Annotated in this window: 49 protein-coding genes (2 of these 49 only partly in view); 24 read left to right on the forward strand and 25 right to left on the reverse strand. The window is 63.6% G+C overall.

Annotated features, from left to right (window positions below; all coding sequences use genetic code 11):
- From P0D80_RS02760 to P0D80_RS02795, 8 genes are all read left to right on the forward strand, one after another.
- Nucleotides 1-1,311, forward strand: the 3' portion of a protein-coding gene (locus tag P0D80_RS02760; RefSeq protein ID WP_408175059.1) for a DHA2 family efflux MFS transporter permease subunit. The gene continues 261 nt to the left of window position 1, outside the view; 1,311 of the gene's 1,572 nt are visible here — the last part of the coding sequence; its start codon lies off the left edge, out of view; the stop codon is at nucleotides 1,309-1,311.
- A 10-nt stretch (nucleotides 1,312-1,321) separates the two neighbouring features.
- A complete protein-coding gene (locus tag P0D80_RS02765) occupies nucleotides 1,322-2,755 on the forward strand; it encodes an efflux transporter outer membrane subunit (protein WP_408280963.1) in 1,434 nt (477 codons plus the stop codon).
- Nucleotides 2,756-2,809: 54 nt separating this feature from the next.
- A complete protein-coding gene (locus P0D80_RS02770; protein ID WP_408280966.1) occupies nucleotides 2,810-3,997 on the forward strand; it encodes a thiolase family protein in 1,188 nt (395 codons plus the stop codon).
- Nucleotides 3,998-4,193: 196 nt separating this feature from the next.
- On the forward strand, nucleotides 4,194-5,471 hold the full coding sequence (locus P0D80_RS02775; protein ID WP_408280969.1) for a NupC/NupG family nucleoside CNT transporter: 1,278 nt from the start codon (nucleotides 4,194-4,196) through the stop codon (nucleotides 5,469-5,471).
- 15 nt (nucleotides 5,472-5,486) lie between these two features.
- On the forward strand, nucleotides 5,487-5,876 hold the full coding sequence (locus P0D80_RS02780) for a cytidine deaminase (RefSeq protein WP_408175053.1): 390 nt from the start codon (nucleotides 5,487-5,489) through the stop codon (nucleotides 5,874-5,876).
- The gene (locus tag P0D80_RS02785; RefSeq protein ID WP_408280972.1) at nucleotides 5,873-6,838 is read left to right on the forward strand and encodes a nucleoside hydrolase; all 966 of its coding nucleotides are present in this window, start codon (nucleotides 5,873-5,875) and stop codon (nucleotides 6,836-6,838) included. The genes P0D80_RS02780 and P0D80_RS02785 overlap by 4 nt, the downstream gene beginning before the upstream one ends.
- A 213-nt stretch (nucleotides 6,839-7,051) precedes the next feature.
- Nucleotides 7,052-7,987, forward strand: a complete 936-nt coding sequence (gene panE / locus P0D80_RS02790) for a 2-dehydropantoate 2-reductase (protein ID WP_132377885.1) — start codon at nucleotides 7,052-7,054, stop codon at nucleotides 7,985-7,987.
- A gap of 69 nt (nucleotides 7,988-8,056) precedes the next feature.
- The gene (locus P0D80_RS02795) at nucleotides 8,057-8,356 is read left to right on the forward strand and encodes a hypothetical protein (RefSeq protein ID WP_132377883.1); all 300 of its coding nucleotides are present in this window, start codon (nucleotides 8,057-8,059) and stop codon (nucleotides 8,354-8,356) included.
- A 93-nt stretch (nucleotides 8,357-8,449) separates the two neighbouring features.
- Here P0D80_RS02795 and P0D80_RS02800 read toward each other — a convergent pair whose 3' ends face one another.
- From P0D80_RS02800 to P0D80_RS02830, 7 genes are read right to left on the reverse strand one after another with little or no spacing between them, the layout of a single operon-like run.
- Nucleotides 8,450-9,496, reverse strand: coding sequence for an ABC transporter substrate-binding protein (locus tag P0D80_RS02800; protein WP_408280975.1), 1,047 nt, complete (start codon nucleotides 9,494-9,496; stop codon nucleotides 8,450-8,452).
- A 32-nt stretch (nucleotides 9,497-9,528) separates the two neighbouring features.
- The gene (locus P0D80_RS02805; RefSeq protein WP_408280978.1) at nucleotides 9,529-10,656 is read right to left on the reverse strand and encodes an NAD(P)/FAD-dependent oxidoreductase; all 1,128 of its coding nucleotides are present in this window, start codon (nucleotides 10,654-10,656) and stop codon (nucleotides 9,529-9,531) included.
- The gene (locus P0D80_RS02810) at nucleotides 10,649-12,082 is read right to left on the reverse strand and encodes an FAD/NAD(P)-dependent oxidoreductase (protein ID WP_408280980.1); all 1,434 of its coding nucleotides are present in this window, start codon (nucleotides 12,080-12,082) and stop codon (nucleotides 10,649-10,651) included. Before P0D80_RS02810 ends, P0D80_RS02805 begins: the two co-directional genes overlap by 8 nt.
- Nucleotides 12,079-12,471: a (2Fe-2S)-binding protein gene (locus P0D80_RS02815; protein ID WP_408280983.1), complete on the reverse strand. Its 393-nt coding sequence runs from the start codon at nucleotides 12,469-12,471 to the stop codon at nucleotides 12,079-12,081. Before P0D80_RS02815 ends, P0D80_RS02810 begins: the two co-directional genes overlap by 4 nt.
- The gene (locus P0D80_RS02820; protein WP_408249223.1) at nucleotides 12,471-13,265 is read right to left on the reverse strand and encodes an ABC transporter permease; all 795 of its coding nucleotides are present in this window, start codon (nucleotides 13,263-13,265) and stop codon (nucleotides 12,471-12,473) included. Before P0D80_RS02820 ends, P0D80_RS02815 begins: the two co-directional genes overlap by 1 nt.
- A gap of 37 nt (nucleotides 13,266-13,302) precedes the next feature.
- Entirely contained in the window at nucleotides 13,303-14,217 is a 915-nt protein-coding gene (locus P0D80_RS02825; RefSeq protein WP_408175044.1) for an ABC transporter permease, read from the reverse strand.
- Nucleotides 14,210-15,301 (reverse strand): ABC transporter ATP-binding protein, encoded by a 1,092-nt coding sequence (locus P0D80_RS02830; protein WP_408280986.1) that lies wholly within the window; start codon nucleotides 15,299-15,301, stop codon nucleotides 14,210-14,212. Before P0D80_RS02830 ends, P0D80_RS02825 begins: the two co-directional genes overlap by 8 nt.
- Before the next feature lie 303 nt (nucleotides 15,302-15,604).
- On the opposite strand from P0D80_RS02830, the gene P0D80_RS02835 reads away from it, so the two are divergent.
- Nucleotides 15,605-16,486, forward strand: coding sequence for an IclR family transcriptional regulator (locus P0D80_RS02835; RefSeq protein WP_408249228.1), 882 nt, complete (start codon nucleotides 15,605-15,607; stop codon nucleotides 16,484-16,486).
- Between the two features lie 62 nt (nucleotides 16,487-16,548).
- Here the strand turns inward: P0D80_RS02835 and P0D80_RS02840 are convergent, their stop codons facing one another.
- Nucleotides 16,549-18,129, reverse strand: a complete 1,581-nt coding sequence (locus P0D80_RS02840) for an OprD family outer membrane porin (protein WP_408280988.1) — start codon at nucleotides 18,127-18,129, stop codon at nucleotides 16,549-16,551.
- On the opposite strand from P0D80_RS02840, the gene P0D80_RS02845 reads away from it, so the two are divergent.
- Nucleotides 18,063-18,275, forward strand: coding sequence for a hypothetical protein (locus P0D80_RS02845; RefSeq protein WP_408281478.1), 213 nt, complete (start codon nucleotides 18,063-18,065; stop codon nucleotides 18,273-18,275). The two genes, P0D80_RS02840 and P0D80_RS02845, sit on opposite strands and share 67 nt — an antisense overlap.
- A gap of 38 nt (nucleotides 18,276-18,313) precedes the next feature.
- On the opposite strand, the gene P0D80_RS02850 is transcribed toward P0D80_RS02845, so the two are convergent.
- The 6 genes from P0D80_RS02850 to P0D80_RS02875 form a co-directional block, all read right to left on the reverse strand.
- A complete protein-coding gene (locus tag P0D80_RS02850) occupies nucleotides 18,314-19,339 on the reverse strand; it encodes an ABC transporter ATP-binding protein (protein WP_408280991.1) in 1,026 nt (341 codons plus the stop codon).
- Nucleotides 19,336-20,334: an ABC transporter ATP-binding protein gene (locus tag P0D80_RS02855; RefSeq protein ID WP_408280994.1), complete on the reverse strand. Its 999-nt coding sequence runs from the start codon at nucleotides 20,332-20,334 to the stop codon at nucleotides 19,336-19,338. The genes P0D80_RS02850 and P0D80_RS02855 overlap by 4 nt, the downstream gene beginning before the upstream one ends.
- A 1-nt stretch (nucleotide 20,335) precedes the next feature.
- Nucleotides 20,336-21,250: an ABC transporter permease gene (locus tag P0D80_RS02860; RefSeq protein WP_408175037.1), complete on the reverse strand. Its 915-nt coding sequence runs from the start codon at nucleotides 21,248-21,250 to the stop codon at nucleotides 20,336-20,338.
- Between the two features lie 3 nt (nucleotides 21,251-21,253).
- A complete protein-coding gene (locus P0D80_RS02865; protein WP_408280997.1) occupies nucleotides 21,254-22,192 on the reverse strand; it encodes an ABC transporter permease subunit in 939 nt (312 codons plus the stop codon).
- Nucleotides 22,193-22,208: 16 nt separating this feature from the next.
- Nucleotides 22,209-23,825, reverse strand: coding sequence for a peptide ABC transporter substrate-binding protein (locus P0D80_RS02870; protein ID WP_408281000.1), 1,617 nt, complete (start codon nucleotides 23,823-23,825; stop codon nucleotides 22,209-22,211).
- Between the two features lie 181 nt (nucleotides 23,826-24,006).
- Complete coding sequence (locus P0D80_RS02875; protein ID WP_132377855.1) at nucleotides 24,007-24,579, reverse strand: helix-turn-helix domain-containing protein; 573 nt, start codon at nucleotides 24,577-24,579, stop codon at nucleotides 24,007-24,009.
- A 929-nt stretch (nucleotides 24,580-25,508) separates the two neighbouring features.
- Here P0D80_RS02875 and P0D80_RS02880 point away from each other — a divergent pair.
- The 9 genes from P0D80_RS02880 to P0D80_RS02920 all read left to right on the forward strand — a co-directional run bounded on the left by P0D80_RS02880 (nucleotide 25,509) and on the right by P0D80_RS02920 (nucleotide 37,350).
- A complete protein-coding gene (locus tag P0D80_RS02880) occupies nucleotides 25,509-27,050 on the forward strand; it encodes a peptide MFS transporter (RefSeq protein ID WP_408281458.1) in 1,542 nt (513 codons plus the stop codon).
- A 214-nt stretch (nucleotides 27,051-27,264) separates the two neighbouring features.
- Entirely contained in the window at nucleotides 27,265-28,737 is a 1,473-nt protein-coding gene (pdxR, locus tag P0D80_RS02885; RefSeq protein WP_408281003.1) for a MocR-like pyridoxine biosynthesis transcription factor PdxR, read from the forward strand.
- A 158-nt stretch (nucleotides 28,738-28,895) separates the two neighbouring features.
- Nucleotides 28,896-30,965 carry a bifunctional 2',3'-cyclic-nucleotide 2'-phosphodiesterase/3'-nucleotidase gene (locus tag P0D80_RS02890; RefSeq protein ID WP_408281004.1) on the forward strand — a complete coding sequence of 690 codons (2,070 nt, stop codon included), beginning with the start codon at nucleotides 28,896-28,898 and terminating at the stop codon, nucleotides 30,963-30,965.
- Complete coding sequence (locus P0D80_RS02895; protein ID WP_408281008.1) at nucleotides 30,962-31,708, forward strand: tetratricopeptide repeat protein; 747 nt, start codon at nucleotides 30,962-30,964, stop codon at nucleotides 31,706-31,708. Before P0D80_RS02890 ends, P0D80_RS02895 begins: the two co-directional genes overlap by 4 nt.
- A gap of 399 nt (nucleotides 31,709-32,107) precedes the next feature.
- The gene (locus P0D80_RS02900; RefSeq protein WP_007177969.1) at nucleotides 32,108-32,560 is read left to right on the forward strand and encodes an HU family DNA-binding protein; all 453 of its coding nucleotides are present in this window, start codon (nucleotides 32,108-32,110) and stop codon (nucleotides 32,558-32,560) included.
- Nucleotides 32,561-32,961: 401 nt separating this feature from the next.
- Nucleotides 32,962-34,371 carry a circularly permuted type 2 ATP-grasp protein gene (locus P0D80_RS02905; RefSeq protein WP_132377847.1) on the forward strand — a complete coding sequence of 470 codons (1,410 nt, stop codon included), beginning with the start codon at nucleotides 32,962-32,964 and terminating at the stop codon, nucleotides 34,369-34,371.
- A 165-nt stretch (nucleotides 34,372-34,536) separates the two neighbouring features.
- Complete coding sequence (locus tag P0D80_RS02910; RefSeq protein WP_132377845.1) at nucleotides 34,537-35,487, forward strand: alpha-E domain-containing protein; 951 nt, start codon at nucleotides 34,537-34,539, stop codon at nucleotides 35,485-35,487.
- Nucleotides 35,488-35,499: 12 nt separating this feature from the next.
- Complete coding sequence (locus P0D80_RS02915; RefSeq protein WP_132377843.1) at nucleotides 35,500-36,300, forward strand: transglutaminase family protein; 801 nt, start codon at nucleotides 35,500-35,502, stop codon at nucleotides 36,298-36,300.
- A gap of 177 nt (nucleotides 36,301-36,477) precedes the next feature.
- Nucleotides 36,478-37,350 carry a proteasome-type protease gene (locus P0D80_RS02920; RefSeq protein WP_132377841.1) on the forward strand — a complete coding sequence of 291 codons (873 nt, stop codon included), beginning with the start codon at nucleotides 36,478-36,480 and terminating at the stop codon, nucleotides 37,348-37,350.
- A 228-nt stretch (nucleotides 37,351-37,578) separates the two neighbouring features.
- On the opposite strand, the gene P0D80_RS02925 is transcribed toward P0D80_RS02920, so the two are convergent.
- Nucleotides 37,579-38,760 carry a porin gene (locus tag P0D80_RS02925; protein ID WP_132377839.1) on the reverse strand — a complete coding sequence of 394 codons (1,182 nt, stop codon included), beginning with the start codon at nucleotides 38,758-38,760 and terminating at the stop codon, nucleotides 37,579-37,581.
- 416 nt (nucleotides 38,761-39,176) lie between these two features.
- Complete coding sequence (locus P0D80_RS02930) at nucleotides 39,177-40,508, reverse strand: YhjD/YihY/BrkB family envelope integrity protein (protein ID WP_408175028.1); 1,332 nt, start codon at nucleotides 40,506-40,508, stop codon at nucleotides 39,177-39,179.
- A 236-nt stretch (nucleotides 40,509-40,744) separates the two neighbouring features.
- Here P0D80_RS02930 and P0D80_RS02935 point away from each other — a divergent pair, with 236 nt between their 5' ends.
- Together P0D80_RS02935 and P0D80_RS02940 are read left to right on the forward strand one after the other, a co-directional pair.
- Nucleotides 40,745-41,284, forward strand: a complete 540-nt coding sequence (locus tag P0D80_RS02935; protein WP_408281461.1) for a YbaK/EbsC family protein — start codon at nucleotides 40,745-40,747, stop codon at nucleotides 41,282-41,284.
- A gap of 256 nt (nucleotides 41,285-41,540) precedes the next feature.
- Entirely contained in the window at nucleotides 41,541-43,100 is a 1,560-nt protein-coding gene (locus P0D80_RS02940; protein WP_408281014.1) for a methyl-accepting chemotaxis protein, read from the forward strand.
- Nucleotides 43,101-43,108: 8 nt separating this feature from the next.
- Here the strand turns inward: P0D80_RS02940 and P0D80_RS02945 are convergent, their stop codons facing one another.
- The 8 genes from P0D80_RS02945 to P0D80_RS02980 form a co-directional block, all read right to left on the reverse strand.
- The gene (locus P0D80_RS02945; protein WP_408175027.1) at nucleotides 43,109-43,555 is read right to left on the reverse strand and encodes a response regulator; all 447 of its coding nucleotides are present in this window, start codon (nucleotides 43,553-43,555) and stop codon (nucleotides 43,109-43,111) included.
- A 160-nt stretch (nucleotides 43,556-43,715) separates the two neighbouring features.
- Complete coding sequence (locus P0D80_RS02950; protein ID WP_408281464.1) at nucleotides 43,716-45,203, reverse strand: SulP family inorganic anion transporter; 1,488 nt, start codon at nucleotides 45,201-45,203, stop codon at nucleotides 43,716-43,718.
- Nucleotides 45,204-45,465: 262 nt separating this feature from the next.
- Complete coding sequence (locus P0D80_RS02955; protein WP_132377831.1) at nucleotides 45,466-46,056, reverse strand: BPSL1445 family SYLF domain-containing lipoprotein; 591 nt, start codon at nucleotides 46,054-46,056, stop codon at nucleotides 45,466-45,468.
- A 212-nt stretch (nucleotides 46,057-46,268) separates the two neighbouring features.
- Nucleotides 46,269-47,657: an FAD-binding oxidoreductase gene (locus tag P0D80_RS02960; RefSeq protein WP_408281018.1), complete on the reverse strand. Its 1,389-nt coding sequence runs from the start codon at nucleotides 47,655-47,657 to the stop codon at nucleotides 46,269-46,271.
- 351 nt (nucleotides 47,658-48,008) lie between these two features.
- Nucleotides 48,009-48,770: a 3-oxoacyl-ACP reductase gene (locus P0D80_RS02965; protein ID WP_408281021.1), complete on the reverse strand. Its 762-nt coding sequence runs from the start codon at nucleotides 48,768-48,770 to the stop codon at nucleotides 48,009-48,011.
- Nucleotides 48,771-49,552: 782 nt separating this feature from the next.
- Nucleotides 49,553-50,821, reverse strand: a complete 1,269-nt coding sequence (locus tag P0D80_RS02970) for a hypothetical protein (RefSeq protein ID WP_408281023.1) — start codon at nucleotides 50,819-50,821, stop codon at nucleotides 49,553-49,555.
- Between the two features lie 1,128 nt (nucleotides 50,822-51,949).
- Nucleotides 51,950-52,609 (reverse strand): ligase-associated DNA damage response endonuclease PdeM, encoded by a 660-nt coding sequence (gene pdeM, locus P0D80_RS02975; RefSeq protein ID WP_408281025.1) that lies wholly within the window; start codon nucleotides 52,607-52,609, stop codon nucleotides 51,950-51,952.
- Complete coding sequence (locus P0D80_RS02980; RefSeq protein ID WP_408281028.1) at nucleotides 52,606-55,248, reverse strand: ligase-associated DNA damage response DEXH box helicase; 2,643 nt, start codon at nucleotides 55,246-55,248, stop codon at nucleotides 52,606-52,608. The genes pdeM and P0D80_RS02980 overlap by 4 nt, the downstream gene beginning before the upstream one ends.
- 219 nt (nucleotides 55,249-55,467) lie before the next feature.
- Here P0D80_RS02980 and P0D80_RS02985 point away from each other — a divergent pair, with 219 nt between their 5' ends.
- The 3 genes from P0D80_RS02985 to P0D80_RS02995 all read left to right on the forward strand — a co-directional run bounded on the left by P0D80_RS02985 (nucleotide 55,468) and on the right by P0D80_RS02995 (nucleotide 57,543).
- A complete protein-coding gene (locus P0D80_RS02985) occupies nucleotides 55,468-56,325 on the forward strand; it encodes a carbon-nitrogen hydrolase family protein (protein WP_408281031.1) in 858 nt (285 codons plus the stop codon).
- 253 nt (nucleotides 56,326-56,578) lie between these two features.
- Nucleotides 56,579-56,980, forward strand: a complete 402-nt coding sequence (locus P0D80_RS02990) for an FKBP-type peptidyl-prolyl cis-trans isomerase (RefSeq protein ID WP_041759096.1) — start codon at nucleotides 56,579-56,581, stop codon at nucleotides 56,978-56,980.
- Nucleotides 56,981-57,081: 101 nt separating this feature from the next.
- A complete protein-coding gene (locus P0D80_RS02995; protein ID WP_132377817.1) occupies nucleotides 57,082-57,543 on the forward strand; it encodes a DUF488 domain-containing protein in 462 nt (153 codons plus the stop codon).
- A gap of 47 nt (nucleotides 57,544-57,590) precedes the next feature.
- Here the strand turns inward: P0D80_RS02995 and P0D80_RS03000 are convergent, their stop codons facing one another.
- Nucleotides 57,591-57,671: the final stretch of a DUF2964 family protein gene (locus P0D80_RS03000; RefSeq protein WP_132377815.1), read on the reverse strand. It continues 150 nt past the right edge of the window; only the last 81 of its 231 coding nucleotides appear in the window; its start codon lies off the right edge, out of view; the stop codon is at nucleotides 57,591-57,593.

Raw genomic sequence — 57,671 nt, forward strand, 5'->3', positions numbered from 1 at the left:
TTTTCCGCGCTCGGCTTCACGATCACCAGCATGTTGTGCGGTCTCGCGTGGGACATCAACTCGATGATCCTGTTCCGCGGTTTGCAGGGCGCGCTCGGCGCCGCGATGATCCCGACGGTGTTCACCACGGCCTTCGTGCTGTTTCCCGGCAAGCAACGGCTGATTGCATCCACCACCATCAGCGCGCTCGCCACGCTCGCGCCGACCATTGGTCCGGTGATCGGCGGCTGGATCACGTCGCAATGGTCGTGGCACTGGCTGTTCTATCTGAACCTGGTGCCGGGTCTGGCCGTCGCGCTGATGGTGCCGAAATACGTGCATTTCGACAACGTCGAACTGTCGCTGCTGAAGAAAGGCGATTACCTGGGCATCCTTCTGATGTCCGGTTTTCTCGGTTGCCTCGAATACGTGCTGGAGGAAGGGCCGCGCAAGAACTGGTTCGGCGACGACGTGATCCTGACGTGCGCGTGGATAACGGCGATCTGCGGATTCCTGTTCATCGTGCATGCGTTCACCGCGAAAGAGCCGATCGTCGATTTGCGCGCGTTGGCGATCCGCAACTTCGGCATTGGCAGTCTGCTGTCGTTCATCACCGGGATCGGGATTTTCTGCGCGGTGTTCCTGACGCCGGTGTTCCTGTCCCGTGTGCGTGGCTTCGATTCGTTGCAGATCGGCGTGGCGCTGCTGTCGGTCGGCTGTTTTCAGTTGGTCGCGATGGTGGCGTATTCGGTGGTCGCGCGCTTCATCGACATGCGGATCCTGCTGGTGTTCGGCCTGGTGCTGTTCGGCGTCGGCTGTTATCTGTATGTGCCGCTGACCAATCAGTGGGGCTGGCAGGAGTTGCTGATCCCACAGGCGTTGCGCGGCATCGGTCAGCAGTTCTGCATTCCGCCCATCGTCACGATGGCGCTCGGTTCATTGCCGATGTCGAGGCTTCGCTCCGCAAGCGGCCTGTTCAACCTGATGCGTAACCTGGGCGGCGCGATCGGCATTGCGGTGAGCAGCACGATGCTCAACGACCGCCTGAACCTGCACTACGAGCGGCTCGATGAACATCTGAACGTGGGCCGTCCGGTGGTCGAATCGATCTTGCAGCAGCAAAGCGCGCATTTTGCGGCGGTGGGCGGCAACGCGCTGAACGCGGCCAACGCCGGGCTCGGCCAACTGCACGCGCTGCTGATGCGCGAAGCGCTCGTGCTCACGTTCTCCGACACGTTTTACGCCCTGTCGCTCTGTTTCGTGGTCGGCCTGCTGAGCGTGCTGTTCTCGCGCCCGTTCGGCAACACCGCACCGCCGCCCGATGCTCATTGAGGAATTCAACATGAAACCGATCCTTGTCAAAGTACTCGCGAGCGCCGCCTTGCTGACGCTCGCGGCGTGCGCGGTGCAACCGGCAACGCACGCGGATTTGCCGCAAACTGTGAAGACCGTCGCGCCTGCCGCATGGAATGTCGACGCGCCGCAAGACAGCGTGAGCGCCAACGCGTGGTGGGCGCAGTTCGGCGACCCGGTCATGCATCAACTGGTCGAATCCGTGTTGACCGGCAATCTCGATGTGCAGGCGGCGGTGGAGCGCGTCAGGCAGGCGCAGGATCTGGCGAAGCAGAATCGCGCGGCCCTGCTGCCGGAGTTGAATGCGAGCGCGACCGCGTCCAACTCGCGTCAGAACACGCCGCCGCCGCTCGGCTATGTGCGTCAGGCCGGCGTTGGCCTGACGGCGAGCTGGACGCCGGATGTGTTTGGTGGCGAGCGTCTCGCGGTATTAGCGGCGCAGGCGCAAGTGTCGGGACGCCAGTCGGCATTGAACGAGGTGCGCCTCGCGCTCGCGGCGAATACCGCGGCAGCGTATATCGATCTGCGGTGGGCGCAATCGCAGTTGCAGATTCTGAGCGACAACGAGCAGATCCGCGCACGCGCGCTGAAGCTCACGCAGCAGCGTCTGCACTACGGACTGTCGACGCAACTCGACGTCGCGCGCGCACAGAACCAGCTCGAGGATTTGCAGGCGCAGATCCCGCGCGTGCAATCGGCGGTGCAGCATCAATTGAGTCTGATCGCGGTGTACTCGGGCCGCACGCCGGAGAGCGTCGACAGCTTGCTGCTCGCCAATGCACGCGACATTCCGGTGCCCGCGCAAAGCGTGCCGCAGATGCTGCCCTCGGAAGCGCTTCTGCAGCGTCCCGACGTGCGCACCGCCTACGCGACGGTCGAACAACGCGCGGCGGAAGTGGGCGTGTCGAAAGCGCAGCGCTATCCGCAGTTCCGCCTCAATCTCGCCGACGGCTTGCTGGCCTCGTCCTATCTCGGCTTGCCGACGCTGACCGACAACCTCTTCAGCGCCGCCTTGAACGCGACGAGCCCGATCTTCAACGCGGGCCGCATCACCGCGAATATCGACGCGAGCGAAAGCCGCATGCGCGAATCGCAACTCGGCTTGCAGCAAACCATGCTGCAAGCGCTGAAGGAAATCGAGGACAACCGCAGCGATCTGGTGAGCGGCGCCGTGCAGGTGCAACGTCTTGGCGGCGCGCTCGATGCGTCGAACCAGGCGCTGCGTCTGTCGAGCGAACTGTACAAGGGCGGCGCGGCGGATTTTCTCGATGTGCTGACCGCGCAGGAGGCGTATCTGCGTGACGCGGAGTCGTTGAACCAGGCCAAGCGCGAGCATGCGCTTTCGGCTGTCGCGTTGTACCGGTCGCTCGGCGGCGGCTGGGATGTGCCTGACGCGGTCACGGCGGTATCGGCGAACAACTGATCGACCGATGCACGCGCGTGGCCAATGAGGTGTTGAACCAACTGGAGAGAAATGATGGCGAACCAGCGAGAAGTAGTGATCTGCAATCCGGTGAGAACGCCGATCGGCGCATTCGGCGGATCGTTGAAGGACGTGCCGGCAACCGAAATCGGCGCGGTCGCCGTGCGTGAGACGTTGCGCCGCAGCGGGCTCGACGCGGCTGAGTTGGCGTCGGTCGTGATGGGCAATGTGATCCAGGCCGGCAACAAGATGAATCCCGCGCGCCAGGCATCGATCGGCGGCGGTGTGCCGGTGGCCGTGCCGGCATTGACGGTCAATCGCGTGTGCGGCTCGGGCGCGCAGGCAATCGCATCGGCGGCCCAGGAAATCCTGCTAGGTCTCGGCGATGCGGCCGTGGCGGGCGGCATGGAAAACATGGACCGCGCGCCGTATCTGCTCGACGGCGGCCGTTGGGGCTACCGCATGGGCAACGCGCAGATCCACGACAGCCTGTTGCGCGATGGCCTGAACGACGCGTTTTCCGGCGAGCATTCCGGCTGGCACACCGAAGATCTCGTCGCGCAATTCGACATCACGCGCGAAACTCAGGACCGTTGGGCCGCGCGTTCGCAGCAGCGATTTAGCGAAGCCCAGGCGCGCGGCGATTTCGACGCCGAACTGGTTGGCGTGGAAATAGCAGGGCGCAAAGGCCCGCAGCACTTCACACGCGATGAACAGCCGCGTCCCGACACCACCGTGGAAACGCTGGCCAAACTACGTCCGGCATTTCGTCCCGACGGCACGATCACCGCAGGCAATGCGCCCGGATTGAACAGTGGCGCGGCCGCAATGCTCGTGGCCGACCGTGGTTTCGCGGAAGCACACGGTATCGCGCCGTTCGCGCGTCTCGTGTCTTATGGCGTTGCCGCGGTCGAGCCCGGCATGTTCGGCCTCGGTCCCGTGCCGGCCGTGGAGATGGCGTTGGCGCGAGCCGGTTGGCAATTGCGCGATGTCGAGCGCTTCGAAATCAATGAGGCGTTTGCCGCCGTGCCGATCGCGGTCGCGCGCAAACTCGGCATTGCGGACGAACTGATCAACGTGCAAGGCGGCGCGATCGCGCATGGCCATCCGATCGGCGCGACCGGTGCCGTGCTGACGACACGCCTGCTTCATTCGATGCGGCGCGACGGCCTCAAACGCGGCATCGTGACGCTTTGTATTGGCGGTGGCCAAGGCATCGCGCTGGCATTGGAAATGCTGTGACTTTGAGTCGATAGCTGCAGGGTGCGTCGGCATGCGAAATACATGTCGACGCACCCTTGTCGAAGTTTCGCAGATGCGTCTCGCATCAACCGTGATGCATTCTTCGGCACTAGAGTGCCGTCCCATATTTAAAGTTTTTGTTCCGGCATCAGTTTCGTTTAGCATCAATGCCATTTTCACAAGAACATCACGAGACATGGCACTGATCGCTCGAAATATCCTCGGTATTGCCGTACTGCTATTCATCGCGTTGATCTTTTCCACCAACCGGCGCGCTATCCGCTTACGGACTGTAATCAGCGCGCTGCTGGCGCAGATCGGTATCGGCGCATTCATTCTGTTCGTGCCGGTCGGCAAGTCGATACTTTCGGGCGCGGCGTCCGCCGTCAATAACGTGCTCGGCTACGGCAACGCGGGCATCGAGTTCCTGTTCGGCGGCCTCGTGCAAGCGAAGATGTTCCAGGTCTTCGGCGACGGCGGTTTCGTGTTCGCCGTGCGCGTGTTGCCGGCCATCATCTTCGTCACGGCGTTGATCTCCGTGCTGTACTACCTCGGCGTGATGCGCTGGATCGTGATCGTGCTCGGCACGGTATTTCAGAAGCTGCTCGGCGTGTCGAAGCTCGAATCGTTCTCCGCGGTCACCACGATCTTTCTGGGTCAAAGCGAAATGCCCGCCGTGGTCAAACCGTTTACGCGCGACATGACCGGCGCTGAATTGTTCGCGGTGATGTCGAGCGGCATGGCGGCCGTCGCCGGGTCGGTGCTGGCGGGCTATGCGGGGCTCGGCGTGCGCATCGAGTATCTGCTGGCGGCGTCGTTCATGGCGGTACCGGGCGGCTTGCTGTTCGCGAAGATCATTCATCCGTCCACCGAACCGAGCCGGGTACATATGGACAACCTCAACTTCGACGAGAAGCGTCCCGCCAATATCATCGAGGCCGCGAGTTCCGGCGCGACCGTGGGCCTGAAAATCGCGGTGATGGTCGGCGCGATGCTGATCGCGTTCGTCGGGTTGATTGCCTTACTCAACGGGATCGTGGGCGGCGTGGGCGGCTGGTTCGGCCATCCGCAACTGTCGATGCAATCGGTGCTTGGCGTCATCTTCGCGCCGCTCGCCTATCTGATCGGCGTGCCGTGGAACGAGGCCACGATCGCCGGCAATTTCCTCGGCCAGAAGGTCATTCTCAACGAGTTCGTCGCGTATGCGTCGCTGTCGCCCTATCTGAAAGACGCCGCGAGCGTGACCGCGGCCGGCCTGCAGGCGCTCGATCCGCGTACCATTGCTATCCTGTCGTTTGCGTTGTGCGGCTTCGCGAACTTTTCGTCGATCGCGGTGCTAACGGGCGGCTTTAGCGCCGTCGCGCCGGGACGCCGTGCCGAAGTCGCGCGTTACGGCCTGCGTGTCGTGCTTGCCGCGACGCTCTCGAACCTGATGAGCGCCACGATTGCGGGCATGTTCATTACGCTGAATTGAATCGAGGATTGCTGGATGAATATGGAACAACTGTTGGAACGCGCGGGCGTCGCGCGAGAAAAGGCCTATGCGCCTTATTCGAAATTCAAGGTCGGCGCGGCGCTGCTGACCAAAGACGGCCGGGTGTTCGACGGCTGCAACGTCGAGAACGCCTCTTACGGTTTGTGCAATTGTGCGGAACGTACCGCGTTTTTCAGCGCCATTGCGGCGGGTTATCGGCGTGACCAGTTCGCCGCGCTTGCGGTGATCGGCGATACGGACGGCCCGATCGCGCCATGCGGCGCGTGCCGCCAGGTGATCATCGAACTGGGCGGCCCTGAATTGCCGATTCGCCTCGGCAATCTGCATGGCGCCACGCGCGACACCACCGCGCGCGAACAATTGCCGGATGCGTTCTATCTATGAGCAAGCACAAGGTCATCTACGACACCGACCCAGGTGTGGACGATGCAATGGCGCTCGTGTTTCAGGCGCTGCATCCGGATATCGAACTGCTCGGTCTGACGAGCGTATTCGGCAACGCGACGATCGAAACGACCACGCGCAACGCGCGCGTTCTCGCCGGACGGTTCGCCGCCGGCGTGCCGGTCGCGCAGGGTGCGGCGGCTCCGCTCGAGCGCAGCGCGCCTGAACCGCTCGCGTGGATTCACGGCGACAACGGGGTCGGCAATATCGCGTTGGATACAACGGACGCGGCCGCGCTCGATGCGCGCCCCGCGCATCGCTTCATCATCGAGACGGTGCGCGCGCATCCTGGCGAAGTGACGCTGCTTGCCGTGGGCCCGCTCACGAACCTTGCGCTCGCGCTTGCCGACGATCCGCAGATCGCCTCCCTCGTCAAGCAGGTGGTGATCATGGGCGGCGCGTTCGGCACGGACGGCGTGCTCGGCAACGTCACGCCCGCGGCGGAAGCCAATATCCTGGGCGACCCGGATGCCGCCGATATCGTGTTCGGCGCGGCGTGGCCGGTTGCGATCGTCGGGCTAGACGTTACGCAGCGCACCATCATGAGCCACCAGTATCTGGCGTCGCTGCGCGAGCGCGGCGGCGCGGCCGGTCAGTTCGTGTGGGAAGTGTCGCGGCACTACGAGGCGTTCCACGAGCAAAGCGCGCAGCTTGAGGGCATCTACGTGCACGATTCGTCGGCGGTGGCCTATGTGCTGGCGCCGCAACTCTATACGACACGCAGTGGTCCCGTGCGCGTGTTGACGGAGGGCATCGCGGTCGGCCAAACCATCCAGAAGCCGTCGGCCATGCCCGTGCCCGCGCCTGCCTGGGATAGCCGCCCCGACTGCAAAGTATGTGTCAAGGTGGATGTGCCGGGCATGCTGGCGCTTTACGAGCGCACCATTTGCGGCACGCTTTGAGAATGACGCGGTCGTATGACAGACTCACATGCGGCAGGCGCGGATTGATCTGACGTAAGCCGCTGTGCAATGCAACACGCCGGACCACGGCAATCCTGGCCGGTGCCGATCTTCAATCTTTGCTACATTTCTGCACACGCACTGCATAAGCGCCTCCTGAAGCCGTGGCTCATGGACGCCGGTGCGTGACCGAAATCTATCAAGAGGCCAAAGATGCGAATTCTAGTAGTAGGGGCGGGCGCCGTGGGCGGCTACTTCGGCGGGCGTCTCGCAGCGGCGGGCCAGGACGTGACCTTCCTCGTGCGTCCCGGCCGGGCGGAAAAGCTCAAGCGTGACGGACTCGTCATCAGCAGCGTGCGCGGCGATCTCAAGCTGCCCGATCCGCAAACGATTCTCGCCGGCGTCAGCGCCGAGCCGTTCGATCTGGTACTGCTGAGCTGCAAAGCCTTCAGTCTCGACGACGCCATCGATTCCTTCGCGCCGCTGGTCGGCGAGTCGACGCTGATTCTGCCGATGCTCAACGGCATGCGCCATATCGACGTGCTCAACGAAAAGTTCGGCGCCGCGCGCGTGCTGGGCGGGCAATGCGTGATTGCCGCCACGCTCAATGCCGAGCAGCACATCGTGCATCTGAACGACACCCACGCGATCACTTTCGGCGAACCGGCCGGCGGCACGTCGGAGCGTGTCCAGGCGATCGCCGACGCGATGGCCGGCGCGAATTTCGACGCGCTGGTCAGCGACAACATATTGCTGCGCATGTGGGAGAAGTGGGTGTTCCTGGCCACATTGGCGGCCGGCACGTGCTTGATGCGCGGTTCGGTGGGCGATATTCTGGCTGCGCCGGACGGCAAGCGCGTGATCGAGAATCTGTTGGGCGAATGCCGCGCGGTGGCGGAGCACAACGGTTTCACGATGGGCCCGGACTTCGACGCACGCGCCACGCAAACGCTCTTCACGCCATCGCCGCTCACCGCTTCCATGTTGCGGGACGTGGAAAACCACTCGCATACCGAGGCGGATCACATTCTCGGCGATCTGATTTCGCGCGGCGGCGACGCGCAAAAGGGCGAGCACGGCTTGTCGTTGCTGCGCATCGCCTATAGTCATCTGAAGACGTACGAAGCGAGGCAGGCCCGCACGTCCTGAGCGATACCACGGGCACGAATCGGGACTCCGCTGGCATGGCCAAAACAGCCTAACGATCAGAGGTGAAGCATGCCGAGTCCAATCGGATCAGTGCCCGCACTCAGTGCCGCTTCGGCCACGATCTTCTCGATCGGCATCGTCTTTCTCGGCTACTGGGGTTTGTATGAACCGACCACATGGCGAGTTGCCGACGTCTTCGTCTTCGTGTCCGCGCTCATCGGTTTCGGCTGCCTCGGACTCGTGCCGTGGGTCGCGACGAGTCCCGTCGAGCCCGAATCCAGCGATAGCCGGATTCGCATTGCGCGGCATCTGTTTCTTGTCGGCGTGGTGGGAATCTGGCTTGCGGTGGCGATGTCGGTGATCTTCTAGCGCAACCACGCAACGCGACGCTCACGCACAAAAAACGCGCGCCTTGCAGCTTTGCAAGGCGCGCGTTTTCGTTGAAGCGCAACCATTCAGCGCTTAACGCTCGATCTGCCGGTTCCAGCGCGTATCCCACTGCGCGCGGTGCGCGTTGATCGTATCCCAATCCACCACCGTCACCTTGCGCACCAGATCGTCCACGTTACCGAGGCTCTGCTGCATGGGCGGCGTCATCTTCGCGAGATGGTTGGTGGGAATCTGGCGGCCGGCCTCGGCGGCCCTGGTTTGCGCCGGCGCGGACAACAGGAATTGCGCGAGCTTCTGCGCCAGTTGCGGATCGGGGTTGTTGTTGACCACGCACAGGTCGACCAGCAACAGCACTGGACCTTCCTTCGGATTCACATAGCCGACCGGAATGCCCTTGTCCGCCAGATCGCCCACGGCGGTCGGCGTCAACGGGAACAGGCCCGCTTCGCCGGTCTGGACCATTTCGGAAATCTTCGCCGAGTTCGGCACGTACTCGACCACGTTCGGTCCCACCGTGCTCGCCCATTTCGTGAAGCCCGGCTCCACGTTCTGTTCGCTGCCGCCCATCAAGCGGTTGATGGCGAGAAAGCCGTGCAGCCCGAAGGTGCTGCTCGACGCCGACTGGAACACCACCTTGCCCTTGTATTTCGGATCGGCGAAATCCATCCACGATGTGGGCGGGGCCCAGCCTTTTTCAGCGAACAGCTTCTTGTTGTAGGCAATGCCGGTCATGCCGAGCTGCACGCCCGCGCCCATATCGTCCTTCATGCGCGCGAACGGATAGAGTTCCTTGAGAACGGGCGCGTCGTCGAGCTTCTTGCACACGCCCATGCTGACCGCGCGCGCCATCACGCCGTCGTCGAGAAACACCACGTGAATCTGCGGGCTGGCCTTGTTGGCGAGCAGCTTGGCGAGAATATCCGACGACGTGCCCGGCACCACCACCACCTTCACATTGTTGGCTTTCTCGAAGTCGGGCAGCACCTGGCTCGTATAGGCCTTCTCCATCGGACCGCCGTTCATGCCGATGTAGATCGTCTTGCTTTGCGACCACGCCGGCGCGGCTGCGCCGAATGCACACAATGCGGCCAGCGCCGCGAGCGTCTTGAACAGTTTCATTGAGGGGCTCCTGAGATTCACTAAACGAGGACTTAAGCGACCGGAGAGGTCGCGACAGCAGCAAAGCGGCCAATCGAAAAAGCGTCGAGTGGCGTGGCGGTGGCGCCGTCGACGACGAGATCGGCGAGCACGTCACCGACACCCGGCGCGAGCAGGAAGCCGCCGCCTGAAAAACCGAATGCATGCAACAGACGCGGCACGGTACGGCTCGCACCGATGATCGGATTGCTGTCGGGCGTTTCGCCTTCCACGCCGCTCCATGTGCGGATCAGCAGCGCCTCGCGCAACGCCGGGAGCAGCGCGCACGCGTCGCGCATCACGGCGCGCGTGGTGTCCGTCGACGGCTGGCCGTATTCGCCGTCGCCATGTCCGCGTCCGCCGCCGATCACGCAATTGCCGCGCGCCACTTGCCGCGCGTAGATGCCGCCGCCATACACGCCCAGGTTGTGCGTGATGAAGAGCGGCAGCGGTTCGGTGACCCACATGTTCGGGTAGATCGGTTTCATCGGCACGGTCTCGCCGAAGTGGCCCGCCACCGTATTCGCCCACGCGCCTGCGGAATTGATGAGCCAATCGGCGCTGATGCGCAGGTCGCCGACGCGCAGTTGAAAGCGCGTGCCGTCGTGATGAATGTCGGTGAGTTCGGTTTGCTCGCGCACGTCCGCGCCGGCGGCCCGCGCGGCTCGTGCGAATGCGGGCGACACCAGCCGCGGATTCGCATGACCGTCCGTCGCGCACAGCGAGCCGCCGACGGCCGCTGGCCCGAGCCACGGATAGCGTTGGCGGAACGCCGTGCCGCTGATCAGTTGAGCATGCAGTCCATAGTCGCGCGCCATGTCGGCCCACGTTTGCAGCGCGACCAGATCGCTTTCGCTGCGCGCCAGGCGCAAGTGTCCGGACACCGTGAATTCGCCGTCGATGCCGATCAGCTCCGGCAAGCGGTCCCAGATACGCCGCGCGCGGATCGCGAGCGGCATCTGTTCGACAGGACGTCCCTGGCAGCGCACGCCGCCGTAGTTCACGCCGCTTGCTTGCGCGCCGCAATAGCGCCGCTCGAACAGGCCGACGCGCAGGCCGCGTTTCGCCAACGCCAGCGCAGCCGATGAACCGACCAGGCCGCCGCCCGCGATCGCGACGTCGTAGTGCAATGTGTCACTCATCGCGCGCCTCCACGGGAATTTCTGCGATGTCGTCGGCAACCATCTCCGGCGAGAGCGGAATCGGTTTGACGGGCGGCTGGCTGCGCAGGCGGCCCACCGCGTCGAGCAATTGGCCGGTTTCCTCGGCGAGCAGGGTCAGCGCGGCTTCGCCGCACATGCGTCCCTGGCAGCGGCCCATGCCGACGCGCGTGAGCGCCTTCAGCCGGTTGATCTCATTCGCTTCGCCGTCGCGGATGCAGCGCCGCAACGTGCCCGCGTCGACCTCTTCGCAGCGGCACACGGTCATGTCGTCGGGCCATTGCGACGCGCATTTGGCCGGCGGCGCGAACGCCGTTTCGATGCCCTCGCGAAATACCGCGATACGTTTCAGGCTGCGCTCGATCGATGCGGCGTCGGGCATGCCCGGACCGCGTGGATGCGCGATGCCGAGATCGTCGAGCAAGGCCAATGCGGCGCGGCGGCCGGCCAGTTCGGCGGCGTCCGCGCCGGCGATGCCCGCGCCGTCGCCGGCGAGATAAAGGCCGCGCACGGAACTGCGTCCCGCCGGGTCCACTTCGGGGAGCCAGCAACGGTTGGTCGCGTCGAAACGGAAGCGGCAGCCCGCGAGATCGGCCAGCTGCGTTTCCGGCTTCAGGCCGAAGCTCACGCCGACCGCGTCGCATGCAATGGTTTCGGTCGGCGAATCTTCACGCGACGCGCGCCATTCGAGCGCTTGCACACCATCGACGCCGCGAATGCCGACCAGCGTCACATTGCGCTCGATCCGCGCGCCATGCGTTTTCAGCCAGCCGACGTAATACAGTCCTTTCGCGAAAGTAGACGGCAGGCGCGCGAGTTTCGGCGCTGCGGCGATCTGCTGCGAGAACGGACTCGTGTCGAGCACGGCCACGACTTGCGCGCCGGCTTTCACGTACTGGTACGCCACCAGATACAACAGCGGTCCGGTGCCGGCCAGCACGACGCGCCGGCCGATCGCGCAGCCTTGCGCCTTCAGCGCGACCTGGGCCGCGCCGAGCGTGTAGACGCCTGGCAAGGTCCAACCCGGCACCGGCAGCACACGGTCGGTCGCGCCGCTGGCGATGATCAGATGCGAGAACGGCACGCGCAGTTCGCGCCCCGCATGCAAGGTATCGAGGCGGCCCGCTTCGCAGGCCCACGCAAGCGTGTCGGGGCGATAGTCGAGATGAGGCAGAAGCGCGGCCATGGTCGAATGCAGGGCTTCGGCCTTGTGCGCTTCGAAACCGTAGAGCGTCTTTTTCGAACGCTCGAAGCCGCCGTTGGCGGGCGGTTGCCGATAAATCTGGCCGCCCCAGCGCGCGTTTTCATCGATCACGATCGGCTTCACGCCGGCCGCGACCAGCGTCTCGGCAGCGCGTACGCCGGCCGGCCCGGCGCCGACGATCACGATGCGGCGTTCGTCGCTCATCGGGCGTCTCCGGTTTCATCCGCGGCGCCGGCTTCCACCGCGGCGAGTCGCGTGAGCACACGCATGCCTTCGGTCACGAGCGTTGAGCACGCGCGCACGCGCTTGCCGTCTTCGGTGCGCATCCAGCAGTCCTGGCATGCGCCGATCAGGCAGAAACCCGCGCGCGGCGCGCCGCTGAATTCGCTTTCGCGCACGCGGCGTTGTTGCATCAGCACGGCCGTCAGCAGCGTATCGCCTTGCAGTGCGGCGACTTCCTGGCCGTCGAGAAAGAAGTGCAGCGGTTCGCGCCGCGTTTCCGCCACGCGGATGAACTGCGGCTCGCGGCGTGACGCGGGAGCGTGAGTAGGCGGCAAGGTGGACGGCATGAGAGCGTGGTCGGAAGAGGACATCAGTGCTGGCCGATCAGAATGCGGTTCAGGCCGTACACGCGGTCGAGCAGCAGCATCGCGCCACCGGTGATGAAGATCACCAGCGCCGAGACGGAAGCCATCATCGGATCGATCGATTCGGTCGCGTACATGTACATGCGCACCGGCAGCGTGACGGTTTGCGGCGAGGTGACGAAGATCGACATGGTCAATTCGTCGAAGCTGTTGATGAAGGCCAGCAGCCAGCCGCCGGTGATGCCCGGCAGAATCATCGGGAAGGTGATGCGGCGAAACGTGGTCCACGGGTCGGCGCCGAGCGAGTGCGCGGCATGCTCGACGCTGCGATCGAGGCCGCTCACCGAAGCCAGCACGAGCCGCATGACGAACGGCGTGATGATGATCATGTGCGCGAGCACGAGCCATGCGAACGAGCCGGTCGCGCCGATCAGCGCGAAGAAGCGCAGCAGCGCGATGCCGAGTACGAGGCCGGGAATCACGAGTGGCGACAGCAACAGCCCGTTAAGAAAGCTGCGTCCCGGAAAGCGCGCGCGGCCGATGGCGAGCGCGGCGGGCAGCGCCACGATCAGCGACAGTGTCGCCGAAGCGAATGCCAGCTTCAGACTGTTGAAAAACGCGCCGATGAAATCCGGGTAATTGAGGATCGCGCGAAACCAGCGCAGCGAGACGCCGTGCGTGGGCAACGTGAGCGTTTCGTCGGGCGTGAAGGCGACCAGCACGACGATCACGAGCGGGGCGAGCACGAACGCGATCACGAGCGTGTGGAAAATCAGCGCGATGGGGCCGTTTTTTCTCATGATGTTTTCACTGAGTGAGCCAATGTATGCCGATGAATTAGCCGAGGCTTCTGGTGTACTTGCGTTCCAGAACCCGGTAGTACGTGAGCATCACGATCAGATTCGCGACCAGCAGGAGGAGCGCGATGGTCGCGCCGAGCGGCCAGTTCAGCGAGCCGAGGAATTCGTCGTAGACGGCGGTGGCGGCGACTTTCAGGCGTCGTCCGCCGAGCAGGCCCGGAATCGCGAAGGCGCTCGCCGACAGACCGAACACCATCAGGCTGCCCGACAGAATGCCCGGCGTCAGTTGCGGCAGGACGATGCGGCGCAGGGTGGTGGCCGGCGACGCCATCAGCGAAAGCGCGGCGTTTTCCGTTTGCGGGTCGAGCTTCTGCAAGGCGGTCCATACCGGAATCACCATGAACGGCAGCATCACGTGAACGAGTGCAATGACGATCGCGAAGGTGGTGTACTCGAGTTTGTACGGCCCGAGTCCGACCAGACCGAAGGCCTGGTTCACGAGCCCGTTGGTGTTGAGCAGCATGCTCCAGCCGAACGCCCGCACTACCACTGAGACCAGCAGCGGCGCGAGAATCACCAGCAGGAACATCGAGCGATACGGATCGCGCATGCGAGAGAGCACGTACGCTTCCGGCGTGCCGATCACGATACACAGCAGCGTGACCAGAAACGCAATGCCGAAGGTCCGCAAAAAGATGGTGTGGTAATACGACGAGCTCAGCACTTCCGCGTAATTGCCGAACTGGAATGCGGCGATCGGCCCGCTGGCCGGATCGAAGCGATAGAACGTCAGCACTAGCGTCATCAATAGCGGCACCAGCACGAGCGCCACGAACAGCAGAAAGGCCGGCGCGCACATCAGCCAGAGCGGCAAAAACGCATGCCAGGGCGCGCGGCGGCTGTTGCCGGATTTCATGTCGCGGTCGTCGGTGGCGGGCAGCGTACTAGCCATGATGCGCGTCCCGTTGAATGAAGCGGATTGCCTCGCTGTTCCAGTCGACGCCGACCGCCGCGCCTTCGGCGAGCGGCTCCGTGCCTTCGTTCTGGCAACACACCAGCACTTCGCCGAGCCGGCTGTCCAGCCGGTACAACCATTGGCTGCCGAGGAAGAAGCGGCTCGTCACGGTGGCCGGCACACGTCCCGCGTTCGGTGCGCACAGGCGCAGCTTTTCCGGGCGGATGCACAAGGTCACCGCGTCGCCGACGCCGACCACGCGCTCGCGCGCCGGCAACTGCGCCGTGTGCCCCGTCTCGGCGAGATCGTGGCCGAGGTCGATGCGGATCGCGTCGCCGTCGCGTGCCACTACGATGCCGGACAGCATGTTGGCCTTGCCGATGAACTGTGAGACGAAGCGATTCTCCGGGCGCTCGTACGCTTCGTACGGCGTGTCGATCTGCGTGATGCGGCCTGCTTCCATCACCACCACGCGATCGCTGATCGACAATGCTTCGGATTGATCGTGCGTCACCATGATGGTGGTCGTGCCGATCTTGCGTTGAATGCCGCGCAGTTCGAACTGCATGTCTTCGCGCAGCTTGGCGTCGAGGTTCGACATCGGTTCGTCGAGCAGCAGCACCGGCGGCGCGATCACGATGGCGCGGGCAATCGCCACACGCTGCCGTTGACCGCCGGAGAGTTCGCGCGGAAAGCGATGCGCGAGCGCGTCGAGGCGCACCAGCGCCAGCGCTTCGCGGATGCGCTCCTTGCGCTCGGCCTTGTCGATGTTGCGCATCTCCAGCCCGAAGCCGACGTTGTCGGCGACGCTCATGTGCGGAAACAGCGCGTAGCTCTGGAACACGATGCCGAGACCGCGCTTGTTCGGTTTCATGTGCGTGATGTCGCGGCCATCGAGCGTGATGCGTCCGCGCGTCGTCTCGACGAAGCCCGCGATCATCTGCAAGGTGGTGGTCTTGCCGCAGCCGGACGGTCCGAGCAACGAAACGAACTCGCCTTTTTCCACCGACAGGTTCACGTCGGCGACTGCCTGCAGATCGCCGAACGATTTCGTTACGTCCGTGAGTGTAAGGAACGACATGGTCTGGCCTTTGGATGTTGCGACACCGGTTCAATCGACTACTGTCTCGATGACGCCGACTCTAGCTAGCCAAATTACCGTCAGTCAATTTCAAATTCCGTTTGCTGGTATAAGATTTGAAAAAATTCTGTTTGATGGAATGTATTCGGTGGATCCGATAGCAAACGTTCCGCTGCGTGACGTCCGGAAAATCCCTATGAATCATTAATGCAACGGCAACACAGAGGATGGCGGGCCGGATTCCACTTGCGGATAAAACACTTTATAGTGTTCCGATCAGTGAAATATTTACGAGCCATAAAGATGAATGCTGCCGCCAAACGAGATACCGACCCAGCCGCCGCCGACGAGACCGGCGGCGCGCCCGGCCCCGGCATGCTGGAACGTGCGTTCGCGGTAATCCGCGCGTTGTCCGAAGCGCAACCCGATGGCGGCCGCGTCACGCGTCTCGCGAAAGCAGTCGGGCTGACGCAGGGCACCGTGCATCGCATCTTGCATGCGTTGATCGCGGAAGGCATCGTCGAACAGGACGAGAACTCCAAGCTGTACCGGCTGAGTGTCGATTTCTTCGCGCTCGCGGCGCAGGCCGGCAATCCGAGCGGCATGCGCACGCTGTGCCGTCCCGCGTTGCTGCGCTTGTGCGCCAGTCTGGGCGACACGATCTTTCTGCTCGTCAAAAGCAGTTTCGACGCAGTGTGCCTCGACATCTGCGAAGGGCCGTTTCCGATCCGCTCGTTCACCGGCGATATCGGCGGGCGCGTGGCGTTGGGAGTCGGGCAGGGCAGTCTGGCGATTCTCGCGTTTTTGCCCGAGGCCGAGCGCGAGGAGATCATCCGCTTCAACGTGCCGCGCATTCGTGGCTACGGCGTGCTCGACGAAGTGTATTTGCGCACTGAGATCGAGCGTGTGCGCCAGTTGGGCTACGCGGGGCGCAATAGCGGCGTGCTCGACGGCATGGCGGGCGTGGCGGTGCCAATTCTGGATCGCACCGGCGTGGCGGTGGCGGCATTGAGCGTCGGCACGCTGGCCGCGCGTCTGGGCGACGACCGTCTGCCGATGGTGGTCGAATTGCTGCGTCGGCAGGCCGATGCGATCGGCCCGCAAACCAATCCGTTCGATGTCGCGTTGCGCCGGCCGATGCACGGCTTGTCGCGCGCGATGACGACTGAACGGATCACGGGCTGAGCGTAAGCGCGATCACCGAGGCAGCGCGCAAATCGCGCCGCCCCGAATCGCGCTGGAAGCGCTTAGAACACCTTCACCGGCACATTCACCACCAGCCGGTATTCCATGTTGTTGCCGTCCGAGTAGTGGTACTGGCTGTTGTGCCACATCGCGATGAACGTGATCTTCGTATCCTTGAAGCGTCCGCTTTGCAGCGTGTAGCTCGGAATGAAGCCGAACTCGTGATGATGGCCATGCACCGGCTCGCCGTTCTTCCAGTACAGATCATGCAGCGGCGCGGAAGGCGAGACGTTTTCCGCCGCACCCGCCGATGCATCCGCGCCCCAGCCGTATTGCCCCCAGAACATCGCCTTGAGCCCCGGCACGCCGGCGTATTTGCCGTCGAACGTATAGCGCAATTGCAGCGATTGCTCGTGCGGCGCGTTGTAGTCCACGTCCATCGAGTTGGTCAGGTAGATACCGTTGGTCTCGTTGACGTAGTCGAAGAACTGGTCGCCGAGTACCTGCTGGTAGCCGAGCAGCAGCGCATGCGGGCCGTGCTGCGCGGAGACCGACACGCTGTACGCATTGCTGTTGATGTGCCCCTGACGCGACGCGCCGGTATCGTGCGTCGAGTAGATGTTGGCGAGGCCGCTCCACTTGATGGTGGTCGGATCGCCGAACGACTGCGCGACCGAACCGTAGTACTGACGCCAGACGTCGTCGGCCTGATCGACATACAGGGCCATCTCGCCGTTCTTCGCGTAGTGCCACGTGCCGCCCACATACGTGAGGCGATCGATCCGCGTGCCGCCATACGAGGTGGTGAGATTGCTCAGGTTCGTGTGGCCGCGCGCGTCGACTTTGGTGAAGCTGCCGGCCTCGAGCGTGGTGTGCACGAGATCGTTGCTGACCATCGAGACGCCGAGGAAGGTCGGCGGCAGCGCGCGGTTGTCGTGCGGTTCGAGGAACGGGTTGGTGACGATCTGCAAACCGTATTTCACGACCGTTTCCGAAATGCGTCCCTTGATGTCGTACATGCCGGGATAAGCCCACGCGAGCTGCTCCGACCCGCCGCCGTCCTTGCCGACGTGCACCATGTTGCCCGCGCCGTTGCCACCGTCGAGTTTGAGCGCGCCGAACAGCGATGCATCGACGCCGAAGCCGACCAGCCCTTGCGTGTAGCCGGATTCGTAGTTGGCCTGCACGCCTTGGACCCACGCGTGACGGTAGATCGTGTTGGGCGCCTGGAAGTAGTCGGAGTAATTGCGAAACTGCAGATTCAGATGGCTGTCGGCGATGAAACCCTTGCTCGCCGCCTGGCTCGACAACGGCGCGGGCGGCGTGACCGTCTGATTGGCCTCGGCGTTGACGATGGCGTTGGTGGTGTCGGGCTGATCGTTGCGCACCTGGCCGCCTTGCTCCGCGCGGCGCTTGCCGGACGTATCGTTTTGCTGCGTCGGTGTGGCCTGCGCGAGTTGCGCGGGGGACGACAACGTTTGCGCGAGCGTTTGAGTTTTAGACGCCTCGGAGGTGGGCTCCGTGACGCCGTCGTCGGCATACGCGTTAGCGGCTAGTGTCAGTGCTGGAAGCGTGAATGCGCAGTAAAAGAAGGTTGCTGCTCCGGTTTTTTTTGACCGGTTTTTTGATCGGCTATCTTTCATTGAGTACGTCTCTGATTATTGTGGTGAATCTTTGGCTGGCGGTTAGCCAGTCCACGTTTATCGTTCGTCCCGCGATTGGCAGGACGAACGAATCCAACGGCGCGACGGCCCGCCGCGCCGGGAATACGGTTAACTTTCTGGTTTAGCCTCTCAGGTTCTTTGCTGTAGCTTTGCCCGAGGGCATTTACTTCGCGGTGTCTCCCACGCGAATGCAAGCGACGCGTGTCACCTTGGCCCCGTGCGTGACGGGCTGCGGAATCTCCCGGGCACAGGCTTCGATCGCATCCGGGCAGCGCGTGCGAAACGCGCAGCCGGAGGGGGGACTGAGCGGCGAGGCAATCTCGCCCCGCAACAGCAGATGACGGCGCGCGCGCTCCACGACCGGATCGGGCACCGGCACGGCCGAGAGCAACGCCCGCGTGTACGGATGGCGGGGCGTGCCGTACACCTCGCGCTTGTCGCCGAATTCCATTACACGTCCCAGATACATCACCAGCACGCGGTGGCTGATCGCTTTGACGACGGCCAGATCGTGCGCGACGAACAGCAGTGAGAGCGACAGTTCGCGTTGCAGATCGCGCAGCAGGTTGACGATCTGCGCCTGGATCGACACATCGAGCGCGGACACCGGCTCGTCGCAGATCACCAGTTGCGGCTCGCCGATCAGCGCGCGCGCAATGCCGACGCGCTGACACTGGCCACCAGAAAACTCATGCGGATAACGGCGCAGATGCTGCGCGTTGAGACCCACGCGTTCGAGCATGGTCAGCACGCGCCGCTGCACGTCGGCACGCGCAATGTCCTGGCCATGCGTGAGAAGCGGCTCGGCGACGATCTGTTCGATCGTCATGCGCGGGTCGAGCGAGGCGAGCGGGTCCTGGAAAATCATCTGCACGTCGCGGCGCAAACGCGAGGTATCGCGGCGCGCGCCCGGCAGCACGGTTTCGTCGCCGAGCCAGCGCACGCTGCCGCTCGCTACCGGCGCGAGTCCGATGATGGCGCGCGCGAGCGTCGACTTGCCGCAACCCGATTCGCCGACGAGCCCCACGGTTTCGCCGCGCCGCACGTTGAACGACACGCCGTCCACGGCGCGCAGCGTCGCTTTACCGGACCACGGATAACCGCCACGCGGCACGCCGAATTGCACCTTGAGATTGTCGACGCGCAACAGCGTGGCCGCGTCCTGGTTTGCCAGAGGAGTGGTGTTCATACGTGTTGTGCCTCGAGAATTTCCCCGACCGGCCGGTGGCACGCGCGCAGCGCGTCGGCGTGGCCCGCGGCGGCGGAAAGGGGCGGGCGCGATTCGCGGCAACGGTCGGTGCAATATCCGCAACGCGGCGCGAATGCGCAACCCGCGCCGACTTCGCCGGGCAGGGGCGGATTGCCCGGAATGGTTTGCAGCGGACGGTCGTCGTCATCGTCGGTCAGACGCGGCAGCGCGTTCAGAAGACCGAGCGTGTACGGATGCGTCGGCGCGGCGAATAGCGCGGCGGCGCTCGCCTGCTCGACGGTCTGGCCGGCGTACATCACCATCACGTCGTCGCACAGGCCGGCCACCACGCCCATATCGTGCGTGATCAGGATGATCGCCGTACCGCGTTCGCGATTCAGTTCGCGCAGCAGTTCGATGATCTGCGCCTGCACGGTCACGTCGAGCGCGGTGGTGGGTTCGTCGGCGATCAGAATTTCGGGTTCGGAGAGCAGCGCCATCGCGATCATCACGCGTTGGCGCATGCCGCCGGAAAACTCGTGTGGATACATGTTGATACGCCGTGCGGCATCGGGAATGCGCACCGATTCGAGCGTTTCGATCGCGCGGCGGCGCGCTTCGCGGCGCGACATCTTGCGATGCAGTTGCAGCGTCTCGGTCATCTGCCGTTCGATCGTCAGGAACGGATTGAGCGAGGTCATCGGGTCCTGAAAGATCATGCCGATGCGGTCGCCGCGAATCTTGTTCAGCGCCGCTTCGTTCATGCTCAGCAGGTTCTCGCCGCGATAGGTCGCGGCGCCCGACACCTTGCCGTTGCCGGCCAGAAGGCCCAGCAACGCCATCACCGTCTGGCTCTTGCCGGAGCCGGATTCGCCGACGATGCCGAGCGTGCGCCCCGCTTCGAGCGAAAACGACACGCCTTGCACCGCGTCGACGGGTGCGCCTTCGCGGCGCGTAAAGCGCACGCTGAGGTCTTTGACTTCGAGTAGCGGCATGTCAACGGTCCTTCGGATCGAATGCGTCGCGCAAACCATCGCCGACGAAATTCACGCAATACAGCGTCACGCACAGCATCACGGCCGGGCACAGCAGCAGCCAGGGCATCGATTCGAGCTTCTGCGCGCCGTCCTGAATCAGCACGCCCCAGCTCGTCATCGGCTCCTGAACGCCGAGGCCGAGAAACGAGAGCACCGATTCCGTCAGGACGATGTTCGGCACGGTCACGCTCGCATACACCACGACCACGCCGAACAGATTCGGCACGATGTGACGCGCGATGATCGAACGCGAGCTCACGCCGATCGCCTTCGCGGCGTCGATGAATTCGCGCGAGCGCAGCGACAGCGTCTGGCCGCGCACCACGCGCGCCATGTCGAGCCATGAAAACGCGCTGATGGTGAGCACGACCAGATAGAAGGCGCGGCCGAACATCGTCATCATGAGGATGGCGATCAGCATGTAGGGAATCGCGTACATCATGTCGACGATACGCATCATCACCGCGTCGACGCGTCCACCCAGATAGCCCGCGGTCGCACCGTACGCGACGCCGATCAGCCCCGACACCAGCGTGCCGAGCAGTCCGACTTCGAGCGACACGCGCCCGCCTTGCAGCGCACGCGCGAGCAGATCGCGGCCGAGTTCGTCGGTGCCGAACCAGTGCATGTTTTGCAGCGTGGGCGGCAGGCTGATCGCGCTCCAGTCGCTATCGATCGGGTTGTTCGGCAGGAACCACGGACCCGCCACGCAGGCGAGCACGATCAGCATCAGCACGACGAAACCGGTAAAAGCGGCGCGGTTGCGCACGAAGCGCCACGCGGCGGTGGCGAGCGGGCCGCGCGAGCGCGGCGCCTTCGCGATGGCCGCGAGCGGGTCGAGCGCCGCGGCAGTCGATTGAAGAGAGCGGGGCATGGATCAGTACCGGATGCGCGGATCGAGCCACGCATACGCGAGGTCGACCAGCAGATTGAACAGCACAGCGACGGCGGTAGTCAGCACGACGAGGCCGAGCACGAGGGTGTAGTCGCGGTTGATCGCGCCGTTGACGACCAGTTGACCGAGGCCTGGCAGCGCGAACACCGATTCGGTGACCACCGCCGCGGTGATCGACGAGATGCAGATCGAGCCGAGCAGCGAGACGACCGGCATCAGCGCGGGCTTCATGGCGTGGCGCAGGACGATCGTGCGGCCCGGCAAACCCTTGGCGCGCGCCGTGCGGATGAAGTTGCCCGACAGCACTTCGATCATGCTGCCGCGCATCACGCGGGCAATCGCGGCGACGTTGATGATGGTGAGCAGCACGATCGGCAGCACGCGATAACGCCACTCGCCGTCGCCCCAGCCGCCGGCCGGCAGCCAGCCGTGTCCTTCGGAAGTTTTCAGCAGGATCGCGAAGATCCACACGAGCACCGGACCCAGCACGAAGGGCGGCACCACGTTGCCGATATTGCCGAGCACCATCACGAAGTGATCCACGAAACGGTCGCGCCGCACCGCGGCCACCGTGCCGAGCGCGACGCCGATCACGACCGCGATCGGCACCGACACGCCGCCCACGCCGAGGCTGACCGGCAGCGCCTTCCACACCAGGTCGTTGACCGACCAGTCGGCATAACGGAACGACGGCCCGAGGTCGCCGTGCAGCAGCGAACCGAGGTAGTGGAAGTACTGCAACCACAACGGTTCGTCGAGGTGATACTTGGCGTTCAGGTTCGCCAGCACGGCCGCCGAGAGTTGCTTCTCGGTGTCGAACGGGCCGCCCGGGGTGAGATGCAGCAGCAGATAGCACGCGGTGATCACGGCGATAATCGTCGGGATCGCCCAGAGCGTGCGGCGCAGCGTATAGGCCAGCATGACGGTGCTCCCGTGCTTAGTGCTTGATCAGATACATGTCTTGCGTGGCGCGCTGGTCGAGGTAGTTGGTCGGTTTGTAGCCGCCTACATACGACTTGACCAGCCGGTCGGCCGAATACTGGAAGAGCGATACCACGGGATAGTCGTTCATGGCCAGATCGTGTGCCTGCGTGAACAACGCGGTGCGCTTCGCGTCGTCGAGCTGCTGGTTGCCTTCGTCGATCAGCTTGTCCACTTGCGGGTTGCAGTAGTGCTGGTCGTTCTGCACGCTGTTGCAGCGGATCAGATCGAAAAACGAGTTGGCGTCGTTGTAGTCGACGAACCAGCCGTCGCGCGAGGCCTGCACCTTGCCGTCGTGGCGTTGCTTGAGCAGCACCTTGTATTCGACGTTTTCAAGCTTGGCGGTCACGCCGAGCTTGGTGCGCCATTCGGAGGTGGCGAACAACGCGACCTTCTTGTGCAGGTCGTTGGTGTTGTAGGTGAGCGTGAACGTCAGCGGCTTCGCGTCCGAATAGCCCGCGGTCTTCAGCAGGTTGCGCGCGTAGTCGATGCGCTTGGGCATCGGCCAGCTCGCCCACTCCGGCGTAAACACGCCCGAGCCTTCGGTGCCTTTGGCGATCAGGCCGTACATCGGCACTTCGCCGTCGGCCGTCAGACGCTTGGTCAGCAGGTCACGGTCCAGCACCATCGCCAGCGCCTGGCGTACGCGCTTGTCCTTGAAGGCCGGGTCGTCGTTATTCAGGCTGTAATAGTACGTGGCGATCTGCAGGCCGGTTCTCAGCTCGGAACCGAACTGCTTGCTCACCTGTGCATAGATGCCCGAGGGCACCGAGTAGGTGTAGTCGAACTGGCCGGCCTGATACATGCGCATCGCCGTTTCGTCGTTCTCGATCGGCAGGTAGGTCACTTTCGTGATCACGACCTTGCCAGTATTCCAGTACGTCGGGCTTTTGGTGGCCACCAGGCGATTGCCTGGCTGCCAGTCCGCCAGCGCATACGGGCCGTTGCCCACAAAGTTGCCCGGACGGGTCCAGTCGCCGCCGAACTTCGTCACGACCGCGCGATTGACCGGCGTCATCGTTGCCATGGCCGTTAGCTGCGGGAAAAACGTGGCGGGCACTTCGGTCGTGACTTCGAGCGTGTACGGATCGACGGCGCGCACGCCGAGGCTCGCGAGCGGCGCCTTGCCGGCGAGAATCGCCTTGGCGTTCTTCACGAATTCGACCAGCACCGTGTATTTTGAACCCGTCTTCGGATCGAGCACGCGTTGCCACGAGTAGACGAAGTCGGACGCCGTGACCGGCTGGCCGTTGCTCCAGCGCGCATCGTGGCGCAGCTTGAAGACCCACGTATTCGGCCCGGTGCGCGACCACGATTCGGCGACGCCCGGCACGATTGCGCCGCTCGCATCCATGCGCGTCAGGCCTTCGAACAGGTCGAGCCCGATCGTATTGCCGGTCCATGATTCGATATGCGCGGGGTCGAGCGATTCGGTTTCGCCAGGCACCTGGCGGGTCATTTCCTGGCTGGCGGCGAGCGTGACGCCCGCGGGCACCGTGATGGCGAAAGCGGAAGGGGCAAACGTGAGGACGAGCGCAGTCAGCGCCGTCGCGTAGACGAACGGGGTTTTCATCGGTTGAGATCGCAGGAAAGGTCGAGAGAGAAACGCGCTGGCGCCGGGGCGCCCGTTTAGCTGCGTTGCTCGGGCCAGGGCGGCCCTTGTTGCTCGTGGTGGTAGCGCGACATGCAGGATTCCTTACATTTCGTAATGCAGGCAATCCCCGGCCGGCTCAACCGGATAAGGTGCCTGCTCTTTAGAACAGTCTTGGTGTGCCCACCCAGACGACCACCGACTCGATGCGCGCGGTGTTCACCCAGCTGTGCGGCACCGTCGATTCGTAATGCGCGCTGTCTCCCGCGTGCAACACGAACGTCTTGCCTTCCAGCGTCAACGACACTTCGCCGTCGATCACATACACAAACTCTTCCCCGGCATGCGTGGTGACTTCGGAGCGCTTCTGCCCGGGCGGCATCCTCACGAGGATCGCTTCGAGCTGACGGCCGCCCGTCACGTTGGTCAGCCGCGCAAACAGGTTGGCCGAGTCCGCAAAACCGAAAAACTTCAACTGATCGCCACGACTCACGCTGCGTTCTTCGCTGGGCGTGTCGACGAAATACTGCACCGTGACCCCGAGTGCGTGGGCGATACCGGCCAACGAAGTGATGGACGGTGACGCCAGCCCGCGCTCGACTTGCGACAAAAACGGCTTGGAAATCCCCGCCGCGGTTGCCGTGTCATCCAGCGTCCGCTTGAGCCGTTGGCGCAGTGCGCGGATCTTGCTGCCGATTTCTAGTGCCGGATTGCTTTTTTGAATTGTCGTGACCATAGCAGGAGGAAATTAGCCCGTCAAAATTTGTTTGATATAAGTAAATATGGTTTGATTGCGTCCAGGCCGGGCTTCGGGTCTTTTAGCCCCGGTGCTGCGAGAGACCACATTTCGAGACGACACTCTATGTTGCCAGAACCGAAACTAATCCCAGCCAAATTGACTGGTTATTTCGAGAAATAGCAAACAAACGCAGTAACGGCTGCAGTATTGCCCGCCGCTAACCGCGGTTATGCAATATGAGTATCAGGAAGATTAAACGTATGACACAAAAGACTATTTTCGATGGCAAGCGCCGCTGCGGCCAAGGCGTACGGCGTGTAACGACAGGTTATTGACGCCGGATCAGTGAATTCCCTGAGTGACTCAGGATGTTTCTGTTTGCAGAATCAGCCCCGCTTGCGGAAGGGCGCGCATGTGCACACCACACGCGAACCCGGCCGCTGTTTTTCATTCCGCCCGCGGCGATCCCGCGCGGTGGAGCACTGTCCGGCACGTTCCAACCGAACGGCAGCCGGCGTAAGGACATGACCATCACTGCCGATTTTTCCCGCCGCGGGCTTTCCGCCTGCCACCGCGTGGCAACGCCGCTCTCTGTCGGCCCCGAAATCCCCGTTCGTCGCGATGCTTTATCATTGAGCCCGCTCCGCATGCCGGAGTCCGAGCCCGGTGTGGCGCAGGTTCCCTCAAGGGGACTTCCCGCGGGGCGTTTCGCGAGGCGGGCCTCGATCCCATCCCCTGGTTTATCTGCTGGTTTGGCGCTCTAGCGCGCGGATGAGCGCGCCTACGCGCTGTGGCCGCACGGTGCCGTGTGGTGCCTATTCGCACCGGTGACGCGCACGCTTCGCCGACTGTCTTTCCAGATTCCGTTTCACGCGCCGCGCGGCCAGTTCGCGCGACGCCGCAACCGTTTGAACAAGAGGTACATGATGAATTCATCCAACCCGCCCAGCGCGCGCGTCTCGCAGACCCGTTCGTTTTCGACGGTCTTTCTGATCGAGATGTGGGAGCGTTTCGGCTATTACGGCATGGCGGCGCTGCTCGTGCTGTTCATGATCGACAAGCTGCAATTCACCGACAGCCACGCCACCCTCACGTGGGGCGCATTCACGGCGCTGGTGTATGCGTCGCCGTCGATCGGCGGCTGGATCGGCGATAAGATTCTCGGCGCGCGCCGCACGATGATCTTTGGCGCCGGCGTGCTGTCCGTCGGCTATTTCATGCTGGCGCTGCCCAACGACCAGCTTGCCTATATGTACGCGTCGCTCGGCGTGATCGTGGTCGGCAACGGTCTCTTCAAGGCCAACGCCGCGAATCTCGTGCGCCGCATCTATGAAGGCGACGACGCGCGCATCGACAGCGCGTTCACGATCTACTACATGGCGGTCAACATCGGCTCGACGGTGTCGATGCTCGCCACGCCGTGGATCAAGGACCATTGGGGCTGGCATACGGCCTTCGCCGTCTGCTGCGCGGGGATGCTGCTGTCGGTGCTGAACTACTTCATCATGTTCCGCACGCTCGCGCATATCGGCTCCGCGCCGGACGTTGAACCGGTGCGCTGGAAGCGCGTCGGCGCGGTCGCGCTGGGTGGCCTCGCGCTCGGCGCGGCGACCATGTTCGTGCTGCAGCACAAGGCGATCGCGGTGGCCTGCGTATACACGGCGGGCGTCGCGATTCTGGCGATCTTCGGCTACATGCTGATGAAGTGCGAACGCTCGGAGCGCTCGGGGCTGGTCGCCGCGCTGATCCTGACCGCGCAAGTGATCCTGTTCTTCGTGTTCTACGTGCAGATGTCGACGTCGCTCACGCTGTTCGCGCTGCGCAACGTCGACCCGCGTTTCACGCTGTTCGGCGAAACCTTGTTCACGTGGAGCGCCGCGCAGTTCCAGGCGCTCAACCCGATCTGGATCATGTTGCTGAGCCCGCTGCTCGCACTGCTTTATACGAAGCTCGCGAAGAGCGGCAAGGACGTGCCGGTGGCGGTGAAGTATGCGTTCGGTTTTGCGGTGGTCGCGGCCGGCTTCTTCGTCTACGCGGCGAGCGGTAAGTACGCGGTGAACGGGCGCGTGTCGTCGTGGTTCATGGTGGGCGGCTACGGTCTGTATTCGCTCGGTGAACTGCTGGTGAGCGGTCTGGGACTCGCCATGATCGCGCGCTACGTACCGGCGCGCATGAGCGGTTTCATGATGGGCGCTTACTTCGTGGCGACCGGCGTGTCGCAATATCTGGGCAGCGTGGTCGCGAATTTCGCGCAGATGCCGGCGGGCGATATGGATCCGCTCGAATCGTTGCCGCTCTATACGAAGCTGTTTACCGGCCTCGGCTGGCTCGCGGCAGTGGGTGCGTTGGTGGCGGTTCTGTTGCTGCCGTTGATGCGCAAGCTTTCGCGCGAACATCAACGTTGCAGCGATGAGGCGCGTGCGACCGCGCGGCAAACCGCGGCATTGAATGGGGTGGTGGCGGAGTAATCGCGTTCCGGGTGCCAAACGCGGCGCAAGTCACGGCGCGCGCTGGCAAAAACTTGAATGGCGCGCCTTGCAATGCACGGCGCGCCATTTTTGTATCTGGAGGCGCCGCGCACGCGCTTGAATGGCCATCGGATAGCACGGGCAGAGGTAAGCTAACGGTTGCCATTGGTCTTTTCAAATAACCGTTTCCCGGATACGCAAGGTAGCCACCCGGATGGAAATCCATATCGCGGTCGAAGGGCATCACGATCTGTCCGGACAGATCTATCGGCAGTTGCGCGCCGGCATTCTCGAAGGGCGTCTCGCGGGCGGCACGCGCCTGCCGTCCACGCGCGATCTCGCCACGCAACTGGGTGTGTCGCGCAAGACCACGCTCGACGTGTTCGAGCGGCTGCTCTCCGAGGGTTATCTGAGCGCGCGTGGCGGCTCGGGCACCTTCGTCGCCGATGGTCTGGAGCGTCTGCCGGTGGAGCGCTCCGCGCATGCGCGGGCGGCGGAGTCGTCGCGCGAGCGGGCCAAGATGAAGGCGGCCGCGCGCGCCCAGCCGCTGTGGGAGGAGATGCCCGAGAGCTTGCCGTTGCCGCGGCCTTCGGTGGCGTCGCCGCAGGACTTCGTCGGCGGCGCGACCGACAAGACGCTGTTTCCCTTCGACGTCTGGCGCCGCTGCGTGAATCACGCGTTGCGTGCGCAAGCGCGCGGCCCCGGCATCTATCGCGACACGGCCGGCGAGCAGGAACTGCGCCTCGCGATCTCGCGCTACCTCGCCTTCAACCGCGCCGTCGCCAGCAACTGGGAAGACGTGATCGTCACGCAAGGCGCGCAGCACGCGCTCGATCTGCTGGCGCGAATCACTTTGCGTGCCGGCGAAGTCGCGGCGATCGAGGACCCAGGTTACACGCCAGCGCATGCGTGCCTGAAGGCCACCGGCGCGCGCGTGGTGCCCGTGCCGGTGGATGCCGAAGGCCTGATCGTCAGCAAGCTGCCGGACAAGGCGCGGCTCGTCTACGTGACGCCTTCGCATCAGTTCCCGCTCGGCATGCCGATGAGCCTCGAGCGCCGCGTCGAGTTGCTCGAATGGGCGCAGAAACGCGGCGCGGTGATCATCGAAGACGACTACGACTGCGAGTACCGTTTCGAAGGCCGGCCGATGGAGCCGCTGAAAAGCCTCGACCGCGCCGGACTCGTCGCCTACGTCGGCACGTTTTCGAAGACGATCTTTCCTGAACTGCGAGTCGGCTATGTGGTGCCGCCGGCCTCGCTCTATGGTCCGCTCATCAAGGCGCGTCAGATCGGCGACTGGCACGGCTGCACGCTCACGCAAACCGCGCTCGCGTCCTTCATGCTCAACGGCGATTTCGCCAAGCATCTGCGGCGCATGCACAAGACTTACGCGGCGCGCCGCGAGATGCTGCTCGACCATCTGCGCGGCGGCCTCGCGCCCTGGTTCGAACCGATCGTGCCGACGGCCGGCATCCACATGGCGGCGCGTTTGAAAGCGCCGCTGACGGAAGAAGCGGTGGTGAACGCGGCGCGTGAAGCATCGATCGGCCTGTATGGACTCGCGCCGTTTCATCTACGCGCGAAGGCGCAGCCGGGCCTGATGTTCGGCTACGGCAATATCGCGGTCGAGCACATCGACGCCGCGCTCACGAAACTTGCCGGCATCCTGCCGCGGCTCGCGCGGTAAGCCCGTGATCCTCGTGTGCGGATTACTTATGGCTATCTAATGCCATACAAATCAGTGTCATAAACCCACCGTACTCTTGCGCCTCTGTAATTGTTTGTAATGCAAAGCCGGCCCGATGGTCCGGCATGACAACACAACAAAACCGGAGGGCGGTAAAGATGCGAGTGACCTTGATGGCAGGAAAGCGGCTGCGCGCGCGTGGCGCGATCGGCGCATTGGGTACCGTGGGTGCGCTGAGCGCGATCGGTATAACAGCATGCAGCAGCAGTGTCGACACGCCTGCGCCGCAAGTGGCGAACGGCACGACCGCGACGCTCGCCTTGCTGGAGACCACCGACATCCACACCAATCTGCTCAGCTACGACTACTACAAGCTGGCAGAAGACAAGTCGCTCGGCCTCGAGCGCACGGCGACGCTGATCGCGGCGGCGCGCAAGGAATTCCCCAACACCCTGTTGCTCGACGACGGCGACACGATCCAGGGCACCGCGCTCGCCGACTATCAGGCGCAGGTCGCGCCGGTCGATTGCAAGACCACGCTCGGCGTCTACAAGGTCATGAATCTGCTGAAGTACGACGCGGGCACGATCGGTAATCACGAGTTCAACTACGGCCTGCCGTTTCTCGCGCAAGTGACCGGCAGCGCGTTCGACGTGCCGAACATGAGCCCGGTCGCGTCGCAGCCGGCCTGCGCGGGGCCGAACTTTCCGCTGGTGCTCTCCAACGTGCTCGGCGCGAAATCGCAGCAGCCGATCTTCAAGCCGTACACGATCCTCGAACGCACGATCACGGCCACGACGCCCGACGGCAAGACCGTCAGCGCGCCGGTGAAGATCGGCGTGATCGGCTTTACGCCGCCCGCCATCATGGCGTGGGACAAACGCTGGCTCGACGGCAACGTCTACACGCAAGGGCTCGTGGAAAGCGCCTCGAAGTACGTGCCGGAAATGAAGGCGAAGGGCGCGCAGATCATCGTGGCGATGTCGCATGGCGGGCTCGACAACTCGACGTATTCGCCGTCGATGGAAAACGGCAGCTACTATCTCTCGAAAGTGGCCGGCATCGACGCGATGCTGATCGGCCACTCGCACCAGGTTTTCCCCGATAAAAACAGCACCGTCACGCAATTCAACCTGCCGGGTGTCGACAAGGTGAAGGGCACCGTCAACGGCGTGCCGACCGTGATGGCGAATTTCTGGGGCAAGCATCTCGGCGTGATCAAGCTCGCGCTGAACTACACGAACGGCACGTGGACGGTGGACCGCAACGCGAGCACAGCGCAAGCCCGCTCGATCCAGAACGCGGACAACAGCTACGTGGCGGTCGACCCGGCAGTCTCGCAGGCCATCGCCGCCGAACACGCCGCGACCATCAACTATGTGAAAACGCCGATCGGCACGACCGATTTCCGCATGACCACCTACTTTGCCGATGTGGGCGACGTGTCGGCCATCGAGATCGTCAACCAGGCGCAAGCGGCCTACACGCAGGACTACATCAACGCGAATCTGCCGCAATATGCGGGCATTCCGGTGCTGTCGGTGAGCGCGCCGTTCAAGAGCGGCTTTGGCGGCGGTAACGATTTCACCGACGTCGCGCAGGGCAACGTAGCGATCAACAACGCCGCCGACCTGTACCTGTACCCGAACACGATCTACGCGGTGAAGGTGACGGGCGCCGACCTGAAGGCGTGGCTCGAAACCGCGGCGAAGCGCTTCAACACGATCGATCCGGCCAACACGGCGGCGCAGGCACTCGTCAGCACGTATCCCGGCTATAACTTCGACATGATCACGTCGAAGGACTTCAGCTACGAAATCGACGTGACGCAGGCGGTCGGCAGCCGGATTCGCAACCTGAAATATCAGGGCGCGGCGATCTCGGATACGCAGTCGTTCATCGTCGCGACCAACAACTATCGCGCGAGCGGCGGCGGAAATTTCCCAGGGCTCGACGGTAGCAAGACGATTTACGCGTCGCCGGATGCGAGCCGCGACGTGCTGATCGCCTACATCAAGAAAGCGCAGACCATCAAGGCGGCGAGCAACGGCAGCGATCGTAGCTGGCGCTTCACGAAGGTGGCGACAGCCGGTCCGGTAACCTTCCTGTCGGCGCCGAACCTCACAGCGCTCGCGCAGGCCAACGGCATCAGCAACGTCGCCCAGATCCAGGCCGATGACGGTACGGGCAAGGGTCTCGCGGTCTACTCCGTGAACCTCAACCAATGAACGCGCGCGTCTCTTTGACGCTGGCGGCGGCCGTGGCCATCTGCGCGGGGACGCTCGCCACGGTGGCGGCCACGCGCGTGTCCAACGTGCAGATCGACGACTGGCAGATGCAGGGCACGGCGACGCATGCGGCCTGGCCGCTGTGGCGGTTGCGGCTGACCTCGATGTTCGGCAACGCGGCCGCGCGTGAAGCGCTCGCGGACGTGCTGGTGAGTTCGCTACAGATCGACGAGCAACGCGAAGGCGTCGAGCTTTACCGGCAACTCGCACTCGACGGCGCGCCGCGCGCGCAGGCCACGCTCGGGCATCTGCTGTTGCGCGGCTTGCCCGGCGTCGCGCCGGACTACGTGGAAAGCCGCCGTTGGCTGACGCTGGCGGCATCGCATGATTCGCGCGATGCCCAGGCGGCCTACGATCTCGCGACGCTCTATCGCAACGGCTACGGCGTGGCGCGTGATGCAGGCCTGGCGATTCGCTGGCTCGAACAGGCGGCGCAAGCGGGGCTGCCGCTCGCGCAGTTCCAGCTTGCCAACGAGTATCGCTTCGGCGCGACGCTGCCGCACAACGACGCGTTGGCGCTGCAATGGCTCACGCGCGCGGCCAATGCGGAGTTACCCGAAGCCAACCTCGCGCTGGCGATGGCGTATCGCAACGGCGAGCTCGGCTTGCTGCGCGACGAAAACGAGTATTGGGCTCACGTGAAGGAGAGCGAACACGATCTCAAACACGTCAGCCGGCAGTAAAAAAGTGTTTTGACTGCCGCCCGCGATTTTCTGTCGCAGGGCGAGATTGGCCGCCCCGTGCAGCGCTTTTCGCTGCACGGGGCGTGTTTTTTCCGCCGCATGGAAGGCGACGACGAGCGAGCCGCCGGTCATCGTCCACGCAGAAAGTGCCGTTATTCATGCATCGAAATGGCTTGTAACGTACGTTACGTGTTGGTGTTGCCAGGCCCCTCGACGCACGTTTACCCGCTAAAACAAGCATCAAAATGTGTTGCGCAGTCTGCGCCGCGCAACAAACCTTCGCTGTTATACATAAAAGAGTCGCGCAAATCGTATTAGCGCTTGTAGAATCCGGCGTTGAAGCGTGCACATACCGTGTGCGCTTCGTGCAATTCACTGACCACAACAGGTAGGAGAAACATGCCGACTTCCGCAAAAAAGGTGGCCAAGAAGGCTGCTGCCCCGGTACCGACCAAGAAGGTTGCTGCAAAGAAAGTTCCTGCGAAGAAGGCCGTCGCAGCTAAGAAGGTCGCCGTGAAGGCGTCCAGCGCTCCGTCGCCGATCAAGGACACCTTCACGAAGGCCTCGCTGGCTGCACACGTCGCTGAACGCGCTGCTGTGGAACCGAAGACCGCCAAGGCTGTTCTGGCCGCGCTCGAAGACACGATTCTCGGCGCCGTGCACAAGAAGGGCGCTGGCGAATTCACGCTGTCGGGTCTTCTGAAGATCGTCGTGCAAGCTGTGCCGGCGAAGAAGAAGCGCTTCGGCAAAGACCCGTTCTCGGGCGAAGAGCGTTGGTTCCCGGCCAAGCCGGCTAGCGTGCGCATCAAGGCACGTCCGCTGAAGAAGCTGAAAGACGCAGCTGCAGGCTGATCGTGTTTCACGCGTTGCCGTTGTTTAACAATGGTTGACGCTTGAGACGCTTCGAAGGAAGTCCCCTTGGGGACGATCCGCAGTGCACGTTGTCCGAATCCCCGTGGGTGCAAATCCACGGGGATTTTTCATGCGCGCTCAGGGCGTATTGCGATTTCATTGGACGGCTCAGGGATTTCCCGGCGGCGCACCGCGGTGCCGCAAATGCACCGTACTAGCGCATCATGGGCCGCCGCAGTACGATGGCATCGAAGCCATGCCGGCCGGGATGCGCTATTCGCGTGCATGCAACCTGTTTAGTACGCGAAAAGCTCAATGGCATAGCGCTTGCTTGATCGATTGTCGAACACCGAATGCGCAGCGCATTCGCCTTCTATCCGACAACAAGAGCGGGGCGTGACATGCGATGCTATGACGAGATGCGTCATCATGACGATGCCGTGCGGCCACACTACGCGCGCTTTGAGCGGTGGCTGGTGAAGCAGGGCAACGAGGCGATCGCACGCAAGCGTGCGGAAGCCGACCTGCTGTTTCGCCGGGTCGGCATCACCTTCGCGGTGAACGGCGACCTGTCGGGCACCGAGCGGCTGATCCCATTCGACCTGATTCCGCGCATCATTCCGCGCGGTGAATGGCAGACGCTGGAGGCTGGTTTGCGCCAGCGCGTGCAAGCGCTCAATCTGTTCATCCACGACGTCTATCACGATCGCAATATCGTGCGCGCCGGTATCGTGCCGGCCGAGCAGGTCTATACCAACGCGCAATACCGGCCTGAAATGCAGGGCGTGAATGTGCCGCTCGGTGTTTACGCGCATATCGCCGGCGTCGACGTGGTGCGCGCGGGCGACGAAGGCGAGTTCTACGTGCTCGAAGACAACCTGCGGGTGCCGTCGGGCGTCTCCTATATGCTCGAAAACCGCAAGATGATGATGCGGCTTTTCCCCGAACTGTTCGTGCAGAACCGCATTGCGCCGGTCGCGCATTATCCCGATCTATTGCTCGATACGCTGCGCTCGGTCGCGCCGGAAGGCGTCGACGATCCGGTCGTGGTGGTGCTCACGCCGGGCATGTACAACTCCGCGTATTTCGAGCACACCTTCCTCGCGCAGCAGATGGGCGTGGAACTGGTGGAAGGTAAGGATCTGTTCGTCGACGACAACTATGTGTTCATGCGCACCACCCAAGGGCCGAAGCGCGTCGATGTGATCTACCGCCGCGTCGACGACGATTTTCTCGATCCGCTCGCGTTCCGTAACGACTCGGCGCTCGGCGTGCCGGGTCTCCTGACCGCGTATCGCGCCGGCCGCGTGGCGCTCGCGAATGCGATGGGCACCGGCATCGCCGACGACAAATCGATCTACCCGTACGTGCCGGAAATGATCGAGTTTTACCTCGGCGAGAAGCCGATCCTCAATAACGTGCCCACGTTCCAGTGCCGCAAGCCGGACGATCTGGCGTACACGCTCGCGCATTTGCCGGAGCTGGTCGTGAAGGAAGTGCACGGCGCGGGCGGCTACGGCATGCTCGTCGGACCGGCTTCGACGAAAGCCGAAATCGAAGCATTCCGTGAGCGCTTGATCGCGCGTCCGGCGGGGTACATCGCACAGCCCACGCTGGCGCTTTCCGCGTGTCCGACCTTCGTCGAAGCCGGCATCGCGCCGCGCCATATCGACTTGCGTCCGTTCGTGCTGTCCGGCAAGACCGTCACGATGGTCGCCGGCGGACTCACGCGCGTGGCCCTGCAGGAGGGATCGCTGGTCGTCAATTCGTCGCAGGGAGGCGGGACCAAAGATACGTGGATGGTCGACTGACGCGGTTGCCGATGCGGTTGCCCAGGCTTCACGCAACCGCGCCTGCAACCCAACGCGCCGGGGCAGCACGCGATACGCGACTCGCACGCCACCGGCGCACACGGATAACCAGCGCGAGCCTTTTACTTCGACGAGGCCTCGCGTCATCAGATACGGAACGCCGTCATGCTAAGCCGAACCGCCGATCACCTTTTCTGGATGGCCCGCTACATGGAGCGCGCGGAGAACACCGCCCGCATGCTCGATATCAACCTGAAGGCGCTGCTGTTGCCGCAGACGCCCGACCAGGAGGCGCGCGCGCAACGCTCGGTGCTGCGCATCTCCGAACTCGAAACCGCGTTCGCGCAGCGCTACGACGAACCGACCCGCGAACACGTGCTCGATTTCATGGTGGCCGATGCGACCAATCCGTCGAGTATTCATTCGTGTCTGCAGGCCGCGCGCGAAAATGCCCGCGCCGTGCGCGGCACGCTGACGACCGAGTGGTGGGAAACCATCAACGATACGTGGCTCGAATTCAATGAGCGCGCTTCGTCCGGCCAGGCCGCGAGCAATCCGGGCGCGTTGTTCGAATGGGTCAAGTTCCGCTCGCATCTGTCGCGCGGCGTGACGATCGGCACCGCGCTGCAGGACGACGCGTTCTTCTTCACACAGTTGGGCACCTTCCTCGAACGCGCCGACAACACCGCGCGGATTCTCGACGTGCGCTTTGCCGACGTCGAACCGAATTCACGCGACGCCGCGCGCCAGCTCGAAGACTTCTATTACTGGACTTCGATTCTGAGTTCGGTGTCGGCGCTGGAGATCTATCGCAAGGTGTATCGCGACGTCGTCACGCCGGCGCGCGTGGTCGAACTGATGATCCTGAATCAGCAGATGCCGCGTTCGCTGCTGGCGTCGCTCGAAGGCGTCTGCGTGAATCTGGCGATGCTGCGCACATCCGGCTCCAACCAGTGCGAACGGTTCGCCGGCAAGCTGCGCGCCGAACTCGTGTACTCCGACATCCGGCAGATTTTCGAAGCCGGCCTGCACGCCTATCTGACACAGTTCCTCGCTCGCGTGTTCGAGCTGGGCAATCTGGTTGCGCGTACCTATCTGATGTTGCCAGTCGCCTGACGGAGTTCTTTTATGTACCTGACGATCCGCCACGACACGTCCTATCGCTATGAAGCGACTGTCCATTATTCGATCCAGCAATTGCGTTTGACGCCGGCGAGCGGCGCCTCGCAGGTCGTGCGGCGCTGGAGCATCGACGCGCCGGGCAAGCTCGACGCGACCTTCGACGCCTACGGCAACGTGCTGCACACGCTGGTCATCAACAAGCCGCATAGCGAGATTCGGCTGCACGTGGCCGGTGAAGTGGACACGATTCCGCTGATCGACGGTCATTTGCCCGACGCCGTCGGCCCGATTCCGCTCGAGCATTTCACCTGCTCGACGCGGCTGACCGAGGCCGATGGCGCGGTACGTGAACTGGCCGAATCCGTGCCGAACCTCACGAGCTCGGCGAATCTGATCGCGCTGTCCGAGCAGATCCTGCAGCGCGTGAAGTACAACCCGGGCATTACCGAAGTCACCAGCACGGCCGCTCAGGCGCTCGCGCTCGGCAACGGCGTGTGCCAGGACCACGCGCATCTAATGCTCGCGTGCTGCCGCGCGCGCGGCATCCCGGCGCGCTACGTGAGCGGCTATATCGAACCCGGCGAGGTGACGCACGGCGCGAGCCATGCGTGGGTGGACGTGTGGCTCGAAGGCAAGGGCTGGATTTCCATTGACGTCACGCATGCCGCGTTTGCCAGCGAAATCTACTGCCGCCTCGCCGTCGCGCGAGACTATGAAGCGGCTGCTCCGGTGCGCGGCCGGCGTATCGGCGGGCTGGAAGAACAGCTCAAAGTGTCCGTTACGGTCAGCTCGCAGCTGTCACAATAGACGCAGAAGGAGGGCGGTCCGCGGAGCGGGCCCTGGAGGCGCGAGCGCGCGCCAGCCCTCATATCTATTCAGCTCAGGCCCGCAAAGGCCGATAAACAGGAACAAAGCACGATAGAGGCGCATGCGCGCCGCATTACAATAGCGGCGTTCAGTTGTTTTTTGCGGGTACCTTTCCTTATGACTTACTGTGTAGCGATGTCCGTCGACGACGGTCTCGTGTTCCTCTCGGACACGCGCACCAATGCGGGCGTCGATCACATCAGCACCGCGCGCAAGATGTCGGTGTTCGAGCTGCCGGGCGAGCGCATGCTCACGCTGCTGGGCGCGGGCAATCTGTCGCTCACCCAAGCGGTGCTGCACGAGTTGTCCGAGCCCACGGATCCTTCCCAGCCCACGCTCTGGAGCGCGCCTACCATGGCCGACGCAGCCCGCGTGATCGGCCGCGCGGTGCGCTGCGTGCATCAGCGCGAGGCGGAGGCGCTGCAGGAATTCGGCGTCGACTTCAATTGCAGCTTCATTCTCGGCGGGCAGATCGCGGGCAACCGGCCGCGCCTGTTCATGATCTACGCGGCGGGCAATTTCATCGAGGCGTCGGCGGTGAATCCGTATTTCCAGATCGGCGAGGCCAAGTACGGCAAGCCGATCATCGACCGCGTGCTGACGCCGTCCACCCCGCTCGACGAAGCCGCCAAGTGCGCGCTGATCTCCATGGATTCGACGCTGCGCTCGAACCTGTCGGTCGGCTTGCCGCTCGATCTGCTGGTTTATCAAAAGGACACGCTGCGCGTCACGCGCTTCGTCTCGATCGATCACGACAATACCTACTTCGAGATGATTCACCGCACCTGGGGCGAGCGGTTGCGCCAGGTGTTTGGCGAGATCCCCGATCCGGACTGGCAGGAATCGCCGAATGTGCCGCTGTTACAGCGGGAGCGGGCGCTGGTGCTGCATCGCGCGCCGGTGGGCGCTGACGGCATCGAGCATGAACTCGATGCGAAGCCCGCGCAGACGTTGGCGCAGGCTGAGCGGGGCAAGGCGCAGCGAAAGTAGGCTGAGCGGCGTATCCGCGCTTGCTTGCTTCAGCGCTCCGGCGCTTCGAGCGCGCGAGGTATCACACCAAAGGTCGTCAGCAGCCTGAATCAGGCTTGCTGACGGCCTTTTTCATTTGTGTCGTCCCGAAGAAGCAAAGAACTCAGGACGAAAAAAAACCAGCCATGGGCTTCTCGCCCGTGGCTGGTCTTCAACTGCGTGTTGCTTCAGCAGTCCGTCAAAGTTCGATTAGAACTTGTGGCGGATGCCCAGGCTGACCATCTCTTGCGAGCTGGAAGCCGAGTTGTAGCTATACGAACCGATTGCTGCGCCTGCATCGACCAGCGTGCCGGCCGACGTGCGTTGCTGGCCGCTTGCGTGCTGATATGCGCCAACCAGGTAGATGTCCGTGCGCTTCGACAGGTTGTAGTCGCCGCCCAGGGAAACCTGGTGATACGTTGCGCTCGAATCGCCGCTAGCCTTGGTGTAGATGTAGCCCACGCCAACCAGCATTGCCGGCGTTGCCTGGTAACCCAGGTATGCGCCGCCGATGTTGTACTTCTCGGTCGAACCGAAGCCCGAATTCGCATCCGGCTTGTACTGTGCGTTGCTGTAGCGCAGGTTAGCCGTGAACGGGCCTGCGACGTATTGCAGAGCGACCGAAGCGATGCCGATCGACTTGGCCGCGGCGTATGCGCCGTTGACCTGGTTGTCGAACGTGCCGTCCGACGTGCTGCCGTTCCAGCCCACCGAGCCTGCCGCCGTGCGGCTAGCCAGCGTGTTGCCGTTGTCTGCGCGGAAGTAACCGGCAGCGACGCTGAACGGACCCGTTGCGTACGTTGCCGCACCCGACCACGTTTGGCCCGAACCCGTTGCGCCAGCCACGCCGCCCAGAGCGTACATGCCTTCGAACTGGAAGCCGCCCCACACCGGCGAGGTGTACTTGATGGCGTTGTTCGTGCGCGAGGAGTTGTCGTTGTTGTCGACGTCGCCCGGCGTGGTGAAGGTGGAACCGAAGTAGTTGTCAGCCGTCAGCGGCTGGACCAGATCGACCAGCGGGTCGTACTGACGACCCAGCGTGACCGTACCCCATTGATCGCCCGTCAGGCCCACGAACGCTTGACGACCGAACATCCGGCCGCCTTGACCCAGCTTGCCGCTGTTCACGTCAAAGCCGTTTTCCAACTGGAAGATTGCCTTCAGGCCACCGCCCAGGTCTTCCGTGCCCTTCAAGCCGAAACGGTCACCTTGAAGGTTGCCGGCGAACATGGCTACCAGGTTCTTGTTCTGGCCAGCGGAATCCACCGTGTTGTGAACGTACTGGATCGATTCGTCGATCAAGCCGTACAGAGTTACGCTGCTTTGAGCATGTGCCACGCCAGTGACGCCGAGCAGCGCCAGCGAGAGGGTAGACAGTGCGATTCGTTTCATCCATTTCTCCACGCAGATGATTAGTTTCTTTGTTGCGGAAAGGAGAATAGCTCAGAGGGTCAATTGGCAAGAACTGGAAAAAAAAGAGTGTCTCCAAAAACTGACAAACCACGCAAAGCCTTGTATTTAAAGCGCGTTAACGATTATTTCTGTTTCCGCAACATTTATTCATTGACTCAGCATTATTGTTGTTTTGTTGACAGTGACTGCTCCAATACGTGTACTTTCGACACTGATTTGAATGGAGTTTGTAATGAAGTCGTCTAAGTTTCCTGCCCGTTTTGTAGCGTTTCCATAAAAATCGAGACAGATTCGCTTGACGACGCGGCTAGACAGGGTTTCGGCGCTGTGAGCAGGTGCTACCGTCCGGGCTGACGGGTGCAGCCCTGGTAACTGGCCTGGTTGCAACTTACGGTTTAGTGGTTGCTGTCGTCGGTATTGCGGCGCGCGACCATCACCGCGGCGAGCCCAGCGGTCGCCGCGAATAGCACCGACGTCCACGGATGTCGCCTCACGTAGCGATCAGCCGCAACGGCTTTGCGGCTCGCCTCAATGAGCGTGACGGCCGCGATGCGCGTCGCTTGCGCTTCGGCCAGCACGACCGTACGGCCGACCTTGAGCGCCGTCGCTCGCGCCGACGGCCTGTTTCTGGATTGCACCCGGAAAGTCCCCACCGGCGCTGCGCCGCTGAGTGCGCCCGCCTTTGCGTTGCGCATCGCGGGGGCGAGCGCGGCGTCGCCCAAAGCGGTGCGTCCGTCCGGTTCCGCGTCGGCGTGCGGCACGGCATCCGCCGCCATCGTCGATGCCGCCAGAACCGAGGCGAGCTTGGCGCGGCTGCCGGGCGGCGTGTCGTCCTGCATGCCCCAGCCACCGCGCGGATCGTGCATGCGCCCGCGCGCCGCCGAAAATTCCGCGCCGAGCAGCAGCACGGCGGCGGAGAAGTACAGCCACATCAGCAGCACGGCGAGCGAGCCGGCTGCGCCGAACGAGGTGGCCATGCCGGCGTGCGCGAGATACAGCGCGAACAGCTTCTTGCCCGCCGAAAACAGCACGGCCGCGACTATCCCGCCGACGAGCGCATCCCGCCAGCGCACGCGGGCATCCGGCAGGAACTTGAGCAAGCCGGCGAAGGCGAACGCCAGCACGAGCAGACCGACGCCGAGTTGCATAAGATTGCCGATCACGACATACGGCGAGTCGCCCCACAGCCATTTGCCGATGAAGATAATGACCGTATCGAGCACCAGCGAAACAATCAGCAGGAACGCGACGCCCAGCACCAGCCCGAACGAGATCAGGCGCACGCGCACCAGCGCGATCACGCTCGACGAGCGCGGCCCCGTGTACGGCCACACTATATTGAGTGCGCTGTTGAGCGACGAGAAGGTGGCCGAAGCGCCGATCACCAGTGTCGCGAGCGAAATGATCGCCGCTACGCCGCCGGCGCTGCCGCTGTGATGGGCGTTCTCGACAATGGTTTGCACGCCCGCGGCGGCCTGATCGCCGAGCAAGCCGTGAATGTGGTCGAACAACTCGCCGCGCGCGGCTTCGGCGCCGAAGAACCAGCCGGCCACGGCGATCACCATGACCAGCGTGGGCGCGAGCGAGAACGCGGCATAGAAGGCGATGCTGGCGGCCATCGCAGCGCAGCGGTCTTCGGAGAACTGCTTGAAGGCACCGATGGCCCAGTTGGCCTGCTTACGGGCCACCAGTTGGAGGTTCTCGGCGGAAAGCGTGTCGATGTCCATGGTCGTGTTTCCCAATGGGTGCTGGCGCCGCGCGGGCAAGACGAGGTAGCGGGTGCGGACCGGGGCGGACTGTCCAAGCAACTTGGCCACGGTCTTCGCGTCAAAGCCTTTCGCAAACCTTGTGCCTGTCACTATAACAAGCGCGACCGGCGCGCGCCGCCTCCGTGCCGGGCCGCACACCTCGGGAGAGGAGTGCCGTTAGAATGCCGAGGGATCCTCCTACACTTTTGCTCACTATGCACTCGCACGAACTCGTACAGCGGCTGGACGTCATTGCAGCGGAACAACTGGGCGCGCATTTGCCTGCGCATGTGGTCGAGCAATTGCCGGCGCATGGCGTAACGGTTTTCTCCGTCACCGACGACGCGTCGGATACCGCCGCATTCAGCGCGCGCTACGGCTTCGGTCTGGAAGACTGCGCGAACACGATCGTGATCCGCTACAAGAAAGAGGGCGCCGAGCATTACGCGGCGGTGGTCTCGCTGGGTTCGCTGCGGCTCGACATCAACGGCGCGGTGAAAGCGGCGCTGGGCGCGCAGCGGCTTTCGTTCGCCAAGCGGGAAGCGGCGGTGGAGCACAGCGGCATGGAGTTCGGCGGCATCACGGTTTTCGGCTTGCCGGACGACTGGCGCATTCTCGTCGATGCCGCCGTTATGGAGCGGACCCAGATCGTCATGGGCGCGGGCGTGCGAGCCGCCAAGTTGTTGCTGGCGCCCGACGTGTTGCGTCAATGGCCGCGCTGCGAAGTTGCGTCGCTGACGCTGCCGGCGGAGTGAGGCTCGGCTCGATCCGCAAGCACGACATCAGATTAAGCGAAGGGCGCCGCCGCGCGCGTGTCTCTTAGTAAACAGAGCCAGCCGGGTTCGCGCTCCGGCCGGAGCCTGCCACACCCACGTCCTGGCCCGGCGTCCGAAGCCGACCGGCAAAGCCTGAAGTTTTCCCCCGCTCCGCCGTTAATCCAAAGAGTGACATGAACCGCCGCGGCGTCCGCCGCGAGGCGGCGCGTCGACGACACGTACAAGGGATACGGAGATGGAACGGTTTCGCCTGAAGGTGCGGCTTTGGCTTGCACTAGCAGTCATGTGCATGGGAATTCTGGCAATCGGCCTGTGGGGCGCTTTCAAAACACGCGACACGATGATCGCCGACCGCCAGGCCGAACTGAAGAGCGTGGTCAGCGTGGCGTACAGCGTGCTCGATCGCTATAACGGCCTGGTCGCCGCGGGCACCATGCCGCTCGCCGACGCGCAGCGCACGGCGATGGCCGATCTGCGCGCCATGCGCTACGACGGTGCAGGCGGCTACCTCGTGATCGAGGACGCGCATGCCCGCGTGCTGATGCACGGCGTGCGCGCCGACCTCGAAGGCAAGGACATGAGCGGCTTCACCGACCCGCAAGGCCGCCACGTATTCAAGGACGGCTCCGATCTCGCCCAGCGAGAAGGCGAAGGCTTCATCCACTTGCAGTTCCTGAAGCCGGGCTCCAACGAAATGGCGCCGAAGATCAACTACGTGCGGCTGTACAAGCCGTGGGACTGGGCGATCGTCACCGGCGTATTCACCGACGATATCGACGCCGCGTTCTACACGACACTCATCCAGTATGTGGGCGCCGCGTTGCTGCTGTGCCTGGTGGTGTCGCTCGTGATCGGCGTGATTCTGCGCAGCATTTTGCGGCAACTCGGCGGCGAACCGGCGTACGCGGCGCAGATCGCCGCGCGTATCGCCGACGGCGACCTCGACGTGACGGTGGAGACGAAAGCCGGCGACGAAACCAGCCTGCTGGCCGCGATGCAGCGCATGCAGCAGCGCCTCGCGCAGGCGATCGCGCAGATTCGCGGCGGCGCGACGCTGATCTCGACGGTGTCCAACGAAATCGCCGCCGGCAATGCAGACCTGTCGCGCCGTACCGAGCAGCAGGCCACCGCGCTCGGCGAAACCGCGTCGAGCATGGAGCAGATCACCGCGACCGTGAAGCAGAACGCCGACAACGCGAAGCAGGCGAGCCAGTTGGCGCATAACGCATCGGAGACGGCGGCGCGCGGCGGCGAAGTGGTCGGCCAGGTGGTCGAGACGATGCGCGGCATTTCGCAGTCGTCGCATCGGATCGGCGACATCATCGGTGTGATCGAGGGGATCGCGTTTCAGACCAACATTCTTGCTTTGAACGCGGCGGTCGAAGCGGCGCGCGCCGGCGAGGAAGGACGCGGCTTCGCCGTGGTGGCGGGCGAAGTGCGCAGCCTCGCGCAGCGCAGCGCGGCGGCCGCGAAGGAGATCAAGACGCTGATCGAAGAGTCCGCGGCACAGATCGAAGGCGGCTCGCAGTACGTGAGCCGCGCCGGCGAAACCATGCAGGAAGTCGTGCAGGCGGTGCGTCGCGTGACGGACATCATGGGCGAGATCAGCGCGGCTTCGGTGGAGCAAAGCTCGGGCATCGAGCAGGTCAACATCGCGGTGGCGAGCATGGATCAGACGACCCAGCAGAACGCAGCGTTGGTGGAAGAAGCGAGCGCGTCAGCGGATGTGCTGAAAGCGCAGACCGGGCAGCTTAGCGCGGCGATTGCCGTGTTCACACTGCCGGAAGGCCGCTGACCGGCCGCTCACGCCTGGGCGAAGTGGTTTTCGAGAATATCCGCCACGCGCCAGAGCGAACAGGGGCGCCGGCAATGGCCGTCGAAGCCGGCGTCTTTCAGCAGGCCGATCGGGTCGAGCGGCCAGACGTTGCTCATGGCCAGCATCAGGACGTCGGCATTGGACCGTTCCGCGCGCGCCGTGCGCGTGAATTCATAGCTGGAAACGGAGTCCAGGCGCGTGTCGAGTAAAACCGCGTGCGGCTTCCACCACTTCAGAAAGCTTTGCATCTTGATCAGATCTGCGGCGTAGATCGCGTCGTAGCCCTTCAGCGAAAGCAGCAGCACCAGCGATTCGCCGATCGCCTTGTCACGATGTCCTATTAGAACGCGGCGCGATTGCCTGGCATCCGCTGCGCTTCTGCGTTTCCAGATCGCAAACTCGGTTTCATCGTCGAGCGATACGCGTCTTGTCACGGTGGCCTCCGAAGACTGCACGCGGAACGTCTACTGTAGTACGAAAAACCAACGGTCTCGGGAAATATTACCTTCGATCAGTGTTTGCACCAGGTGCAAATTGGCGTTGGAAATTCGTCAGGTTGCGCGCGCAACTTTCAGGTGTCCGTGCTGCCATTCGTCATGCAAATGCAATTCCGGCGCGGCTCAGCAGACGCTGGTTGCGCTCGGACAAGTTCTTCATACGTAGTTCCTTGCCGGCTTTTCGATAACGTTCGACCAAGCCTTGCAATGCCGCAAGCGCGGAATGATCGGCCAACAGCAGATCGCGGCAGTCGACCGTGACGCGCTCGGGATCTTTTACCGGGTCGAAAAGCTCGTGAAAACGCGTGGTCGATGCGAAGAACAGCGTGCCGCGCGGCGCGTAGATTTTATCGCCGGCGCGATCTTCGACATGCGCGTGAATTTCACGAGCGTGCTGCCACGCGAAATTGAGCGCGGCGATCACGATGCCGCACAGCACGGCGATCGCCAGATCGGAGAACACGGTGATGATGGTGACCGCCACGATCACCAGCGCGTCGTTGCGCGGCACCTTGCCCAGCACCCGCAGCGAGCCCCATGCGAAAGTTTGCTGCGCGACCACGAACATCACGCCGACGAGTGCCGCCAGCGGAATGCGCTCGATCAGCGGGGACAGGAACAGGATGTACATCAGGATCATCACGCCGCTGACGATACCCGACAGGCGCGAACGGCCGCCTGAATTCAGATTGATCATGGTCTGGCCGATCATGGCGCAGCCGCCCATGCCGCCGAACAAACCCGAGGCGATATTCGCCGCGCCGAGCGCAAGGCATTCGCGGTTCGGCTGGCCGCGCGTTTCGGTGATCTCGTCAGTCAGATTGAAGGTGAGCAGCGTTTCCAGCAGACCGACGATCGCCATCAGCACCGCGTAGGGCAGCACCACATGCAGCGTGTCGAGATTCAGCGGGACGCTCGGCATATGCAGACTCGGCAGGCCGCCCGCAATGTGCGCCATGTCGCCTAGCGTGCGCGTCGGCACATGCAGCAACTGCGTGAAGAGACCCACGCCGACAATCGCCACCAGCGCGGGCGGCGCCGCGCGCGTGAGCCGCGGCAGCAGATAGACGATCGCCATGGTCAGCGCCACCAGTCCGCACATCATCAGCAGCGCGCTGCCGTGCAGCCATTGTTCGCCTTGCGGCGTGGTCTGTCTGAAGTGCGCGAGCTGCGCCGTCGCAATGATGATCGCCAGCCCGTTGACGAAGCCGAGCATCACCGGATGCGGGACCATGCGGATCAGTTTGCCGAGTCGCAGCGCGCCGAATAGCACCATCAGCATGCCGCTGAGGATCACTGTTGCGAGCAGATATTGCGCACCGTGTTGCACGACGAGCGCCACGATGACCACCGCCATCGAACCGGCGGCCCCGGAAATCATGCCGGGCCGTCCGCCGAACAACGCCGTGATGGCGCAGATGAAGAAAGCGCCGTACAGGCCCATCAACGGATTGAGGTGGGCAACCAGCGCGAAGGCGCTGCATTCCGGCACCAGCGCGAACGACGAGGTCAGTCCTGCGAGGACATTGCTTTTGATGCCGGGCAGCGTGGCGAGCCAGCCGTGAGTGGGACGAGCGGTGTTCATCTTCTGCGAGGTGGGAAGTCCGGGCAAACGGCGCGTATGCATGCGAGACGCGCGTATGCGGACAGATGAGTGTCCCGGCCTGGGGCGCAGCGGTGGCCGGGCAAGATTGCAAAAAGCGTGGATTTTACAGCACTGCGGTCAGGGTGACCGGGAGGCGGGCAACGCACTGGCAGCTTCCGCGCCGGGCCATGCTAGGCGGAGGTGCCACGCAACCGACGAGGCGGCTGCGTGGCAATGCGCGTGTGCGTTCAGACTCAAATACTCAAATCATCAGACGCGAGACCTTGGTGCCCTCGAGCGATATGCCGGCCATCAGGCCGCCGTTCGTCAGCACAAAGGCTTCGACCGGACTCGTGGCGGTCGACGTGTCGACCGCGCCGTTCGCGCCGATCTTCAGCAAGGCGACGGTGGCATCCGCGCCGGCAGCCCAGCCTTGGCTGCTGGTGAATTTGTCGAGTGCATCTTGCGTCATGAACAGGAATATGAGGGCCTTCGACTGCGCGCCGATCTGCAAACCGAACGAGCCCGCGACGGTGCTGTAGTAACCGGTCGTGCGGCCGGCCACGCGCAGCGCGCCTTCGCCGTACTGGCCGCCGACCCAGAAGCCCGCCGAGATGACGTTCGGGAACACCAGAATGCCGCGTGCTTTGGCCACCAGTTCACGCGAGCCGGCGACGTTCTCGTAGAGACGCGACAGCGTGGAATCGACTCCCGCGTTGATGCTGTCACGCTTGCCGGCGTTGGCCGAAGGCGATGCGCTCGAGGACGGCGACGTCGTCGTGCAGCCCGCGAGGCCGAAACCTGCAGTGGCGAGCGCGGCGCTGGTGGTCATGATGAATTGTCGTCTGCGCATGATTGTTTTCCTTTTGCGTTATTGACGTTATGAAGTGGCGTTTTTCGTTTCCAAGGAAGCGGTAGGGCCGTGACGCCGGCACGCCCGTACGTCAATTGCTAACCAGCACTTTGCGTGCCCGGCCCCGCCGCGCGCGTGTTCACGGCAGCCCTGGCACGCGTTAGCGAGGACAAGGCGCAAGATCCCGGCGCCCGTTCCCCGCCTGTCTATGACTACGCCGACGGCCGGATGTTCTGGTTGTGACGGAACAGGTTGCGTGGATCGTAGCGGTTTTTTACACCGACGAGGCGTTCGTAATTCGGCCCGTACGCATCTGCGACGCGTCCACCTTCCTCCTCCGTCATGAAGTTGACGTAGACGCTGCCGAGCGCGAACGGCGCCGCTGCATCGAAAAATGCGCGGGCCCAGCGGACACAGCGCTCGTCGTCGCTCGCATCGTCCCAGCGGCCGTGCACGTTCATCGCGTACAGCGTGTCGCGGCTCGAATAGGCAGTGGCTTCGACTGGAACGCGCTGGGTCTGCTCGCCGATCTGTCCGAAGAAAATCTCGCATTGCGGCGACGGCAGATTGTCGATCGCGGCGAGCAGCGCGTCGATGAGGCCGTCCGGAATCTCGTCGAGATTGTGCGATTTCCAGTAGTTGCGCGCGCCCGGCGTGAGCAGCGGGTCGAACGCCTGTTGCCACATGACAAACGGCATTGGGCCGAGATGTTCGCCGAGCGGCGTTCCAAAGGCGCGCACGAATTCCACCGCGGCCGGACCGCTTTCGACGTCGCCGGTATAGCACATCGCGAAGACGATCACCGGCTTGCCGTGTACTTCGGGTGGCAGAAAGGGCAACGGCGGCGCGAGTCGCAGCACGGCCCACACGCTCAGTTCCTGCGGCATGCCGGCGTTAGCGGCGCGGTATTTGAGCAGGGCGTCCCTCGCCTGGTCGATCGGCAGGACCACGAGGCCGCCGTACACCAGTGGTCCGACCGGATGCAGGGCGAACTCGAATCGCGTGACGACGCCGAAATTGCCGCCGCCGCCGCGAATGGCCCAGAACAGATCTTCGTGCGAATCGGCGCTCGCGTGGACCAGTTCGCCCTCGGCGGTGACGACGTCGGCTGACACCAGATTGTCCACGGTCATGCCGTATCTACGGCTCAGCCAGCCGAAGCCGCCGCCGAGCGTCAGGCCCGCGACGCCGGTGGTGGAGTTGATGCCGAGCGGCGTGGCGAGTCCGAAGGCCTGCGCTTCATGATCGAAATCGCGCAGCGTCGCGCCCGGTTCGACATACGCGCGACGGGCCGCGGGATCGATGCGCACCGATTTCATCTGCGACAGGTCGAGCACGACGCCGTCGTTGCACAATGCGCTGCCGCCGATGTTGTGGCCGCCGCCGCGAATTGCGAGCGGCAGGCCGTTGTCGCGCGCGAACGCCACGCCGCGGCGCACGTCGGCTACGCCTGCGCAACGCAGGATGATCGCCGGACGCCGGTCGATCATCGCGTTCCAGATGCTGCGGGCTTCATCGAAGCTCGCGTCGCCGGGCAGCAGAACCTGGCCCCGCATGGCGGTTTTCAATTCGTCGACGGCGCTGCTGGACACATTAACCATGGCTCAAACTCCTGAGATAGTGGTGGAGATTTGCAGAACACTATTCAGCTGACCAAAGCAAATCGGAAGTGTTCTGAAAGCTTGTTTTGCGTCCAGTAAACGAGTCTGCCTCCTGAAGTCAAACAAAGGTAAACCCGCGTTCTTTACCGATTGTGCGCAGGAGCTCGCGCGGCAAGCGTCCGCGGGCCTTGGCGGTGGCGCTAGCCCATCCCGGCGCCGCGGATGGTGGAAATGCTTCGGAAAAAGATGCTGACAGGAAGTGTTGGTTGTGCCGCGGCGTGGTGGGTGCGCAGCGACACTTCCTGGTTTGGCTCGCGCGAATGGGAGGCGCACGAATGGTGAGCGAACCGCTCAGCCCTTCACGAGGCCGCCGTCGACGATCAGGTTCTGGCCGGTCACCGCGCGTGACCACGGCGACAGGAAGAACAGAACGGCATCCGCGAACTCTTCCGGTGTCGTGACGCGGCGCACCGGCGTGGAGCTCGCGATCAGGTCGAAGACGAATTCCGGCGTGGCCGCGCTTGCGTCGGTGGTGCGCAGCAGTCCGCCGGACACCATGTTCACCGTGATGCCGTCCGGACCGAGATCGTGGGCGGCGGTGCGCGTGATCGACAACAGCGCCGCTTTGGCCGCGGTGTAGTCGTGATAGGGAACCACGGGGTTCTGAAACAGATTGGTGCCCACGTTGACGATGCGGCCGAACCCTCGCGAACGCATGCCGGCGACCGCCGCCTGAATCGTATTGAGCGCGCCTTTAAGCGAGCCGTCGAGTTGCTGCTGGAAACGCGCCCAGTCGATGGAGTCGATTTTCGGGCGAGCGTCGCCGTCGAACTGGAAGTCGGCCAGCGCGTTGTTCACTACCGACACGATGGGTTGCCCGGTTTGCACCTGTGCTTTTTCAAACAGGCGCGTGACGGCGGCCGCGTCCGTGACGTTCGCCCGAAGCGGCAGCACACGATCGCCCAATTCCTCTTTCAACGCGAGAGCCGCTGTTTCGCTGTTGCGGTAGTTCACGACCACGCTCGCGCCTTCGCGCACCAGCGCGCGCGTGATCGCCGCACCGAGTCCGCGAGCGCCGCCCGTGACCAGCACCCATTGTTCGGATAGAAGCATCGGTTCTCCTGTTGTCGATGAAATTGCGATGCTCGTATTGTCGCTCGATTCAGGATTCGCGCTCGCTCCGTGCGATGGCGCATACATCGCGAACGAATTCAAAAAGGAATTGGTGGTGGATTCGCGCGGCAATTGGAATGCGGTGCGTGCCACAAGTTTTATATGGCGAGGAAGGGTAGTCGATCCGATGATGAAATGCTTCTGTTCGCTCGACGTCTTTGCGCCGTGCCGAAGTACGGAGGTGATTATGGTGCAGAGTAAATAGTCCGAGTTGTGCCGTCTGTGTGATTGCCCTCACTCGCGCATGGGCAGTTTCCTTTTTGTGTTCGCATGCACACGTATATGAAGCATTCGAGCGCATCGGCTTGATTCATCTGATCAAGCGGATTAAGGAAAACGTAAAAAAATAATAGTTTGGACTGCGTATCTAAAGGCTCGAATCTTCGACTCTTTATAAGGCCGGTAACTGACGATCTTTGACAGTTCCGCTGCGCAATTAATCGTAAAAAACGCGGTGATATCGCATTGCGTGGGGTAGCGCACGGTCACTGAATGGCACTCCGCATAACTTCAACGTCCATCAGGCCCAGCTGTGCGGTTTTAAAAAACAGGCTCGCGCACAGCCAGTTGTCTTCTCTCGAATCACGTTGAATCGGACCGGGGTTTTCCGCGCGAGAGAGGCCGAGCGTCATGTGGTTTTAGCGTAACGCGAGGCAAAGACGACTGGGCGTTGAGGTTTCATCTTTGACAGTGAACAGAGATTCACCTGTTACCAGGGCCGGTCACTCAAAGCATATAGTTAGGAGAATGAAATGAAAAAGCAAAACGGGGACGCGCTGGCGCTGGGGACGCGCCGGGCGGTATTCGCAGTTGCTGTGAGTCTGTATGCGGCGATGGCGGGTGCGCAAACGAATCCGGCTGCGTCGGCCGCGCCGTCGGTCAGCTCGAACAAGATGATGTTGGCGCAAGCCTTGCCGGCCGATTGTCTGGACTCGCTTGGGTGCAAGCGGGAAATCGGTAGCCTCGTGATGCCTGGTGGAAGTGGAATCGCCGCGGCTGCGGGTGGGTCGGTATCGGCTACGGGCAGCGGCGGCAACGGGCCTTCGTCGGTGGGGGCGACGGGCGCGGGCAATAGCGGCGCGAATGGTGGGGCTAACTCCGGCTCGTCGGGGTTGGGCTCCGGCAGTACGGGTAGTGGCGGCGGCGGAACCGGCACAGGGGGTGATGGCGGTGATGGCGGTGGCACCGGCGGCGATGGAGGTGACGGTGGCGACGGCGGCGATGGCGGCGGTCATGGTCATGGCCATGGTGGCCATCATGGTCACGGCGGTCATCACGGTCATGGCGATGGTGATGGTGATGGTGGTCATCATGGCGATGGTGGCCATCATGGTGACGGCGGTCATGGCGATGGTGGCCATGGTGATGGTGGTCATGGCGATGGTGGTCATGGTGATGGCGGTCATGGTGGTAGCGGTCATGGTGGTAGCGGTCATGGTGACGGCGGTCATGGCGATGGCGGCCATGGCGACGGCGGCCACGGCGATGGCGGTCATGGCGATGGTGGCCATGGTGATGGCGGTCATGGCGATGGTGGCCATGGTGATGGCGGTCATGGTGGTAGCGGTCATGGCGACGGCGGTCATGGTGACGGTGGACATGGCGATGGTGGTCATGGTGGTAGCGGTCATGGTGACGGCGGTCATGGCGATGGCGGCCATGGTGACGGTGGTCATGGCGACGGCGGCCACGGCGACGGTGGTCACGGTGACGGTGGTCATGGCGATGGTAGCCATGGTGACGGTGGTCACGGCGACGGCGCTCACGGCGATGGTGGCCATGGCGATGGTGGTCACGGCGACGGCGGTCATGGCGCTAGCGGTCACGGCGACAGTGGTCATGGTGACGGCGGCAAGGGCGACGGCGGCAAGGGCGGAAATGGTCCCGGCACAGGCGGCTCGGGCAATGGTGGCCATGGAGAAGGCGGCCACGGCGACGGCGGCAATGGCGGAAACGGTCCTGGCGCGGGCGGTCCCGGCAGTGGTGGTCACGGAGACGGCGGCAAAGGCGGAAGCGGTCCTGGCGCAGGTGGCTCGGGCAATGGCGGTCCTGGCGCAGGCGGCCCGGGCAATGGCGGCTCCGGCAATGGCGGTCCTGGCGCGGGCGGCTCGGGCAACGGCGGTCCTGGCGCAGGCGGCCCGGGTAACGGCGGTGCTGGCGCGGGCGGCCCGGGTAACGGCGGTTCCGGCAACGGCGGCAAAGGCGGAAGCGGTCCTGGCGGAGGCGGCGCTGGCAATGGTGGCCCGGGCGCAGGTGGTTCGGGCAACGGCGGTGCTGGCGCAGGCGGCCCGGGTAACGGCGGTTCCGGCAACGGCGGCAAGGGCGGAGGCGGTCCTGGCGGAGGCGGCGCTGGCAATGGCGGTCCTGGCGCAGGTGGCCCGGGCAATGGTGGTCCTGGCGCAGGCGGGCCGGGCAACGGCGGCAAGGGCGGAGGCGGTCCTGGCGCAGGTGGCCCGGGCAATGGCGGTCCTGGTGCAGGCGGCCCGGGTAATGGTGGCTCCGGCAACGGCGGCAAGGGCGGAAGCGGTCCTGGCGCAGGTGGCCCCGGCAATGGCGGTCCTGGTGCAGGCGGCCCGGGTAACGGCGGTCCCGGCAACGGCGGCAAGGGCGGAAGCGGTCCTGGTGCAGGTGGCCCCGGCAACGGCGGTCCTGGCGCAGGCGGCCCCGGCAACGGCGGTCCCGGCGCAGGCGGCCCCGGCAACGGCGGTCCTGGCGCAGGCGGCCCCGGCAATGGCGGTCCCGGCGCAGGTGGCCCGGGCAATGGCGGTCCCGGCGCAGGCGGCCCCGGCAACGGCGGCCACGGCCGCGGCGGTAACGGCCCAGGCTCCGGCAACGGAGGCCAAGGCCACGGCGGCGGCTTCGGCGGCGGCTTCGGCTCAGGCCGCGGCGGCTTCGGTGGCGGCTTTGGCGGCCACGGTGGCGGCTACGGCGGAGGCGGCGGAGGAGGAGGCCACGGCGGCGGCAACCACTAACGGAGCGACGCTCCTTCATCGCACGGAGGCCGGGAGACCGGCCTCCCTACCGATGCCAAACGGAGCGAGCGAACGACCCCCGTCCGCTCGCTCCCACCCTCAACCTCCACGAACCAGTTGCTCAAGAGATCAGAACGAAGTCCCGCATCACACCACTTCAATCACCTTCTCCTGCACCACCAGGAAAACCTTCTCCCCGGCCACGCGACCATCCTCACGCGCGCCTCCAGTAAAACTCCCGAACGCAGGCAACACCCCACACGCCGTCCCAAACCGGAAACACGGAACCCGTACCGAATCGTTGCGCGTCGCAATCCGATACACCGGGTGCATATGTCCCGCGAGCGCATACGCACCTTCCACCCGCTGCGGGTGATGACACAACGCCCACGGCCCCACACGCCAAGGCTCCTGCACATACTCGACGTCGAGCGTCGCCGGCAGCGCGCCCGCATGCCGGTCGTGATTGCCCTCGACCAACACAACCCGCAGCCCCGCATGCCGCGCGCGCCAGACATGCAATGCGTCGAGCGTCTCGCTGGCATGCGACTCGCGCGCATGCAGCAGGTCGCCGAGAAACACCAGCATGGCCGGTTCGAACTCGGCGATCAGAATATCCAGGCGCATCAGGTTGTCGGCGGTCGAGCCGATCGGCACCGGAATGCCGCGTGCGCGAAACACCGCGTCCTTGCCGAAATGCGCATCGGCGACGAACAGACAGCGCAGCGCCGGATCGAACATCGCGCGCAAGCTCGACAGCACAAGAGCATGCCCGGCGATCTCCACCGGCAACGATGCCGGCTTCATGTGCGGGCCGCCTTCTCGAGTTCGGCGAGCATCCGCTCGACGCGATCCGCGAGTTTCTCCGTGCTGACCTTTTCCCGCAGGCGTCCGACGATCAGCGGAAACGCAAATGGCGTCGGCTTTTTCGGTCGCGTGACGACCACGCGGCTCGCGTTCATGCGTTCGAGCGCAATGCGAATGCGGCGGGCGTCGAGTTCCTGCAGCAGCACTTCGTCGTCGGCCTGGTTGAGCAACAGGTTGCCGCGATCGTGATTGCGAAAGATTTCGTAGAAGAGGCCACTCGACGCCTGCAATTGCCGCGCGCTTTTCTGCTGCCCTGGATGCCCCTGGAACACCAGCCCCGACACGCGCGCAATCTCGCGAAAGCGCCGCATCGAGAGTTCCGAAGAATTGAGACTGGCGAGAATGTCGTGATCCAGTTCTTTGGGCGAGAGCAAACCGCTTTCGAGTTGCGCAGCCCAATCGAATGGTTGCGCGGACAGCAATTCAAAGCCGTAGTCGTTCATCGAAATAGAAAACGTGCCGGGCTTTTCGCGTGCGACGCGCCATGCGAGCAATGCGCCCAAACCGATATGCGCCGTGCGCCCGGCAAACGGATAGCAAAAGAAATGGTGTCCCTCGCGCGATTTCACTAACTCCACCACCAGCACGCCCGGCTCGGGCAAGGCCGACCACTTCTGCTGCAATTCGAGCAGCGGCCGCACGGCACGCATTTCGGGTTCGTCGTAGATGCCGCCGGCCGCGCGTGCGAGCATCGTCAGCGTGGCGTCGGCGAGTTCGGAGGACAGCGGCATGCGGCTGCCCGCCCATTGCGGCATGGCTCCACGCGATGATGTCGCGCGCCGAACCCACGCGGTCATATCCTGCACGCGGATCAATTCGAGTGCACGGCCGCCGAAGGTAAAAATATCGCCCGGTTTCAGCCGCGAAATAAACGATTCCTCGATCGCGCCGAGCCGTCCGCCCGAGAGATAAGCGACGTTCAAAGTGCCGTTCGCGACGATCGTGCCGATGTTGTTGCGATGCCTTCGCACCAGATCCTCTCGCGGCACGCGGTACAGGCCGTCGCTTTCGCGTACCACGCGATGGTAGTCAGGATAGGCGCGCAATGCCGTTCCTCCGCCTTCGACGAAGCCGAGCGCCCAGTCGAACTCCGCCTGCGTCAGCTGCCGGTAGGCGTAGGTGCTGCGAATCTCGCCGTACAGTTCGCGCGCGTCGAAACCGCCGCCGATCGCCACGGTGACGAGATGCTGCACCAGCACGTCGAACGGTTTCTCGGGCGTCTCGCGTCCTTCTATCTGACGCTTCTCGACAGCCTCGCGCGCGGCGGCGGCCTCGACCAGTTCGAGCGCATGCGTCGGCACGATCGTGACACGCGACGGCCGCCCCGGCGCGTGACCCGAACGCCCCGCGCGCTGCATCAAACGCGCGACGCCTTTGGGCGAGCCGATCTGGAACACGCGCTCCACCGGCAGAAAATCGACACCCAGATCGAGGCTCGATGTGCACACAACCACTTTCAACAAGCCACTCTTGAGGCCACGCTCGACCCATTCGCGCACTTCCTGATCGAGCGAGCCGTGATGCAGCGCGATCAGGCCGGCCCATTCGGGCCGCGCTTCGAGCAGCGCCTGATACCAGACCTCGCATTGCGAGCGTGTATTGGTAAACACGAGCGACGTTTGAGCCTCGCCGATCGCTTCGGCCACTGCGCCGACCTGGCGCATGCCCACATGGCCGCCCCACGGAAACCGCTCGATGGTCTCGGGAATCACCGTATCGACGATCAGTGCTTTCGGCAGCGCGCCATGCACGCTCACGCGTGGCGTCTTCACGGGCGCGAGCAAGACATCGGCGGCGAAGGACAGATTGCCGAGCGTCGCCGACAAGCCCCATACCTGCAATTCAGGCCGCCAATGCGCGAGACGCGCGAGCGCGAGTTGCGTCTGCGTGCCACGCTTATTGCCGAGCAACTCGTGCCATTCGTCGACGATCACCAATCGCACGTGCGCGAGCACGTCGCGTGCATCCGGGCGAGTGAGGATGAGCGAGAGACTTTCAGGCGTCGTGACCAGCGCCGACGGCATGCGCCGGTTCTGCCGCGCGCGCTCGGCCGACGACGTATCGCCTGTGCGTAACCCGACGCTCCACGGCACGGCGAGTTCCGCGGCCGAACTTTGCAACGCGCGCGCGGTGTCCGCAGCGAGCGCGCGCATCGGTGTGATCCACAGCACGGTGAGCGGCTCCGGCTGTGTGCGGGGCGTGCGTTTGCGCGTGGTTGGCAGGGCGGCAAAAGCGGCCAGTGCGCCGAACCATACCGCCCATGTTTTACCTGCGCCGGTCGTGGCGTGCAGCAAACCGCTCGCGCCACGGCCGATTTCCTGCCAGACCTCGCGTTGAAACTCGAATGGCTGCCAACGGCGCGCGTCGAACCACTCGGCGAGTTTTACGGCAAAGGGGCGTTGTGCAGCGGTTTCGTCGATGGAAAAAGGCAGCGGCTCGAACGCCGGCTCACGCGCGTCGAGCCGCGCCTGTTGCTCGCGGCTGCGCGGAATCCGGCGCGGCCGGGGCGCGCGGCGCCGCTCCGGAAGAGCAGACGGCGCCGGGGCCGTGGTCTCGTCGGAATCAGCCGGCTCGGTCATCGAAAAGCGCTCTTTAGCATCGGATTCGCGTGTCGGCGAACAACTCGAAGGAGGGGGTCTTCTATGTCGACCGCCAAACCGCACAGGTGGTTCACCACGCATCTTCGCACTTACACGCGGCGTGCTGCTCGTGTTTAAATGCCGAGGCGTTGCCCGCCTATATCCGGGGTTGAACGTAGGCGGGCGCATCGCAACGGTTCATTCATCACGGAGTGCGCGTTGAATCACACACAGGCATTGCTGCCGCAAACTTCATTGCGAATCGCGGCTGCGCAAGCTCAACCGGTCTCCGGTGACGTCACGGCCAACATCGCCAGAACGGTCGAATTGACCGCTCTGGCCGCAAACGCCGGTGCAAAACTGGTGGTTTTTCCCGAGAAATTCCTGAGCGGCTACGAACCCGGCCTGATCGCCGGCGACCCCGCGAAATACGCGTTCGACGCAAACGACGCACGCCTCGAACCGATTCGGAACATTTGCCGGCAGCGCGAGATTGCCGTGATCGTCGGCGCGGCGACGCGCGGCGAGGGCGGCTTGCATATTTCTTCGCTGGTGTTCAGCCGTTCCGGCGAGCGACTCGATCCGTATCACAAGCAATACCTGTACAGCAGCGAAGCAAAGATCTATCGGCCGGGCACGCAAGGCCGCATGCTTGAAATCGACGGATGGCGTCTCGCGCTCGGCGTGTGCTACGACTCCGCCTTTCCGGAGCACGCGCGTCTTGCGGCGGTCAACGGCGCGCACGCGTATCTGGTGAGCGCGCTCTTCAGCGTGAAGACCGGCTACCACCAGTCGCGCATCTGGTTTCCCGCGCGGGCATTCGACAACACCGTGTACGCGTTGTTGTCGAATCACATCGGCACGACCGGCGGTTGGGCCACGTGCGGTGCGAGCGCAATCTGGAGCCCGTCTGGCGACGTGGTGGCGGAAGCGAGCCGCGAGCGCGAACAAGTGATTACCGCACTACTCGATCCGGCCGTGCTGGCCGATGTCCGCGAACGCGAGACGGTGCTCGCGGACTTCAACGCGCGCGGCGAGGCGACGACGGGAGCCTACGCGGTACAAAGTCTGGACTGACTAAAAACGCTCGCCGTAAGTCAATTCGAAGCAACAGGCTGCACCACGCTCAAAGTGTTGCGCTGCGACGCGGGCGTCGCTCGGAACAGTGCGATCATGCCCGCGCTCAGTAACGTGAAACGGGCCGCCTCGCTTATGAACGGGCCGTAATAGCCGGCGTCCGCAGTACAGCTTCGTCCATGCAAGCCAGCAGTGCTGGTGCGTCACATGCGATCCGTTACAATGACGCGCACTACCCATCTGGAGACTCGCTTTGAAATCTATCGTTGCATTGGTCGCAGCAGCTCTTCTGTCTTCGACGGCAATGGCCGCCGCGCCCACCACCGAAAAACTGCCTTCCGGCGTCGTGGTTGAACACCTGACGCAAGGCACTGGCGCCCAACCGGCCGCAGAAGATGTCGTGAAGGTCAACTACCGCGGCACGCTCGCCAACGGTACCGAGTTCGATAGCTCGGCGAAACACGGCGGCCCGGCCACGTTCCCGCTGAATCGCGTGATTCCGTGCTGGACGCAAGGCGTGCAGAAGATGAAGGTGGGCGGCAAGGCCAAACTGACCTGCCCGGCAGCGACCGCTTACGGCGATCGCGGCGTCGGCGTGATTCCGCCGAACAGCGACCTGACCTTCGAAGTCGAACTGGTCGGTATCGTCAAGTAAACCAGCGCGACGTGAATTGAGACTGAGCCCCGCTCCGGATATCGCAGCGGGGCTTTTCTTTTTCCGGGCACTGCGTCTGCCCGCTGCGAGGTACTCCCGAGATGAAACGTGAAACCAATGCCGTGCAGGTGGCCACCATCGGATTTACCGGCAAGACGGCCCAGGAATTTTTCGATTTGCTGAAAAACGCACAGGTGCGGACGGTACTCGACATCCGCCTGAGCAATACGTCGCAACTTGCCGGCTTCGCGAAAAAACAGGATCTGCCTTTCTTTCTCGACAAGTTGTGCGGCGCTGCTTACGAGGAAATGCCCGACCTGGCTCCGGAGCCCGATTTGTTCAAGCGCTACAAGGCCAAAGAACTGACGTGGGACGATTTCTCGGCGGCTTACGTCGAGTTGATCGCAAAGCGCCGGGTGGAAAGCAATCTGGACGTCGATCTATTCCGCTCGGCCTGCCTGCTTTGCAGTGAACATTTACCACACCACTGCCACCGGCGGCTCGCACTCGAATACCTGAACTCGCGTTGGAATAGCCGCCTGAAAATTACCCACCTGTCGTAACCGCCGACTGGATGGCGGCGCCTTTGCGCAACGGGAGAAGGCCGGATTCACTCGGATGGCGCGAACAGCATCGAGATATAAATGATGGTGGAGACGACAGTAATGCCGACGCCGATGAAAACTTTGGT

The organism is Paraburkholderia sp. RL17-373-BIF-A (genome assembly GCF_046030175.1).
Classification (GTDB): domain Bacteria; phylum Pseudomonadota; class Gammaproteobacteria; order Burkholderiales; family Burkholderiaceae; genus Paraburkholderia.

Coding starts and splice junctions, on each gene's coding strand:
- P0D80_RS02765 (WP_408280963.1), top strand. CDS start 1,322: ATGAAACCGATCCTTGTCAAAGTACTCGCGAGCGCCGCCTTGCTGACG.
- P0D80_RS02770 (WP_408280966.1), top strand. CDS start 2,810: ATGGCGAACCAGCGAGAAGTAGTGATCTGCAATCCGGTGAGAACGCCG.
- P0D80_RS02775 (WP_408280969.1), top strand. CDS start 4,194: ATGGCACTGATCGCTCGAAATATCCTCGGTATTGCCGTACTGCTATTC.
- P0D80_RS02780 (WP_408175053.1), top strand. CDS start 5,487: ATGAATATGGAACAACTGTTGGAACGCGCGGGCGTCGCGCGAGAAAAG.
- P0D80_RS02785 (WP_408280972.1), top strand. CDS start 5,873: ATGAGCAAGCACAAGGTCATCTACGACACCGACCCAGGTGTGGACGAT.
- panE (WP_132377885.1), top strand. CDS start 7,052: ATGCGAATTCTAGTAGTAGGGGCGGGCGCCGTGGGCGGCTACTTCGGC.
- P0D80_RS02795 (WP_132377883.1), top strand. CDS start 8,057: ATGCCGAGTCCAATCGGATCAGTGCCCGCACTCAGTGCCGCTTCGGCC.
- P0D80_RS02800 (WP_408280975.1), bottom strand. CDS start 9,496: ATGAAACTGTTCAAGACGCTCGCGGCGCTGGCCGCATTGTGTGCATTC.
- P0D80_RS02805 (WP_408280978.1), bottom strand. CDS start 10,656: ATGAGTGACACATTGCACTACGACGTCGCGATCGCGGGCGGCGGCCTG.
- P0D80_RS02810 (WP_408280980.1), bottom strand. CDS start 12,082: ATGAGCGACGAACGCCGCATCGTGATCGTCGGCGCCGGGCCGGCCGGC.
- P0D80_RS02815 (WP_408280983.1), bottom strand. CDS start 12,471: ATGTCCTCTTCCGACCACGCTCTCATGCCGTCCACCTTGCCGCCTACT.
- P0D80_RS02820 (WP_408249223.1), bottom strand. CDS start 13,265: ATGAGAAAAAACGGCCCCATCGCGCTGATTTTCCACACGCTCGTGATC.
- P0D80_RS02825 (WP_408175044.1), bottom strand. CDS start 14,217: ATGGCTAGTACGCTGCCCGCCACCGACGACCGCGACATGAAATCCGGC.
- P0D80_RS02830 (WP_408280986.1), bottom strand. CDS start 15,301: ATGTCGTTCCTTACACTCACGGACGTAACGAAATCGTTCGGCGATCTG.
- P0D80_RS02835 (WP_408249228.1), top strand. CDS start 15,605: ATGAATGCTGCCGCCAAACGAGATACCGACCCAGCCGCCGCCGACGAG.
- P0D80_RS02845 (WP_408281478.1), top strand. CDS start 18,063: ATGCGCAGTAAAAGAAGGTTGCTGCTCCGGTTTTTTTTGACCGGTTTT.
- P0D80_RS02840 (WP_408280988.1), bottom strand. CDS start 18,129: ATGAAAGATAGCCGATCAAAAAACCGGTCAAAAAAAACCGGAGCAGCA.
- P0D80_RS02850 (WP_408280991.1), bottom strand. CDS start 19,339: ATGAACACCACTCCTCTGGCAAACCAGGACGCGGCCACGCTGTTGCGC.
- P0D80_RS02855 (WP_408280994.1), bottom strand. CDS start 20,334: ATGCCGCTACTCGAAGTCAAAGACCTCAGCGTGCGCTTTACGCGCCGC.
- P0D80_RS02860 (WP_408175037.1), bottom strand. CDS start 21,250: ATGCCCCGCTCTCTTCAATCGACTGCCGCGGCGCTCGACCCGCTCGCG.
- P0D80_RS02865 (WP_408280997.1), bottom strand. CDS start 22,192: ATGCTGGCCTATACGCTGCGCCGCACGCTCTGGGCGATCCCGACGATT.
- P0D80_RS02870 (WP_408281000.1), bottom strand. CDS start 23,825: ATGAAAACCCCGTTCGTCTACGCGACGGCGCTGACTGCGCTCGTCCTC.
- P0D80_RS02875 (WP_132377855.1), bottom strand. CDS start 24,579: ATGGTCACGACAATTCAAAAAAGCAATCCGGCACTAGAAATCGGCAGC.
- P0D80_RS02880 (WP_408281458.1), top strand. CDS start 25,509: ATGAATTCATCCAACCCGCCCAGCGCGCGCGTCTCGCAGACCCGTTCG.
- pdxR (WP_408281003.1), top strand. CDS start 27,265: ATGGAAATCCATATCGCGGTCGAAGGGCATCACGATCTGTCCGGACAG.
- P0D80_RS02890 (WP_408281004.1), top strand. CDS start 28,896: ATGCGAGTGACCTTGATGGCAGGAAAGCGGCTGCGCGCGCGTGGCGCG.
- P0D80_RS02895 (WP_408281008.1), top strand. CDS start 30,962: ATGAACGCGCGCGTCTCTTTGACGCTGGCGGCGGCCGTGGCCATCTGC.
- P0D80_RS02900 (WP_007177969.1), top strand. CDS start 32,108: ATGCCGACTTCCGCAAAAAAGGTGGCCAAGAAGGCTGCTGCCCCGGTA.
- P0D80_RS02905 (WP_132377847.1), top strand. CDS start 32,962: ATGCGATGCTATGACGAGATGCGTCATCATGACGATGCCGTGCGGCCA.
- P0D80_RS02910 (WP_132377845.1), top strand. CDS start 34,537: ATGCTAAGCCGAACCGCCGATCACCTTTTCTGGATGGCCCGCTACATG.
- P0D80_RS02915 (WP_132377843.1), top strand. CDS start 35,500: ATGTACCTGACGATCCGCCACGACACGTCCTATCGCTATGAAGCGACT.
- P0D80_RS02920 (WP_132377841.1), top strand. CDS start 36,478: ATGACTTACTGTGTAGCGATGTCCGTCGACGACGGTCTCGTGTTCCTC.
- P0D80_RS02925 (WP_132377839.1), bottom strand. CDS start 38,760: ATGAAACGAATCGCACTGTCTACCCTCTCGCTGGCGCTGCTCGGCGTC.
- P0D80_RS02930 (WP_408175028.1), bottom strand. CDS start 40,508: ATGGACATCGACACGCTTTCCGCCGAGAACCTCCAACTGGTGGCCCGT.
- P0D80_RS02935 (WP_408281461.1), top strand. CDS start 40,745: ATGCACTCGCACGAACTCGTACAGCGGCTGGACGTCATTGCAGCGGAA.
- P0D80_RS02940 (WP_408281014.1), top strand. CDS start 41,541: ATGGAACGGTTTCGCCTGAAGGTGCGGCTTTGGCTTGCACTAGCAGTC.
- P0D80_RS02950 (WP_408281464.1), bottom strand. CDS start 45,203: ATGAACACCGCTCGTCCCACTCACGGCTGGCTCGCCACGCTGCCCGGC.
- P0D80_RS02955 (WP_132377831.1), bottom strand. CDS start 46,056: ATGCGCAGACGACAATTCATCATGACCACCAGCGCCGCGCTCGCCACT.
- P0D80_RS02960 (WP_408281018.1), bottom strand. CDS start 47,657: ATGGTTAATGTGTCCAGCAGCGCCGTCGACGAATTGAAAACCGCCATG.
- P0D80_RS02965 (WP_408281021.1), bottom strand. CDS start 48,770: ATGCTTCTATCCGAACAATGGGTGCTGGTCACGGGCGGCGCTCGCGGA.
- pdeM (WP_408281025.1), bottom strand. CDS start 52,609: ATGAAGCCGGCATCGTTGCCGGTGGAGATCGCCGGGCATGCTCTTGTG.
- P0D80_RS02980 (WP_408281028.1), bottom strand. CDS start 55,248: ATGACCGAGCCGGCTGATTCCGACGAGACCACGGCCCCGGCGCCGTCT.
- P0D80_RS02995 (WP_132377817.1), top strand. CDS start 57,082: ATGAAACGTGAAACCAATGCCGTGCAGGTGGCCACCATCGGATTTACC.